Genomic DNA, 57,671 nt, shown 5'->3' with positions numbered 1-57,671 from the left:
CCGGCCGAGCCGCTGGAGATCGTGCTGCGCGTGCTGAACAACATCCGCGCCTGGGCCGCCGCGCGCCCCGAGCGCAGCGACGTCCAGCTGTGGGCCGTCGAGCTCTCCCTGCTCCTGCCCACCCACCCGGCGCGGCTGCGCTACGAACGGGCGGAGCTGCTCGTCGAGCGCGGGGACTTCGTGGGCGGCGCGCACGAGATGGAGGAGTACGCGGAGGTGCTGGACACGGTGGAACCGGCCGTCGCCGAGTCCGTACGCCGCCAGGCGCGGGCGGCGCGGGCGATGCTGAACTGACGGGCCGGGCGCCGGTCACTCCCGCCCGAGCGGCACCCTCTCGGCGGGGACCGTGGCGGGGCGGTCGCCGCAGGTGCGGACGTTGCGCAGGATGAGGACCGCCGCGTCGTCCTTCAGCTCGCCGCCCGTGTAGTGCTCCAGGTCGGCGCGGAGCGTCCGGGCGAGCTCGGCGGGGCGCAGGTGCGTCCAGTGGGTCAGGCGCTCGCGCAGGGGGTAGAAGTGGCCGTCGGCGTCGCGGGCCTCGGTGACGCCGTCGGTGCACAGCACGACCCACTCGTGCGGGTCGGGCGGCGCGTCGACGCCCAGCCGCGGCTCGCCGGTCAGCCCGCCGAGGCCGAGCGGCAGCCCGGAGCGGCCGGGGATCCGCTCCTCGACCTCGTCGCCGCGGATCAGGTAGTACGGGATGTGGCCGCAGGACAGGACGCGCGTACCGGCGTCCGGGCCGCCGACCTCCAGCAGCAGCGCGGTGACGAAACGTTCGTCCGCGCCGGTCAGGGACAGGGCGCTGTTGTGCCGCAGGAGGGCGCCCTCCATGTGCTCGGCGACGGCCTCCAGGTCCGCCTCGTGATAGGCCGCCTCCCGGAAGGACGTGAGCACGGCGTGACCGGCGCCGATGGCGGGCATGCCCTTGCCCTGGACGTCGCCGATCAGGACGCGCTGCCCGTACGGGCTCTCCACCACCTCGTAGATGTCACCGCCGACCCGGGCGCCCTCCTGCGCGGAGATGTAGAACCCGGCCACGCGCAGCGGGCCCGCCGTGATCGGCAGCTCGCGCAGCATGGTGCGCTGCACGGCGTCGGCGACCATCCGGGTGCGGTCGTAGGCGGCCTCGCGCTCCAGCAGGGCCGCGCACAGGGCGACGGAGAAGCCGGCGACGAGCAGGGCCCCGAGGACGGTGACGAGCGCGCTGAGGGTGTCCCAGTCCGGTACGACCACGCAGTGGACCACCGTTTGCGCGGCGGCGAAGGCGCAGCCGACGACGACGGTGCGGCGGAAGGAGCACAGCCGGGCGGCGATCAGCGGCATGACGCTCGCGACCAGGGCGAGCCGCAGCCGGACGCCCGTCATGCAGTCGAGGGCAGCGAGGGCGACGATCGCGACGACCAGCAGGACGGCCAGGAGACGTCCGCCGTCGGGGACGCGCTTGATCTGCACGACGGCTTTCCCTCCCTCTGATCCCTTTGGCCAATGGAACCCCTCGGGGCCCATGGGTCCCTCGGATCGTCCTCTGACACGCGGCGCGCTCGTAGGGACCCTACGACGGCGATATGACAGCCGTGCGACAACCGGCCGGGTGTCCGACCCGTACGGCCCCAGCAGTCATGATCCCCTGCCGGGTGACCGGCGGCGAAGGGCCCTTGGTCCTGTACCCGGGGGGCCTGCGCCCGGGGTCCCTCCGTCCGGCAGTTCCGTGCCCTGGGCGCGCCGAGGTCACATGGGGCGGGAGCCGGGGGCTAGAGCCAGCCCTTGTCCCGGGCGATGCGGACGGCCTCGGCCCGGTTGCGGGCGCCGGTCTTCTGGATGGCGGTGGAGAGGTAGTTGCGGACCGTGCCGTGCGAGAGGTGCAGGGCCCTGGCCAGCTCTGCGTTGGTCGAGCCGTCGGCCGAGGCGCCGAGCACCGCGCGCTCGCGGTCGGTCAGCGGGTTCGCTCCCTCGGCGAGCGCGGCGGCGGCGAGCGTGGGGTCGATGACCCGCTCGCCGCGCAGCACCCGGCGCAGGGCGTCCGCGAGCTGGGCCGCGGGGGCGTCCTTGACCAGGAACGCCTCCGCGCCCGACTCCATCGCCCGGCGCATGTACCCCGGCCGCCCGAAGGTCGTCAGGATCACCACCTTGAGCTCCGGCAGCTCACGGCGGACCAGGGCGGCCGCGTCGAGGCCCGTCATGCCCGGCATCTCGATGTCGAGCAGCACCACGTCGAGGGCGTGCGCGCGGGCGGCGGCGAGCACCTCGTCGCCCCGGGAGACCTGGGCGACGACCTCGATGTCGCCCTCCAGGCCGAGAAGGGCGGCCAGCGCCTCCCGGACCATCGACTGGTCCTCCGCGAGCAGCACCTTGATGGTGCGTCGGGTGTCGGGGTCGGCGGGGGCGGGCTGTTCAGTCACCTCGACAGCGTAGGCCGTGCCCGCGGCGTGCGGCCCCCCGCACCGCACGCCGCGGAGTCTATGAGGCGCCCAGGGCGCTCGCCGGGCCGTCCTCGGTCACCGCGGGGCGCGAGAGCGGTACGTACGCCCGCAGCCGGAAGCCTCCCCGGGGGCCCGGCCCGGTCTCCAGCCGGCCGTCGGCGAGGGCCAGGCGCTCGCCCAGGCCGGTCAGGCCGTTGCCGTGCGGGCCGACGGGCCCCTGACCGTCGTCGGTGACCGTCAGGCACAGCTCGTCCCCCGACTCCACGAGCGTCACCTCGCACCGGCGCGCCCCGCTGTGCCGCACCACATTGGTCACCGCCTCGCGCAGCGCCCAGGCCAGCGCGCCCTCCTCGTCGGGCGGCAGGTCGGCGACGGCGGCACCGCCCGCGCCGTCCGGGTCGCGGCGGACGGCCGCGGCCCGGTCGAGGTCGGCGACGATCCCGGCGGCGGCCAGAGCCGTACGGGCCCCGGCGATCTCGGCGTCCAGCGTGGGCCGCCGGAAGCCGCTCACCGCCTCCCGCACATCCACCAGCGCCTGCCGGCTGACCCGCTCGATGTCCGCGACCTGCTGGGCGGCCTGGTCGGGCTTGTCCGGCAGCATCCGCCCCGCCAGCTCGCTCTTGAGCGTGATGAGCGACAGGGAATGCCCGAGCAGGTCGTGCAGATCCCGGGCCAGCCGCAACCGCTCCTCGTTCGCGGCGAGATGGGCGACGGTGGCCCGCGCCTCGCGCAGCGCCCGCGTCGTACGGGCCATCTGCCGCACCCCCACCATCGCGAAGCCGCCGAGCACCGCCGGGATGACGAGCACCGGCAGGAAGTCGGACGCGTCCGGGGTGTTGACGCCGACGACCACCAGCACGCCCGTGACCACCAGGATCAGCAGCCGCGCGGACTTGGTCGGCAGAACCGCGCCGACCCCGACGCAGACATAGACGAACAGCACCAGCCAGGCGGCGCCCAGCGTCAGGGACAGCACGAGCGCCATCACCATCAGCACGCCGAGCGCCGTCAGCACCCGGGCCCGCTCGATCGGCCGCGAGGTGTGCCGGAAGACGAGGGCGAGGTAGCACAGGACGAAGGCCAGCAGGCCCAGTCCGCCGAGCACGTCGGCGGTCATCGTGTGATGGTCGCCCAGGACGTCCTCGGCGGGCGCGGCCAGATAGGCGAACCAGATCCCGATCCAGAGCAGCTTGATGGTCATCTGCCGCCGGTTCTCGGGCTGCTCCCCGATGCGGACGCTGTCCACGTCCGGGGAGTCCTCGGCCTCGACGGCGGCCTGCCACAGCCGCCGCCCGCGCTCGCGTAGGGCCATTGCCCCTCTCCTTGGTCTTCCTGGTCCCGGCCCGGTCAGGCCTTACGGGTGTCCTTGCGGTACAGCCAGGCGGCCGCGCCGGCGAAGAGCACAAGATAGACGACGAGAACACCGACGTCCTTGAGGTGCGGGGCGCCGCCCTGCTCGATGGCCTGGCCGAGCGCGGCGTAGGCGTGGGTGGGCACCCACTCGGCGACGTTCTGCAGCCAGTGCGGGAAGGTCGTGGTCGGCATCCACAGGCCGCCCAGCATCGACAGGCCGAAGTAGATGATGAACGTGATGGGACGGACGGCGTCACCGGTGGCGAGATAACCGACCGCCACCCCGAGCGCGGCGAAGACGATGCTGCCCGCCCATATCGCGCCCGTCAGCGCGAACCACTGCCACGCCGCGTCGAACCGCACGTCCTTGACGACCGCCGCGACGAGGAAGACGACCAGGATCGAGGGCAGCGCGACCACGGCGGCCGAGGCGACCTTCGCCGTCACATACCCGCGGCCGGGCAGGGCGGTGAGCCGCAGCTGACGCGTCCAGCCCTTCTCGCGCTCCTTGGCTATGCGCTCGCTGTTGCCGACGAGGACGGCGGTGATGGCGCCGAAGGATGCCATGGAGACCATCATCAGCAGCGGCAGGGTCAGCCCCGTGCCCTCGATGACGTCCGTGCTGCTCGCACCGCCGGCGATGAGGAGATACAGCCCCGCGGGGTAGAGCACGGAGAAGAACATGAACTTCTTGTTGCGCAGGGTGCGCGCGATTTCCAGCTTGATCAGGGTGTTCATCGGGCCGCCTCCTCGGCGGTCGCTGCGTCGGTGATGGCGATGAAGGCCTGCTCCAGGCCCAGGCCCGCGACCTCCAGATTGCGCGGGTAGAGGCCGAGCGCGTACACGGCGTGGACCGTCGCGTCGGGGTCGTTCGACTGGATGCGCACGGTGCGGCCCGATATCTCCAGGGAGTTCAGGAACGGCAGCTCCCGCAGCGCGGCCTCGCTGATGTGCCCGTCCAGGTCGAAGACGACCCGGCGGGCGCCGGCCTTGGCCTTGATCTCGGCGGCGGAGCCGTCGGCGAGGACCCGGCCGCGGTGCAGGACGATCACCCGGTCGGCGATCGCGTCGGCCTCTTCGAGGTAGTGCGTGGCGAAGAGGATCGCGCGGCCCTCCCGCGCCTGCGCCCGCATCACGCCCCAGAACGCCTGCCGGGCCGTGACGTCCATGCCCGTCGTCGGCTCGTCCAGCACGATGAGCTCATTGGCGCCGGCCGTGGCGAGCGCGAACCGCACCCGCTGCTCCTGGCCGCCGGAGAGCTTGTTGACCTTGCGGTCGGCGATGTCGGTGAGGTCGGCCTGGCGCAGCACCTGCTCGACCGGATAGGCACGCGGGTGCAGATCGCAGGCCAGCCGCACCAGCTCACGGACCGTCACGTCCTCCATCAGGCCGCCGCTCTGGAGCATCGCCCCGACCTTGCCCTGGACGATGGCCTGCTGCGGGGTGGTGCCGAAGACCTCGACGCGGCCGGCGTCGGCGTTGCGCAGGCCCAGCAGGAGGTCGAGCGTGGAGGACTTGCCCGCGCCGTTGGGGCCGAGCAGGGCGACGGTCTCGCCGGGGAAGAGCTGGAGGTCCAGCTCCGAGACGGCGCGCACCTCGCCGTAACTCTTGCTGACATCGGTGAAGCTGACCACGGGTGCTGCGGTGCGGTGCCCGTCCCCCGTGAACTTGCGTGCTGTGGTGGTCATGCATTCATCATCACGGCCCGGCCCGGCCGGGGGCAGTGTCAGCCGTCGTGTGCTGACGATGACAGATGTCATGGGTCCGATGACAGAAGCGAGCCCCCGCGCCAGGCGTGGCGCGGGGGCTCGGTCACAGCGAGAAGCCGCAGGTGAGACCCGCAGCTGGGAAGCCGCGGGCGGGGAGCGGCGGAGGCGGTGATCAGCTGAGCGGGATCACTCCGACGCGCTCGGCGGGCGTCTTGCCGAGCAGCGCCTTGCGGAGGGCGCCGACGACGTCCTGCGGCTGGACGGGCGTCTTGCTGCCGTCACCGCGCTGGATGGTGACCCCGTTGAACGCGGCGCCGTACAGCTCCTTGAGCGCTTCGAGGTTGTAGTTCTCGACGAGCTTGCCGTCCACTTCCTTGACCGCCAGGATCTTCGGCAGCGAGCGGTCCGGACCGAACTGGATCTTGTGCGCCGGGTCGGTCTGGATGGTGACCAGGCCCGACATGGCCGGCTCGGCGAAGGACTTCATCATGCGGTCGACCTCGGCCCGGTCGACCTTCGGCTGCTGGTTGGCGCTGGGCAGCTCGACGGTCTTGTCCTGCCCCGTCGCCGCGCGGTCGCGGTACGCCTTGGCGACGGCCGCGACGGCCTTGTCGCTGTCCAGGCCCACGTACGGCTGCCCGTAGACGGCCACGGCCTTCCCCGGCTCGAACTTGATCGTGCCTTCCTTGGCCGCGCCCGCCTCGCCGGCCAGCGTCTTCAGCGCGGCCGCGATCTTCTCCTCGTCCGCGGTGATCGTCGGCTCGGCCGCACGGGTGCCGCCGACGAGCGAGGGAATGACCGTGAGGGGGTTGTAGTCCCGCCCGGACGCCGCGCGCACCGTGGCCTGCGTGTCGATGGACAGCCCCGCCACGGACGGCTTGAGCTGCACCTCCTTGCCGCCGATCGACACCTTCAGCGGGTCGGTCGCACGGCCGCCGAGCGCGGAGTCGAGCTTCTGGACGGCCTGCTCCTTGGAGCTGCCGCCGATGCCCACACCGAGCACGGTGGTGCCGTTCGGTACGTCGGCGTGGTCGAGCAGCAGGCCCGCGCCGTAGGCGACGCCGACCAGGGCGACGAGCGCGCCGCCGAGCAGCACGACCTTGGAGCGGCCCTTCTTCTTGGGCGCGCTCTTCGCGGCGGCCTTGGGCGCGGCCGCGGCCGGCTTGGTGCCCGGCGCGGCCGCCTTGGGCTTGGGCACGGGCACCCGGGGCGCCCCGCTGTCGACGGGCCCCGCCTTCTGACCGGGACCGGCGGGCGGCGGGACGGCGGGAACGCCGCTGACGAGCGTCGCGGAGGACCCCTGACCTGCGGCCGCGGGGGCCTTGGAGCCGCCCTTCTTGCCGCCCTTGCCGCCCTTGGGGGCCTTCTTCGACTGAGACTGCTGACTCTGCTGACCCTGCTGAGGAGCCTGGCCCGCCTGCGGGCCCTTCGGCGACTGCGGGGAGGGTACGCGCGGGATGCCTTCGCGCGGAGTGTCCGTACGCCCGTCGGCGAAGGCACCCCCGGGGGCGCCGGGGAACGGCGAACCGGCTCCCTGGCCCATGGTGGGCGCGGGGAACTGCTGCGTGCTCTCCACAGCCTCCGACCACGGCGCGGCGCCCTGGCCGGGCGGCGGTACGACACCGGCCTGCGGAGTGCCCGGTACGACGGGGTTCGCCCCCGTGGTGGCGCCGGACCACGGAGTGGTGCCGGTGGTGGTGGCGGGCCAGTCGTCGACGGGCGAAGCGGAACCCTGTCCGGCACCCGCGGAACCATCGGCCGGCCACGGCGTGGCACTCGTCGTCGACGAACCACCCGGCCAGTCGTCCACCGGCGCACCCGACTGCCCAGGCGCACCCGTGCCCAAGGCGTCGCCCTGCCACGGCGTCGCACCCGTCGTCGACGAGCCCGCCGACGAACCGTTCGAGGAACCGATCGGCCAGTCGTCCACCGGCGAAGCGGAACCCTGCGCGGCAGGCGGGACGGAGGTGTCCCGCTGCCAGCGTGCCGCGCCGTTCGCGGAAGAGGAATTCGCGGAAGAAGAGGCACCAGAAGACGGGCCACCCGGCCAGTCATCGGTCTGCGGGGCACCCGAGGCCGAGGGAGCGCCCTGCCACGGGGTGGTGCCGGTGGTGGTGGCGGGCCAGTCGTCGACAGGCGAAGCGGAACCCTGCCCGGCACCCGCCGAACCATCGGCCGGCCACGGCGTGGCACTCGTCGTCGACGAACCACCCGGCCAGTCGTCCACCGGCGCACCCGACTGCCCAGGCGCACCCGCACCCAGGCCATCGCCCTGCCACGGCGTCGCACCCGTCGTCGACGAGCCCGCCGACGAGCCGTTCGAGGAACCGATCGGCCAGTCGTCCACCGGCGAAGCGGAACCGGCGGGCGGCGGCGTCTGAGCCGGGGCCTGAGGCCGCGGGGCGCTCTGCGGGGCCGGGGCGGCACCGTCCGCGGGCGCACCCTGGCGACGGGCCGGGGGCGGCGGAGGCGCGCCCGCACCGGACTTGCGCGGAGCGAACCAGTCGCTGGTCTTCTCCTTGCCCGTCGGCCGCTCGCCCTGCGCCTCCTGGCGCGGCGGGGCCACGGAGGGCTCGGGGCGCCGGGGCAGGGCGGGCTTGCGCTCCTCGTCCCGGCCGGAACCGGCGGCGGGGCGGGCGCCCGGGACGGCGCCCGGCACCGCGGCCGGGCCCGTGCCCGGTGCGGCGGCGCCCTTGGCGGGCGAGGCGTCGTCGACGGGCGTGCGCATGATGACCGGCGGGATGGGCCGCGAGCCGGGGATGTTGATGCGGATCCGCGTCGTCAGCGTGGTCTCGGTCTTCGGCTCTTCCGGCTTCGGCGCCACGGCCGGCTCCTCGCTGCCGCCTCCGTCATGGGACGGATGGCTGGTTCCGTACGGCGGGGTCCCCGACGGGTAGGCGGCGCCACCGCGCCCCTGGGGCCCGGAGGACGAACTGTCAGATTCACGGCTCAAAGCAGGTTCTCCCGGTTAGCTCCGCCGCCCGTCATGACCTCGCTCGGGCGGCTCGGCGGCGCGCACCACCATACTGGGCACCACGGACGCGCACTTGACGGCTGCCGGATCACCCCGGCGGGAGGGGGCGCGGGACGCCTCTTCGAACCCCGGGCCCCTCAGGCAGAAATCATCACGTCACTTGCCAAGTCGGACTGCGGCGCCGTCCGGTTGCGGCACTTTCGGTAGCGTGGCGCACATCACAGCCACGAGCATCCCGCCCAGCAGGAAGCCGTAGGAGCCCAGGCCCGCGGCGAAGAGGAAGTCGCCCTCCGCCCGGCTCGCGGTCAGCAGCAGCACCGCGACGAGCCAGCCGGCGCCGGGCGCCGCCCCGCCGATCCGGGTGCGGGTCAGGGCGATCCCGCCGTAGCAGACGCCGGCGGTGGCGAGCAGGGCCAGCAGCAACCCGCCGGGGAACCAGCCGCCTTGTACGAGCGCCCCCGCGGCCCCCACGAGCGCCCCGAGGACGGTCAGGCCGGCGTAGGCGCCCAGCCGGGCGGCGTTGAGCGTGGGAGGGGTCGTCATGCCGGTCACGCGTCCACCCCCGCGAACAGGTCGTCCTCGCGCGGTGCGGCGGCCCGTCCCCGGACCAGCTGGTAGTACTCGTCGGAGAGGAGCGGCTGCCCCAGGTCGTTGGAGAGCGCGAAGAAGGGGCCCGCCACGACGATCTGGGTGGCGTGGGCACGCATCGCGGCCGCCTTCGCCGCCGCGTGGGCGGTGCCGTCGATCGCGGCCGTGACCTCCTCGTCGGGGACCACGCCCGGCACATCGGTGACCGAGGCGATGCCCGGGAAGGGGCTCTCCGCGCCCGTTCCGCGCAGCCGTGCGAAGCCCTCTTCCAGGACGGAGAGCGGCACGCGGTTCCAGTAGACCTTCTCGATTTCGTGCGCGTCGCCCAGGTCGCGGCGGAACGCCTTCTCCCCCGCCAGCTCCACGGCGCGCATCGCGACGCGGTGCGCCTGGATGTGGTCGGGGTGGCCGTAGCCGCCGTCGGGGTCGTAGGTGACCAGGACCTGGGGGCGCACCTCGCGGATGACCTCCACGAGGTGGGCGGCGGCCTCGTCCACGTCGGCCCGCCAGAAGCACTCCGGGCGCTCGTTCGGCGGGGTGCCCAGCATCCCGGAGTCGCGGTAACGCCCCGCGCCGCCGAGGAAGCGGTGGTCGGCGACCCCCAGCTCCTTCATCGCGGCGGACAGTTCGCCGGCGCGATACGGGCCGAGGGCGTCGTCGCGGTCGGCGACGAGGTGCGCCAGATCGGCCGGGATCACTTCTCCCTCTTCACCGAGGGTGCACGTCACGAGGGTGACGTGGGCACCCTCGGCGGCGTACTTGGCCATGGTCGCGCCGTTGTTGATCGATTCGTCGTCCGGATGCGCGTGCACCAGGAGCAGCCGGCGGCCAGGCGAGAGGGAGCGGTCGGTCATGGGACCAGCCTACGAGCCCCGGGGGCCCGGTGGGATGCCCCCCTGGGCGCCCGGCCGCTCAGAACTTGATGTTGCCGATCATCGTATTGACGCTGGACGTCAGCTGGTGGAGCGTCGGCGCGATCGACGAGCTCGCGAGGTAGAAACCCAGCAGCACGCAGACCGCGGCGTGGCCGGCCTTCAGCCCGGACTTCCGGACCAGCATGAAGACGATGATCGCCAGCAGCACCACCGCCGAAATCGAGAGTGCCACAGCGGTTCACCTCCAGGGACGCGCGGTCGGACGGACAACGTGCGGAAGGCATACGGATGCCGTCCGGCAATAACCAGCTATGCGCCAGTGATCATAACTTTCCGGTGCCCGGTCATCACTCGGTGCACAGGAGCAAATTCGGGGCGCACGGCGACTTCTCGCCGCCCCGCCGTAGGCTCGCCACATGACCGGACAGCTCTCGTTTCCGCGGCAGCACGCCCGTACGCAACGTTTCTCCCTCGGCGCGCCGCGCGCCTTCACCGTGTCCCCCGACGGCTCGCGTGTCGTCTTCCTGCGCTCCCGTTCCGGCACCGACAGGTCGGGCGTGTTGTGGGTGCTCGACCTCGACGCCGGGCGGGAATATCCGGCCGCCGACCCCGCGGTGCTGCTGGGCGGCGCCGACGAGGAGTTGTCCGCGGAGGAGCGGGCCCGGCGCGAGCGCAGCCGGGAGGGCTCGGCGGGCATCGTCGGCTACGCGGTGGACAGCGCGGCGGAGTTGGCGGCGTTCGCGCTGTCGGGCCGGCTGTACGTGGCCGAGCTGCTCGCCGGCACCGCGCGCGAACTTCCCGTCCCCGGCCCGGTGGTGGACCCGCGCCCCTCGCCCGACGGCCGCCGTGTCGCGTACGCGGCCGGTGGCGCGCTGCGCGTGGTGGAGGCGGACGGCAGTGGCGACCGCGCCCTGGCCGAGCCGGAGGGCGACACCGTCACCTGGGGGCTGGCGGAGTTCATCGCGGCCGAGGAGATGGGCCGTTCACGTGGTTTCTGGTGGGCGCCGGACGGCGAGTCGTTGCTGGTGGCCCGCGCCGACGACGCGCCCGTACGCCGCTGGTGGATCGCCGATCCCGCCAACCCCGGCCATGAGCCGGCCCGCGTCGCCTACCCGGTGGCGGGGTCGGCCAACGCCGAGGTGACGCTGTCCCTGCTGCGGCTGGACGGCGGCCGCACGGACGTCGTGTGGGACCGCGAGCGGTATCCGTACCTGGCCCGCGCGCACTGGTCGGCCGACGGCCCTCCGCTGCTGTTGGTGCAGGCACGCGACCAGCGCGACCAGGCGTATCTCACCGTGGACACCGCGTCCGGCGCCACCCGCGTGCTCTGCGAGGAGAGGGACGCAAACTGGCTGGATCTTTTCGCTGGTGTGCCCGCATGGACCCCGAATGGCCGACTCGTACGAATCGCCGAAGAGGGCGGTGCGCGGGTCCTGGTGGCCGGTGATCGGGCCCTGACGGGGACCGATCTGCACGTACGGGCCGTCCTGGACGTCGGCGCCGATGACGTGCTGGTGTCGGCGTCCGCCGGGCCCGGGGCGACCGACCCGGAGACCGGCGAGGCGCATGTCTACCGCGTCGGCGAGGGGGGCGCCGAGCGGGTGTCCGAGGGACAGGGCTGGCACTCGGCGGTGCGTTCGGGGGAGGTCACCGTGCTGGTGTCCACGTCACCGGAGCGCAGCGGGGCTTCCGTTCAGGTCCTGCGCGACGGCGTGCGGGTGGCGACCGTGCCCTCCTACGCACAGGAGCCGGTGCTGAGCGCCCGCGTGCGCCTGACCGAGGCGGGCGCGCGCCGCATTCCGTGCGCCGTCCTGCTGCCGACCGGCTACACGGAGGGCGACGGTCCGCTTCCCGTGCTGATGGACCCCTACGGCGGGCCGCACGGACCGCGCGTCGTGGCCGCGCACAACGCCCACCTGACCTCGCAGTGGTTCGCCGACCAGGGCTTCGCCGTCGTGGTCGCCGACGGCCGCGGCACCCCGCACCGCTCCCCCGACTGGGAGAAGGCCGTCCGGGACGACTTCGCCGGCATCACCCTGGACGACCAGGTCGACGCCGTCCGGGCGCTGGCCGAACGCTTCCCCCTTGACCTGGACCGGGTGGCGATCCGCGGCTGGTCGTACGGCGGCTATCTCGCGGCGCTCGCGGTGCTGCGCCGCCCCGATGTCTTCCACGCGGGCATCGCGGGCGCCCCGGTCACCGACTGGCGGCTGTACGACACCCACTACACCGAGCGCTATCTGGGCCACCCCGACGAGCAGCCGAAGGTCTACGCCCGCAATTCCCTGGTGACCGACGGCGGGCTGTCCGAGGCGGCGGAGCGGACACGGCCGCTGATGATCGTCCACGGCCTCGCGGACGACAACGTGGTCGCCGCGCACACCCTGCGGCTGTCCTCGGCGCTGCTCGCGGCGGGCCGGCCGCACGAGGTGCTGCCGCTGTCGGGGGTGACGCACATGACCCCGCAGGAACAGGTCGCCGAGAACCTGCTGCTGCTCCAGGTCGACTTCCTCAAGCGGTCCCTGGGCCTGGCCTGACCGCTCGGCGGTCCTTCGCGCGCGGCGTGCCCGACAGCCCTGTCAAGCACGCCGCGTCGTCGATCCGCTCAACCTTCGCTCAAGAAGTCCGGGGCTGCCGCGCATTGCCGGCAGCCCTCTTGACTGCGCTGTGAATCCATTGCCAAAGTCCGCTCAACCCATCGCGCGCACCGCGTTCGCGAGGGGGCGACGAGACGACAGTGCGGGGGATTTACGCGATGACGAGTCCTTCCCTCCTCCCGATGGCACAAACGGAGTTGGCCGGCCGTTCACCCGGACAGCTGATGTGGCGGCGCTTCAAGCGGGATCGCTCGGGGGTCGTTTCCGCGTATGTCGTGGCTTTCTTCTTTCTGGTGGCGGTGGCGGCACCGCTGATCTCGAAGCTCTACGGCAAGAACCCGACGACGACCTACGGGATCGACGAGCCCGGTCTGCTGAATGAGTTCGGCTACCCCGTGAATCCCAATGGGGGGATGTCCGGGCGGTTTTGGTTCGGTATCGAACCCACCCTGGGCCGCGACGTCCTGACCCAGCTCGTCTACGGAATCCGTACCTCCCTCCTCATCGCCCTCGCGGCCACCGTCCTGTGCGTCCTGACGGGCGTCCTGGTGGGCGTGACCGCCGGCTACATCGGCGGCCGGACCGACTATCTGCTCGGCAGGTTCATCGATCTGCTGCTGGCCTTCCCCTCCCAGCTGTCGTTCATCGCCTTCACGCCGGTCGTCTACTCCCTCTTCGTCAGCCCGGAGAAGGAGACCCCGACGTATCTGCGGGTGCTGACGCTGATCCTGGTGCTGTGGGTGCTGGGCTGGATGGGCCTGGCGCGGTTGCTGCGCGGTCAGGTGCTGAGCCTGCGCGAGCGGGAGTTCGTCGAGGCGGCCAAGGTCACCGGCGCGTCGCCCTGGCGGATCATCACCAAGGAGCTGCTGCCCAATCTGTGGACGCCGATCCTCGTGCAGTCGACGCTGATGCTGCCCTCGATCGTGACCATCGAGGCGGGCCTGTCCTTCATCGGCGTCGGCATCCTGGAGCCCACACCCGACTGGGGGCGGATGTTCGCCAACGGCGCCCACTACTACGAGAGCGACATCACCTACATCTTCTTCCCCGGCCTCGCGATGATCGTTTTCGTGGTCGCCTTCAACCTGCTCGGGGACTCGGTCCGGGACGCCTTCGACCCCCGGACCGCCCGCTGAGGACCGTACAACCGGGACACGTACGACCGAGGACACACGCACGGCCGAGGACATGCACGGAACCGGATCCGACGGACAGGCAGGTGCATCGACCCATGAAGACGTCACTCAGGCACAGAGGCCGGCTCCCCGCCGCCGCGCTGGCGGCGGGAGCGCTGTTACTCGCCGCGTGCAGCAGCGGGGGCGGGGGTGGCGGCGGGGACAGCAGTGAAGGGCCCGGCACGGACAAGAACAAGTCCGCCAACTACTCGGTCGGCACCAAGGAGGACTCGGCCGGCCCGGCCCCCGAGGTGAAGGGGGCCAAGAAGGGGGGCACCGTCGGCGTCCTCCAGCGCGACGCCTTCGTGCACCTGGACCCGGGGCAGATCTACTACAGCGACATGCTGGCCAACCAGATGCTGTACAACCGCACACTCACCTCCTACAAGGTGGACGACAAGGGCCAGGTCAAGATCGTCGGCGATCTGGCCACCGACGCCGGCACGGCGTCCGACGGCGGCAAGACCTGGAAGTTCACGCTCAAGGACGGCCTGAAGTTCGAGGACGGCTCGCCCATCACCTCCAAGGACGTGCGGTGGGGCGTCGAACGGCTCTACGCCGCCTTCGAGACCGACGGCCCGCAGTACGTCCCGCAGTGGCTCTCCGGTGACGGCACCGCGTTCCGCAAGGCGCTCCCGGACGGTCCGTACAAGGGGCAGCACCTGCCCGCGTCCGTGCTGGACACCCCGGATGACAAGACGATCGTCTTCCACTTCCGCGCACCGCACGCCGACACGCCCTTCGCCACCGCGATGCCCAACATCGGCGCCGTCAAGGCGGAGAAGGACACCCAGCGCAAGTACGACAACGCGCCCTTCGCCTCCGGCCCGTACAAGGTCGGCACGTACAAGGTCGGCAAGTCGCTGACGCTCGTACGGAACGAGCACTGGGACCCCAGGACGGATCCCATCCGCCACCAGTACGCGGACCGGTTCGAGATCAGCTTCGGCCACCAGTACGCCGACTCCACCCGCCGCTACCTCGCCGACCAGGGCGCCGACAAGAACACCCTGTCGTTCAGCAACGCCGTCGCGCCGGAGATGACCGAGAAGGTCCTGGGCCAGGCGGACACCAAGGCGCGCCGCCACCTGGAGATCCAGCCGTACGTCGACTACATCAGCTTCAACATGGACCGGCTCAAGGACGTCCGGGTGCGCAAGGCGCTCGCGTACGCCATGCCCAACGGGCAGATCCTCCAGCAGAACGGCGGCGCCAGCGCGGGGGTGATCGCCACCAACCTCCTCTCGCCCGCGATGGACGGCTACCAGCCGACCGACCCGTTCGGGAAGAAGGCGAAGCCGGCCGGTGACGCCGACAAGGCCAGGGAGCTGCTGAAGCAGGCGGGCAAGGTCGGTCAGGAGATCGTCTACGCCTACCCCAATACGGACATCCAGCAGAAGATCTCCGTGGTCGTCACCCAGGCCCTGGAGCGGGCGGGCTTCAAGGTGCAGAAGAAGGAGATCGACTCCAACACCTGGCGGACCGCGATCGCCGAGGTGAAGAACAAGTTCGACATCTATCGCACCTCGTGGGGCGCGGACTGGCCCGTGGCCTCGACCGTCGTGCCGCCGCTCTTCGACGGCCGGCAGATCGCCGACGGCGCGCAGAACTACTCCCACCTCGACAACCCAGCCGTCAACGCCGAGATCGACCGCATCAACGCGATCCCGGACGTGAAGAAGGCGGCCCCCGAGTGGCAGAAGCTCGCCGAGAAGATCCTCAAGGAGGACGTACCGGGCGTGCCGACCTTCTACAACAGCCAGTTCTCCCTGTGGGGTTCCCGCCTCGGCGGGGTGCGGTACCAGCCGGTCTACGGCACCGTCGACCCGACCGGCGTCTACGTCAAATAGCGCGTCGGGGACGTACGGCCGGGCCGGCACCCGGTCCCGGCCGTACGCACCGGCGCCCCACCGAAGGAAGCCGACGCCGACCGGAAGACCGCGACCATGCTTCGATTCCTCGCCCGCCGCTCGCTCGGCGCGATCGTCATCATCCTGCTGATCAGCGCGATCACCTTCGCCATCTTCTTCGCGCTGCCCTCCCAGCCGGCCCTGATGTCCTGCGGCAAGAACTGCACCCCGGACGCCATCGCCCTGATCAACAAGAACCTGGGCCTCGACGAGCCGGTGCCGGTCCAGTACTGGCACTACATGGTGGGCATCTTCGCGGGCCGTGACTTCTCCGTCGGCCACTGCCCGGCCCCCTGCTTCGGCTACTCCTTCTCCAACCAGCAGCCGGTCTGGGGCACCATCGTGGACCGCTTCCCGACCACGCTGTCCATCACCCTCGGCGGCGCGGCCGTCTTCCTCGTCGTGGGCATCGGCATCGGCATGATCGCCGCCGCCTTCCGGGGCACCTGGATCGACAAGTTCTTCAGCTCGCTGTCGCTGGTGGGCAACGCCCTCCAGATCTACTTCGTCGGCGTCATCGCCCTCGCGGTCCTGGTCAGCGGGTTGCACTGGATGGACAACCCCGCCTACCACCCGATCACCGAGAACCCCGCGAAGTGGTTCACGGGCATGCTCATCCCCTGGCTGGTGCTGTCCATCATCTTCATCGCCAACTACAGCCGGATGACCCGCTCGCAGATGATCGAGCAGCTCGGCGAGGACCATGTGCGCACCGCCCGCGCCAAGGGCCTCTCCCGGCGCACGGTCTTCTTCCGGTACGCCTGGCGGGGCGCTCTCGCGCCCATCGTCACCATCTTCGGCATCGACCTCGGCTCGCTCTTCGCCGGCGCGATCATCACCGAGTTCACCTTCAGCCTGCACGGGCTGGGGCGGCTCGCGGTCTCCTCCGTGAGCGAGACCGACCTGCCCACCCTGATGGCGGTGATGCTCGTCGGCTGCACGGCGATCGTCATCGCCAACATCGTGGTGGACGCCGCCTACGCCTTCATCGACCCGCGCGTACGCCTCGCCTGACCGTCAGGAGAACCCGACCGTGACCGCGTTCCTTTCCGTACGCGATCTGTACGTCCGCTTCGCCACCGAGGACGGCACGGTCAAGGCCGTCGACGGCCTCTCCTTCGACCTGGAGCGCGGCCGGACGCTCGGCATCGTCGGGGAGTCCGGCTCGGGCAAGTCCGTCACCAACCTCGCCGTCCTCGGGCTGCACGAGCCGCGCTCCACCGAGATCAGGGGCCACATCACGCTGGACGGGCAGGAGCTCACCGGCGCGCCGGAGTCCACGCTGGAGAGGCTGCGCGGCGCCAAGATGGCGATGGTCTTCCAGGACTCGTTGACGGCCCTCTCCCCGTACTACACCGTGGGCCGGCAGATCGCCGAGCCGTTCCGCAAGCACACGGGGGCGTCGAAGCGCGAGGCCCGGCTGCGGGCGGTCGAGATGCTGGAGAAGGTCGGCATCCCCAACGCGTCGCTGCGCGTGGACGACTACCCGCACCAGTTCTCCGGCGGCATGCGGCAGCGCGCGATGATCGCCATGGCCCTGGTCTGCGATCCCGAGCTGCTGATCGCCGACGAGCCGACGACCGCCCTGGACGTCACCGTGCAGGCGCAGATCCTCGATCTGCTCAAGGACCTCCAGCAGCAGACCGGTTCGTCGATCATCCTGATCACCCACGACCTGGGGGTCGTCGCCCATACGGTGGACGAGCTGCTGGTGATGTACGCGGGCCGGGCCGTCGAGCGCGGTACGGTCCGCGAGGTGCTGCGCTCGCCCCGGCACCCGTACACCTGGGGGCTGCTGGGCTCCATGCCCCGCCTGGCGTCCGACGTCGAGGAGCCCCTCACCCCCATCCCCGGGACGCCGCCGAGCCTGCTGGCTCCGCCGCCCGGCTGTCCCTTCCACCCGCGCTGCGCGTACGCCGACGAGGTCGGCGGCGACCGGTGCCGCACCGAGCGCCCGGAGCTCGACACGGGCCACGGCGCCGCCTGCCACCTCACGGCCGGGCGGCAGCGGGCGGTCTTCACCGAACGGATCAGGCCCCGACTGGGCTGAGGAGCCTCACCATGACCGACAGGATTTCCCTGCCCGAGCCGCGCGAGGCGCCGGGCGAGCCGCTGCTCGTCGCCGAGGGGCTGACCAAACACTTCCCGATCATGGGCGGCTTCCCCGTCAAGCGGAGGGTCGGGGCGGTCCAGGCCGTCGACGGCATCGACCTGACCGTACGGGCGGGCGAGAGCTTCGGCCTGGTCGGGGAGTCCGGCTGCGGCAAGTCCACGACCGGGCGGCTGCTGACCCGCCTCCTGGAGCCCACGGCGGGCCGGATCACCTATCAGGGGCGGGACATCACACACGCGCGGCGCCGCGAGCTCGCGCCGATCCGCTCCGAGATCCAGATGATCTTCCAGGACCCGTACTCGTCGCTGAACCCCCGGCAGACCGTGGGGAAGATCGTCTCCGGGCCGATGGAGATCAACGGCGTCGATCCGGCGGGCGGCCGCGAGCGGCGCGTGCGCGAGCTCCTGGAGACCGTCGGACTCAACCCCGAGCACTACAACCGCTTCCCGCACGAATTCTCCGGCGGTCAGCGGCAGCGGATCGGCGTGGCCCGCGCGCTCGCCCTCGAACCCAGGGTCGTCATCGCCGACGAGCCGGTGTCCGCCCTGGACGTCTCCATCCAGGCGCAAGTGGTCAACCTGCTGCAAAGACTGCGGCGCGAGCTGGGCATCGCGTTCCTCTTCATCGCGCACGACCTCGCGGTCGTACGGCACTTCTCCCAGCGGGTGGCCGTGATGTACCTCGGCAAGATCGTCGAGGTGGGTGACCGCGACGACATCTACCGCCGCCCCCGCCACCCCTACACCCACGCCCTGCTCTCCGCCGTCCCCGAGGCGGCGGACCTCACGGACGAACCCGCCACCGCGCCCCGCGAGCGCATCCGCCTCGCCGGTGACGTCCCCTCGCCCATCCGGCCGCCGTCCGGGTGCCGTTTCCGCACCCGCTGCTGGAAGGCGGAGGAGAAGTGCGCCACACAGACGCCACCGCTGGACCGGCACCAGGGCAGTGCGGTGGGGCATCTGACGGCGTGCCATTTCCCCGAACCGCCGACCGTGGAGCGCGAGGTGGAGGTGATCCTGGACCCGGCGCTGCGGACCGGCCCGGAGGAGGGTCAGCCCTAGGGTCCTTCGGCGTCGCCCTCCGGCGCGACCACCGGGCGCTCCTCCGCGTAGTGGCAGGCCGAGTCGTGCGCGGCGGGGTCGGCGCCCTCCTGGAACCAGTCCGGCACCTCCAGCGGCGGCACCACCAGCGCGCACTTCTCCTTGGCCTTCCAGCAGCGGGTGCGGAAGCGGCACCCGGACGGCGGGTGCGCGGGCGAGGGGACGTCGCCCGTCAGCAGGATGCGTTCTCCCCGCCGGCGCGCCCGCGGGTCGGGGACGGGGACGGCCGACAGCAGGGCCTGGGTGTAGGGGTGCGTGGGGTGCTCGTAGATCTGGGTGTCCGTGCCCACCTCGGCGAGCCGCCCCAGATACATCACCGCCACCCGGTCGGAGATGTGCCGCACCACGGACAGGTCGTGCGCGATGAAGACGTACGACAGCCCGAACTCGCCCTGGAGCCGCTCCAGGAGATTGACCACCTGCGCCTGTACGGAGACGTCCAGCGCCGACACCGGCTCGTCGGCGACGATCACCTCGGGGCGCAGCGCGAGCCCCCGGGCGATGCCGATGCGCTGCCGCTGGCCGCCGGAGAACTGGTGCGGATAGCGGTTGATGTACTCCGGGTTGAGGCCGACGACGTCGAGCAGCTCGCGCACCTTCTGCCGCCGGCTGCCCTTGGGCGCCACCTCCGGGTGGATGTCGTACGGCTCGCCGATGATGTCGCCGACGGTCATCCGAGGGTTGAGCGAGGTGTACGGGTCCTGGAAGACCATCTGGATGTTGCGGCGTACGGCCTTCAGCGCGCGCCCGGAGAGCTTGGCGAGGTCCTCGCCCTTGTAGCGGATCTGTCCGGCGGTCGGCCGCTCCAGGCTGACGAGCAGCTTGGCGACCGTCGACTTGCCGCAGCCGGACTCCCCGACGATGCCGAGTGTCTCGCCGCGCCGCAGGTCGAAGGAGACGCCGTCGACGGCACGGACGGCGCCCACCTGCCGCTTGAAGAGGATGCCCTGGGTCAGCGGGTAGTGCTTGACGAGGTCCCGCACCTCGAGAATCGCCTCGCCGTCAGCGCTCATCGAGGGTGTCCTTCCAGAAGTGGCAGGCGCTGGCGCGGCCGGGGGCCACGGTGAAGAGCGGTGGCCGGTCGGTGCGGCAGATGTCCTGGGCCCGCGGGCAGCGCGGGTTGAAGGGGCAGCCGGGCGGAATGGCCGTCAGATTGGGCGGCAGGCCCTTGATCGCGTAGAGCTGCCGGCCCTTCTGGTCCAGGCGCGGGATGGAGTCGAGGAGCCCGCGGGTGTACGGATGCGCCGGCGCGGCGTACAGCTGGTGCACCGGGGCGGTCTCCACGATGCGGCCCGCGTACATCACGGCGATCTTGTCGGCGACGTCCGCCACGACACCGAGGTCGTGGGTGATGAGGATGAGGCCCATGTTGTACTCGCGCTGGAGCTCGGCCAGCAGGTCCATCACCTGGGCCTGGACCGTCACGTCCAGCGCGGTCGTCGGCTCGTCCGCGATGATCAGGTCCGGCTCCAGGGCCAGCGCCATCGCGATCATGATGCGCTGACGCATACCGCCCGAGAACTCGTGCGGATAGTCGCCGACCCGCTCCTTCGCCGCCGGGATGCGCACCCGGTCCATCAGCTGGACCGCCCTCGCCCGGGAGTCCTTGCGGGTCATCCGCTCGTGCACCTCGTACATCTCGGCGAGCTGTGCGCCCACGCTCATCACGGGGTTGAGCGAGGACAGCGCGTCCTGGAAGATCATGGCCAGCTTCGCGCCCCGCAGGCGGCGGCGCGTCTCGGCGGGCATGGTCAGCAGGTCCTCGCCGCGGAAGAGGACCTCGCCGCCGGTGACGAAGCCGGGGGGCGAGTCGAGGATCCCCATGATCGCCTGGGCGGTGACCGACTTGCCCGATCCCGACTCCCCGAGCACGGCCAGCGTCTCCCCGGCGGCCACGCTGTAGTCGACGCCGTTGACCGCCTTGGCCACGCCGTCCCGGGTGCGGAACTCCACCCGCAGGTCGCGCACGTCCAGCAGGGGCGTCGGCTGGTCGTCCTGGTGCTCCATCCGGCGGCTCCTCAGCGCAGCTTGGGGTCGAGGGCGTCGCGCACCGCGTCGCCGAGCATGATGAACGCCAGCACCGTGATGCTCAGCGCCCCCGCGGGCCACAGCAGCATGTGCGGGGCGTTGCGGATCTGGATGGAGGCGTTGGAGATGTCGATGCCCCAGGAGACGGTGGGCGGTTTGAGGCCCACGCCCAGGAACGACAGCGTCGCCTCCAGCGCGATGTACGTACCGAGGGCGATGGTCGCCACGACGATCACGGGCGCCACGGCGTTGGGCGCGATGTGCCGCAGCAGCATCCGCCCGTTGCCGGCGCCGAGCGCCCGGGCGGCCTGGACGTAGTCGTTCTGCTTGGCGGTGACCACGGAGCCGCGGGCGATGCGGGAGATCTGCGGCCAGCCCAGCAGCACGATGAACCCGACCACGGGCCACACCGATCCGCCGGTGACCACGGAGAGGAACACCAGCCCGCCGAGGATGATCGGGATGCCGAAGAAGATGTCGGCGATCCGTGACAGCAGCGCGTCCCACCAGCCGCCGAAGAACCCGGCCAGCCCGCCCAGCACGCTGCCGAGCAGGGTGGAGCCGGCCGTCGCGCAGATGCCCACGGTGATGGAGGCGCGCGCGCCGTGGACCGTACGGGTGTAGACGTCGCAGCCCTGGGTGTCGTAGCCGAAGGGGTGGCCGGGCTGGGAGCCCTCCTGGGCCTTGGCCAGGTCGCACTGGAGGGGGTTCCCGCCGGCGATCAGGTCCGGCCAGATGGCGATCAGGACCAGAAAGAGGATGATCAGCGCGGAGACGACGAAGACGGGGTTGCGCCGCAGGTCGTGCCAGGCATCGGACCACAGGCTGCGGGCCTTGCCGCTGGCGGGGCCGCCGGGGACGGGCCCGTCCTCCAGTGTCCGGGCGTCCTCGGTGGCCAGGGTCATCGCCCCGCCGTCGCCGGGTGTGATGGCTTCCTGGGCGGCGTACGGATCGGGCTCAGGCATAGCGGATCCTCGGGTCGAGCACGGCGTAGAGGAGGTCGACGAGCAGGTTCGCCAGCAGGAAGACGATGACGAGGATGGTCACGAAGCCGACGACCGTGGGCGAGTTCTGCCGCAGGATGCCCTGGTAGAGCTGGTAGCCGACGCCGTGGATGTTGAAGATCCGCTCGGTGACGATGGCGCCGCCCATCAGGGCCCCGATGTCGGTGCCGATGAAGGTGATGACGGGGATGAGGGAGTTGCGCAGCAGGTGCCGGGTGATGATCCGGCGGCGCGGCAGCCCCTTGGCGACGGCGGTCCGGATGTAGTCGGCGCGGGCGTTCTCCGCGATGGAGGTCCGGGTCAGCCGGGTCACGTACGCCAGTGAGGTCAGGGCCAGCACCACGCCGGGCAGGATCAGTTCGTCGAACGGCGCGGCGGGCGAGACGGAGGGGGAGACGGCCGCCCACTTCACCCCGATGAGGAACTGCAGCACATAGCCGCTGACGAAGGTCGGGATGGAGACGACGACCAGGGTGAGCAGCAGCACGCTGGTGTCCACCGCGCGACCGCGCCGCAGCCCGCTGAGGACACCGAGCACGATGCCCAGGACGATCTCGAAGAGGATGGCGACGAGGGTCAGCCGCAGGGTCACCGGGAAGGCGTCGGCCATGAGCTCCGTGACCCGCTGCCCGTTGAAGGCGGTGCCGAAGTCGCCGGTGACGATCTGGCCCATGTAGTGCAGGTACTGCTTCCACAGGGGCTCGTCGAGATAGAGGTCCGCGCGGATCCGCGCGGCCGTGGCGGGGTCGGGCGCCTTGTCGCCGAAGAGCGCGGCGACCGGGTCGCCCAGGGCGTAGACCATGAAGAAGATGAGGAACGTGCTGCCGATGAACACCGGGATCATCTGGAGCAGCCGCCGGATCACATACCGTCCCATGAAGGCTCCGGGGTTCACGCGTCAGGAGGGGCAGGGCGAGGCGCTTCTCGTCGGTGCGGATACGGGTACGGGTTCGGGTCAGGCGACCTTGATCTGCTCGTAGACCGGCACGCTGAAGGGGTTGAGGGTGACGTCGGAGAGCCGGTCGGAATAGCCGGCGCTGCCGTTCTGGTACCAGAGCGGAATGGCCGGCATCTGCTCGGCGAGGATCCGCTCCGCGTCCTGGAACTTTCCGTTGGCCTTGTCCTGCGAGTTCTCGGCGTTGGCCTCGTCGATGAGCTTGTCGAATCGCGCGTCGCTGAATTTCCCGTAGTTGGAGGAGGCGTCGGTGTAGTACAGCGGCTGGAGGAAGTTCTGGATCAGCGGATAGTCCATCTGCCACCCGGAGCGGAAGGGGCCGGTCATCCGCCGGTCGGTGATCTGGTTGCGGAAGTCCGCGAAGGTGCCGACGGGGTTGACGGTGCACGCCTTGTCCCTGCCGAGGGCGTTGTTGATGCTGTTGCAGACGGCGTCCATCCACAGGCGGTGCGAGCCGGTGTCGACGTTGGAGGTGAGCGTGATCCGGCCGCCCGGCAGGCCCCCGCCGTCCTCGATCAGCTTCTTCGCGGCGGTGGCGTCGTACCGGCAGGCGTCGCCGCACAGGCCGGACGTGTAGCCGCCCTTGTCACCGAGGGCCGGGGAGGTCCAGTCCGTCGCCGGGGTGCGGGTCTTCCGGTAGATCTGGTCGGTGATCTGTTCGCGGTTGATCGCCATGGACAGGCCCCGGCGGACCATCGCCGCCGCACGCCCGGACCAGATCTCGTCGTACATCGGGAAGGCCAGGGTCTGGATGATGCCGGCCGGCTGGTTGATGTAGCGGTCGCCGAGGTCCTTCTTGACGTTCTTGAGCTGGGCGCTCGGAATGTCGTCGACCAGGTCGAGGTTTCCGGCCTGGAGGTCGGTGTAGGCGGTGTTGTTGTCGGTGTAGACCCGCAGTTCCACCCCGCTGTTGGCGGCCTTGTCGTCGCCGGGATAGCCGTCCCATTTGCTGAGCATCATCGACGAGCCCCTGCGGTAGGAGTCGATGGCGTACGGGCCGTTGCCGACGGGCTTCTTCAGCCAGGCCGCGTGGTCGTCGAAGAAGGCCCGGGGAAGCGGGGCGTAGGCGGCATATCCCAGGGTGTCGGGCCAGGTGGAGAACTTGGTCCTGAGCTTGACCGTGAAGGTCCTGTCGTCCTTGACTACGAGGCCGGGGAGGGTCTTGGCGGTCGGGGCGCCGTCGTCGGGGTGGACCTTGTCGTATCCGTCGATGTACTCGAAGAAGGAGGCGTTCTTCTGTTTGTTGTCGGCGAGCGCGGCGTAGTTCCAGGCGTCCACGAAGGATTTCGAGGTGATCGCCTCGCCATTGCTGAAGGTCCAGCCGCTCTTCAGGGTGATGGTGAATTTCCGCTGGTCGGAACTCTCGATCTTCTCGGCGAGCATGTTCTCGGCCGCGCCGCTCTGCGGGTCGTATCTCTTGAGCCCCCGGAAGATCATCGCGAGGACCTTGCCGCCCTGGACCTCATTGGTGTTGGCGGGCTCCAGCTGGTTCTGCGGATCACCCCAGGAGGCCCGCACGACTCCGGAACCGCCGCCGCTCCCGCCGCCGCAGCCCGTCGCGGTCGCGACCAGGGCGGCGGACAGCACGCAGGCGGCCCACCTGGCCCGCACGGCTCCGCGCATGGAGTGCCTCCTGGAGGTCGCAAAAATCACCGAGGCCCAAATAACACCCCATACAGTGACGCAGTGCACCTTTATGGACGCTGTCCGCGCGGACATCCCCGAGAAACCGCCCGGATGCCTGAGCGCGAAGGCCGCCTCGCTGCGGACCGCACCGTCGACCAAAGACCATGAGCCGGCCTGCCAGCCTTCACTTCCGCATACGCGAGGTCCCGATGCGTCCGCCCTACGGCCTCCAGCCGGGAGCCCGCGTCAAGCGCGACTCGCTCAGGCTTCAACAGAAGCAGCACACACGATCCGGCAGCAGGAAACCGAAGCATCTCGGCCACCCAGGGCTGCCCCACCTGATGGGGGTACCACTGATCGACGCAGATCAGACATACAAAACCCCGACCCCATTAATCGTCAAGGGCTAAAAATAAGTCGCCCTATCATTCTTCTGGCATAGCAAGCTCAGAGATTGCTCAAATCGCGCCCCGACCAGCCGATTCGGCGAAACATTATTGCACGTGACGTAAGTCACGGATCGCAACTCTAGAGGCAATAAACCACCTTAGATACAGTCCATCTCGCCCAAAGAAAGAGCAGCCCAAACCCAAAAGAAAAGGGAATGCACATGGAGAAGAAAATGAGAGCAGCATTTTCCACGACGATCGCAGCTGCATCTCTGGCAGTAACCGCGTTAATGACTTCTCCCGCATCGGCGGCAACCATACCTTTCGAGTGGAACGACGCCGTTGTCACCGACGTCTATCCCCCCAACAGCAACTACAAGGGCATGAAGTGCAAGGGCATGCCCGGTTACCCCGACATGGTCTGCTTCCAAAAGGACGGAGACCGATGGTGGGTTCTCGACGCGGTTCAAGATGGAATGTCGGCGGTCGGCGAATGGTACAACAAGCGCGACGGAGAATGGTATCGCCAAGGAGCCTGTGCCAACAGTAACGGGGCCCCATCTTGGTCCATATGCCAAAAGGACTACTACGAAGACAGCAAAATCGCCTTCAGGTTGGCGCATTACAGCAAGGGAGAAAGGGTGAATATCGGAGCCTGGTCGGACGAACTCCCTGCCGGCTAAAACACTCCGCCAAGCCCGGCCAGGAGAGCTGTGGCCAGTCGCGGACGACTAGCCACAGCCTAATTACACGATGAGCGTTTGAGGCGAAGGCTGCGAAGCGAGAACAGATTCCAAGTGACTCGCCACCGGCTTGATCGCGGAGTCCGTAGACCTACCGCAGGGAACGAGGGCAGCCGTCTACAGCCCCTCGCTCTCAATGCCTTGCGCAATCAATCACTCGTCCCCCAGGCTGGAGATGCCTGCTACGTCGTGGGGGCTGCCCCGATCCGGGACAGCCCCCACCACGCGCTTGGGTCAGCGGCTGTCAGGCCGCACCCACCACCTGCTTCTCCTCGGCGAAGTGGCACGCCGAATCGTGCGCCGCGAGCGTGTCCTTGCCCGAGAAGACCTTGGGCACGGCCAGCAGCGGTACCTCCTCCGCGCACTTGTCCTGCGCCTTCCAGCAGCGCGTGCGGAAGCGGCAGCCGGACGGCGGGTTGGCAGGGGAGGGCACATCACCGGTGAGGATGATGCGGTCGCGGCCCACCCGGGAGTCGGGGTCGGGGACCGGGACGGCCGACAGCAGCGCCTGGGTGTAGGGGTGCGTCGGGTGGTCGTAGATCTCCGCGTCCGTACCGATCTCCGCCATCTTGCCCAGGTACATCACGCCCACCCGGTCGGAGATGTGCCGCACGATCGACAGGTCGTGCGCGATGAAGAGGTACGAGAGCTCGAACTCGTCCTGGAGCTTCTCCATCAGGTTGATGACCTGCGCCTGCACCGAGACGTCCAGCGCCGAGACCGGCTCGTCGCAGATGATGATCTCGGGGTTGAGCGCCAGCCCCCGGGCGATGCCGATGCGCTGCCGCTGACCGCCGGAGAACTGGTGCGGATAGCGGTTGATGTACTCCGGGTTGAGACCCACGACGTCCAGCAGCTCCCGGACGCGCTTGCGCCGGTCGCCCTTGGGCGCCACCTCGGGGTGGATGTCGTACGGTTCGCCGATGATGTCGCCGACGGTCATCCGGGGGTTGAGCGAGGTGTACGGGTCCTGGAACACCATCTGGATGTTGCGGCGCACGGCCTTCAGCGCGCGCCCCGACAGCTTGGTGATGTCCTGGCCCTTGTAGAAGACCTCGCCGGCGGTGGCCGTCTCCAGGGTCATCAGCAGCTTGGCGACCGTGGACTTGCCACAGCCGGACTCCCCGACGATGCCGAGTGTCTCGCCCTTGTAGAGGTCGAAGGAGACACCGTCGACGGCCTTGACCGCGCCGACCTGCTTCTTGAAGAGGATCCCCTGCGTCAGCGGGAAGTGCTTGACGAGGTTGCGGACCTGGAGGATCGGCTCGCCGCGCTCACCGGGGGTGTCCAGGACGGCCTCGACCTCGGTGGTCGTCGCCGCCGTGGACGGGACGACATCGGAGACGGCCTCGTTGTTCTTGGCGGCCTCAGCCATGGATCGTCTCCTTCCAGAAGTGGCAGGCGCTGCCGCGGCCGGCCAGCTCCGTGCCGTCCCGCTCGGCGACCGGCGCCAGCGCCGGCGTCTCGGTGCGGCAGATGTCCTGTGCCTTGGGGCACCGCGGGTTGAAGGCACAACCGGTCGGGATGTGCAGCAGGTTCGGCGGCAGGCCCTTGATCGCGTAGAGCTCCTGGCCCTTCTGGTCCAGGCGCGGGATCGAGTCCAGCAGACCGCGGGTGTACGGGTGCGCCGGGCGCTTGTAGAGCTCACCCACCGGGGCGGTCTCCACGATCCGGCCCGCGTACATCACGGCGATCTTGTCGGCGACGTCCGCCACGACACCGAGGTCGTGGGTGATGAGGATGAGGCCCATGTTGTACTCGCGCTGGAGCTCGGCCAGCAGGTCCATCACCTGGGCCTGGACCGTCACGTCCAGCGCGGTCGTCGGCTCGTCCGCGATGATCAGGTCCGGCTCCAGGGCCAGCGCCATCGCGATCATGATGCGCTGACGCATACCGCCCGAGAACTGGTGCGGGTAGTCGTTCACCCGCGCCGCGGCCGCCGGGATGCGGACCCGGTCCATCAGGTCGATGGCCTTGGCCTTGGCCTCCTTCTTGGACAGGCCCTGGTGCACCCGGTACATCTCGCCGAGCTGATAGCCGACGCTGAGCACGGGGTTCAGCGAGGAGAGCGCGTCCTGGAAGATCATGGCGATCTTGCTGCCACGGAGCTTCCGGCGCTCCTCGCCGGACATCTTCAGCATGTCCTGGCCGCGGAAGAGGATCTCGCCCCGCGGGATCTTGCCCGGCGGCATGTCCAGGATGCCCATGATCGCCTGCGCGGTCACGGACTTGCCGGAGCCGGACTCGCCGAGCACGGCGAGGGTCTCGCCGGCGTCGACGGAGTAGTTGACGCCGTTGACGGCCTTGGCGACGCCGTCCCGGGTGTGGAACTCCACGTGCAGGTCACGGACTTCGAGCAGCGGGGTGCCGCCGTCGTCCGTCGCCCGGGGTTCGGGGACGTTCGCGGTCTTTTCCATGGTGGTCACGTACGCCTCCCTCAGCGCAGCTTGGGGTCGAGGGCGTCGCGCACCGCGTCGCCGAGCAGGATGAACGCCAGCACCGTGAGGCTCAGGAAGCCTGCCGGGATCAGCAGGACATGGGGGGCGTCACGCAGCTGGTTCTGTCCGGCGGCGATGTCCACGCCCCAGGAGACCACGGGGTCCTGGAGGCCGATGCCGAGGTACGACAGGGTCGCCTCGGTGGAGATGTAGCCGCCGAGCGCGATGGTGGCGACGACGATCACCGGGCCGATGACGTTCGGGAGGATGTGCCGGAAGAGGATCCGACTTGTGCCCGCGCCCAGGGCACGGGCTGCCATCACGAAGTCCGCCTGCTTCTGCGTGATGACCGCACCGCGCATGACGCGCGCGATCTGCATCCAGCCGAAGGTCGCCAGACCCAGCGTCACCGTCCACACCGTGCGGTGGGTGAACGCCTGGAGCAGGGTCAGACCACCGAGCAGCAGCGGAATGCCGAAGAAGATGTCGGTGATGCGCGACAGCAGGGTGTCGATCCAACCGCCGAAGTAACCCGCGAGCATGCCGACGAGGCCACCGAGAACTGTGACCGAGAGAGTCACGCAGACACCGACGACGATCGAAGCACGAGCGCCGTGGACAGTCCGGGCGTACACGCTCTGGCCCTGGATGTTGTAGCCGAACCAGTCTTCCTGGAAGACGTGGGACCAGCGGGGTTCACCGAGGAAGTGATTACGCAGGTCGGCCTGCCGGGGGTCCACTTCGGTGAACAGGGACGGCCACGCCGCCATGATGAGGAAGAGCACCAGCAGCACACCGGACGTCCAGAACAGCCAGCTGCCGCGCAGCTCGCGCCAGGCGTCCTGGCCGAGGCTGCGGGGCTTGTTGGCCCCGGCCTTGAGGGCCGTCGTCACGGCCTCGGGCGTGGTGGTCTCGTGAGGCAGCGTCTTCTCAGGCATAACGGATCCTCGGGTCCAGGACGGCGTACAGCAGGTCGACGACCAGGCTGCTCACGAGGTAGACGAGCACCAGCACGGTCACGATGCCGACCACGGTGGGGCCTTCACTGGTCTGGATGGACCGGAAGAGCGTGTTGCCCACACCCTGGATGTTGAAGATGCCCTCGGTGACGATGGCGCCGCCCATGAGCAGACCGAGGTCGGTGCCGAGGAAGGTGACGACAGGGATGAGGGAGTTGCGCATCAGGTGCACGCCGACGACGCGCTTCCGCGGCAGGCCCTTGGCCACCGCGGTGCGCATGTAGTCGGCCCTCAGGTTCTCCCCCACGGTGGTGCGCGTCAGCCGGGTGACGTACGCCAGCGAGAGCGCGGCGAGCACGATGGCCGGGACCATCAACTGCCCGAGGTTCTCGGAGTCCTGGACGGTCGGTGTGATGATCTTCCACTTCATTCCCAGTACGAACTGGGTGATGAAGCCGATGACGAAGACCGGGATCGAGACCACGATCAGGGTGAGCACCAGCACGAACTGGTCAAGGAACTTCCCGCGCTTCAGGCCCGTGACGACGCCGAGGGCGATACCCACGACGACCTCGATACCGAAGGCGAGCAGGGCCAGCCGGATGGTCACCGGGAAGGCGTCGGCCATCAGGTCGGCGACGGGGCGGCCGGTGAAGCTCTGCCCGAAGTCGCCCCGGAAAAGGCCGGAGATGTAGTTCCAGTACTGCTCGAGCAAGGACTTGTCGAGGCCGTACTCGTGGCGCAGTCTCGCGACCGTCGCCGGGTCGGCCGCCTTGGGGCCGAAGAGCGATTTGATGGGGTCGCCCGGCAGCGAATACACCATCAGGAAAATGAGCAAAGTGGTCCCGATGAACACCGGGATCATCTGGAGCAGTCGCCTCGCGACAAAGCGCCCCATGGTTCCTCCTGTCGCCGACGGGCCCGGAGGCCGCCCCCGGGTCCTTGTGGGGGAGAGCGGCCGCCGGGCCTACGTCACTGCAAGCCTGTCCCGGTTACTTCTTGACCTCGACGTCGGTCCAGATCGCCTGGCGGAAGGAGTCGAACTTCACGTTCTGCACCTTCTTGGAGTAGCCGGCGAGGGTGTGGTCGAAGAAGAGCGGGATGGAGGGCATCTGCTCCTGGATGATCTTCTTCTCGGCCTCGGCGTAGAGCTTGTTCGACTCCTCGATGGTCTTCGAGGCGTCGGCCTTGTCCATCAGCTCGTCAACGGCCTTGTCGCTGAACTCCATGTCGTTCGCACCGGCCTTGGTCCGGTACTGCGCGGAGATGAAGTTCTGGATGTTCGGGAAGTCCTGCACCCAGGCCATACGGAAGGCGCTCTTCATGCGGCGCTCCGTGATGTCGGCACGCACCTGCTGGAAGGTCGGCTTCGGGTCGGTGACGCACTCGACGCCGCCGTTCTGGCGGATGTCGTTGCAGACCGCGTCCGCCCACTCCTTGTTGGCGCCGTCGGCGTTGTAGGTGAGGGTGATCTTGTTGCCGGGGACGCCGCCGCCGGCCTTGATCAGCTCCTTGGCCTTGGCCGGGTCGAACTTGCAGAACTCACCGCAGGTGCCGCCCTGGTAGCCCTCGACGACCTTCGGGGTGTACCCGTCGGCCGCGTCCTTGCTGCCCTTGAGCGCGGTCTTGGCGATGGTCTCGCGGTCGATCGCCATGGAGAGGCCCTGACGGACCTTGGCCTTCTCCGGCTTGGCCCACTCGGCCTCGTACAGCGGGAACGAGATGTTGGTGTTGCCACCGAACATCTGGCTGATGGCGCGCTTGCCGAGGTCGTTCTGGTACTGGCCCGCCATGGAGTTGGGGACCTGGTACATGATGTCGAGCTTGTCGGAGACCAGGTCGTTGTAGGCCGCGTCGTCCTTGTTGTAGAACTTGAAGATGACGCCGCCGTTCTTCGGCTTGTCGTCACCCTTGTAGTCGGCGAACTTCTTGGTCTTGAACTCGACCTTGTGCGCCCAGTCCCCGTCCATCTTGTACGGGCCGTTGCCGATCGGGTGCTCGCCGAACGCCTTGGTGTCCTTGTAGAACGCCTTGGGCAGCGGGGAGAACACGTCGTAGAAGAGCTGCTCCTTGAAGGTGGAGACCGGCTTCTTCAGCTCGATGGTGAACTCGAGGTCGCTGGTGACCTTCAGGCCCTCCAGCTTCTCGGCCTTCGGGTCGCCCTCGGCCGGGTGGACCTCGTCGTAGCCCTTGATCGGCTCGAACCACGAGGCGTTCAGCTGCTTGTTCTTGGCGTTGGCCGCCCAGTTCCACGCGTCCACGAAGGAGGAGGCGGTCTGGTCCTCGCCGTTGTGGAACTTCCAGCCCGGCTTCAGCTTGACCTTGAAGGTCTGGTTGTCCGTGGTGTCGATGCTCTCGGCAGCCACCAGTCGCAGCTTGGACTTCTCGTCGAAGTCGACGAGGCCGCGGAAGAGGTTCTTGACGATGTAACCGCCGCCGACCTCATTGGTGTTGCTCGGGATGATCGGGTTCTGCGGCTCTACGTTGTAGTACGTGTAGGTGCCGTCGGGGTTGACAGCCGCGTTGTCATCGCTGTCACTTCCACCGCCACCACAGGCCGTAGCTGTCAACGCAACTGCTATCGCACCCGCGACCCAGGTAGCGCTCTTGGCACCGCGCATGGGAATGCCCTCCTCAGGAGTCCACTATCACTACAAGAGAGGCGCCGGCCCCACGCTGACACCCCTGACAGCGGAGACGGAACCGGCACCTCGAGTGTGCTCGTGAGTCGGCGCTCCCCACAGCGCGTGACCCGTTGACCCGAGCTCAGTGAACCCAACTATTAAGTACGACCGCCCTGTAAACCACACTTAAAGGGTCTCGCTTTGGTCACAGCGATCGGCGACGCCTGTCCGAAAACCGGACAAAGTGAGCACAGACAGACACCCGCGAAACGGACTGTTAACACGACAACGGGTTAAGTGAGTCCGGTATCCGGACGCACTCGGGGTAGATCTGATGGGTTGTCAACTGAATTCGGCCCCCTCCCCCGGACCTTCCCCGGACCTTCCCCGGCCCCTCCCCCCGAGCATGCCGAAGGCCCGGAACCACCACTGCGGAAGTGGCGATTCCGGGCCTTGTCGGCTGTGCGGCATCCGTCGCCGGACGCCCGTCACCGGGGTCAGCGCTTGGCGCGGGAGGCGGTGCGGCCGCGCTCCTTCTGGTCCAGGACGACCTTGCGGATGCGGACCGACTCCGGGGTCACCTCGACGCACTCGTCGTCGCGGCAGAACTCCAGGGACTGCTCCAGCGACAGCTTGCGCGGCGGGACGATCGCCTCGAAGGAGTCGGCGGAGGAGGAGCGCATGTTGGTGAGCTTCTTCTCCTTGGTGATGTTGACGTCCATGTCGTCGGCGCGGGAGTTCTCGCCGACGATCATGCCCTCGTACACCTCGGTGCCCGGGTCGGTGAAGAGCACGCCGCGCTCCTGGAGGTTCGTCATCGCGAAGGCGGTGACGGCACCGGCGCGGTCGGCGACCAGGGAGCCGTTGTTACGGGTCTTCAGCTCGCCGAACCACGGCTCGTGGCCCTCGTGGATGGAGTGGGCGATGCCGGTGCCGCGGGTGTTCGTCAGGAACTCCGTACGGAAGCCGATCAGGCCGCGGGACGGGACGACGAACTCCATGCGGACCCAGCCGGAGCCGTGGTTGGACATGTTGTCCATCCGGCCCTTGCGGGTGCCCATGAGCTGGGTGACGGCGCCCATGTGCTCCTCGGGCACGTCGATGGTGATGCGCTCGACGGGCTCGTAGGTCTTGCCGTCGACCTGCTTGGTGACGACCTGCGGCTTGCCGATGGTCATCTCGAAGCCCTCGCGGCGCATCTGCTCGACCAGGATGGCCAGCGCCAGCTCACCGCGGCCCTGCACCTCCCAGGCGTCGGGGCGCTCGGTGTCCAGGACGCGCAGCGAGACGTTACCGATCAGCTCGCGGTCGAGGCGGTCCTTGACCTGGCGGGCGGTGACCTTGCGGTCCTTGACCGCGGACTTCGCGTCCGCGCCCTTGCCCGTGCCACCACGGCCGACCAGCGGCGAGGTGTTCGTGCCGATGGTCATGGAGATCGCCGGCTCGTCGACCGTGATCAGCGGCAGCGCGATCGGGTTCTCCGGGTCGGCCAGGGTCTCGCCGATCATGATGTCGGGGATACCGGCGACGGCGCAGATGTCACCCGGGCCGGCCACCTCGGCCGGCTTGCGGGTGAGGGCCTCGGTCATCATCAGCTCGGTGATGCGGACGCTGGAGACCGTGCCGTCACGCTTGATCCACGCGACGGTCTGGCCCTTGCGCAGCTCGCCCTGCTCGACGCGGAGCAGCGCGATACGGCCGAGGAAGTTGTCGGCGTCGAGGTTGGTGACGTGGGCCTGGAGCGGCGCGTCGTCCTCGAACGTCGGAGCCGGGACGTGCTCCAGGATGGCGGAGAAGAACGGCTCCAGGTTCTCGCTGTCGGCGGGGACGGTGCCGTCCTCCGGCTTGGTCAGCGAGGCGACGCCGTCACGGCCGCAGGCGTAGACGATCGGGAACTCGATCTGGTCCTCGTCGGCGTCCAGGTCGAGGAAGAGGTCGTACGTCTCGTTGACGACCTCGTCGATGCGGGAGTCCGGGCGGTCCGTCTTGTTGATGCACAGGATGACCGGCAGCCGCTTGGCGAGCGCCTTGCGCAGTACGAAACGGGTCTGCGGCAGCGGGCCCTCGGAGGCGTCGACGAGCAGCACGACCGCGTCCACCATCGACAGACCGCGCTCGACCTCACCACCGAAGTCGGCGTGGCCGGGGGTGTCGATGATGTTGATCGTGATCGGGTCGCCACCGTCCTTCGGGTGGTACTTGACCGCGGTGTTCTTGGCCAGGATCGTGATGCCCTTCTCACGCTCCAGGTCGTTACTGTCCATCATGCGGTCGTCGAGGGACTCGGCGGCGTGCGCGGCGAAGGCGCCGGCCTGCTTGAGCATGGCATCGACGATGGTCGTCTTGCCGTGGTCGACGTGGGCGACGATGGCGACGTTACGAATATCGTGGCGCGTGGGCATACTGGCGGCGCTTCTCCCGGAATCGTGGATGGCGGCTCGTACGGTCCCGTACGCCCGCCTGCCGGGCAGGACACGCCACGGCCTCTCGCCTCCATGGTACGGGGCCGCGCCGACTTCGGCCTCCCCCGGCCGTTCACACCCCCCGTGACCTGGGGTTACTTCCGGAAGCCGAGGTCCTGATAGCGGGGTGCGGCGAGCCCGAAGGCGCCCGCGTTGACCACCTTGCCGCGGACCGCGGTGAGCTCGGGGCGCTGGAAGAGCGGGATGGAGCCGGCCGCCGCCCAGATCCGGGCGTCCGCCCGCCCGACCAGATCGCGGGAGACCTCGGTGTCCAGCTCGGTCGACGCCTGGTCGAAGAGCTGGTCGATCTGGTCCGTGCCCACCCGGGTGTAGTTCTGCTCCACCAGCAGCGAGCCGTCCGCGGCGGGCTGGGGCTTGGCGAAGACGGGGCGGGCGTCGGTGGCCGGGTAGGCGGTCGCGGGCCAGGAGTAGAGGGCGAGGTCGTAGGTGCCCGCGGCGATGTGGTCCTTGAAGTAGCCGGCGTCGCCGACCTTGCTGATCTCGGTGTGGATGCCCACGGCGTCCAGCTGCCGGGCGATGCGCTCGCCGACCGACCGCAGCGGCTCGGCGCCGGCGCCCTCCGGCAGGACGAAGCGGAGCGTCAGCCTCTTGCCGTCCTTCATCCGGACCGGGGCGGCGGCCACCTTGTCCCCGCTGTCGCGGGCGCCCTTCTCGTCGGCCCCGGAGCCGGCCCGCTCGCCCGCCTCCTCGGCCGGCTCGTCCTCCGCTTCCCTGCCGCCCCCGTCCGCCTTGTGGTCGGCCGCGGCCTCCTTCTTGCCCGCTGTCCCGGGCCCGCCGCGCTTCTCCTGCCAGCCCGCGTCCGCGAGCAGCGCCTGCGCCGCCTTCGGGTCGGGGCCGCCGATGGCGTCGCTGTTGTCCTCGTAGCCGTGCTGGCCGGCCATGAAGAGGTGGCTGCCCAGCGGTGCGGTGGGCAGGCCGAGCGGCTTGAGCACCGACTCGGCGACGGCCTTGCGGTCGATGGCCCGGGCCACGGCGCGGCGCACCCGCTCGTCAGCGAGGGGCCCGGCGGAGCCGTTGAGGGCGAGCTGGGTGTAGGAGGACTCCAGCGACCTGCGGACGGCCAGTCCGCGCAGCTTGGCCTCCGTCGGGGACTTGGCCCGCTTGTCCCCCTCGCTCTTCTTGGAGCGCTTGTTGGCGGCGATGATGCGGACGGCGGTGGCCGGGCTCACCTCCCCCAGGTCGAGCTTGCCGGCGGCGAGGGCCTCGGCGCGCTCCTCGCGGGGCACGGCCCGCAGGACGAGCTTGTCCAGCTTGGCCCGCTCGCCCCACCACTTCGGGTCGCGTACGAGCGTGAGGGTGCCCGCGCCGTTGTCGCGCCGGCCGACCCGGAACGGGCCGGCGGAGACCTTGAGCTCGTTGCGGGCGTTGTCGTTGAAGGAGGACGCGCTGTTCATGACGGACCGCGGGTAGAGAGGGGTGAAGAGCGAGGCCCAGTCGGCGTACGGCCTGGCGAAGGTGACCTTGACCTCGTGGGCGTCCGCGCCCCGCTCGACCCGGTCGATGCGGTTGTAGCCGTCGTTGCGGGCCGTCCAGTAGGCGCTGTCCTGGCCGCGCAGCGCCTTCCACTGGGCCTCGAAGTCGGCGGCGGACAGCGCCTTGCCGTCGCTCCACGCGGCCCGGGGGTTGAGCTTGTAGACGACGACCTGCCGGGGTTCGCGCTGGACGACGTCGGCCGCGGCCAGGTAGTCGGCGTCGCGCTGCGGGCGGCCGCGCTCGTCCGGGGTGAAGAGGGTGGGCAGGGTGGCCCCGGTGACGCGCTGGGTGGCGGCGTCCGCGTCGGCCTGGAAGGCGTTGAGGGTGGAGGGCAGCGCGTCCACCGCCCAGCGCAGGGTGCCGCGGTCGGCGACCTTGGCGCGGGGGGTGCGGGCGATGTCGGGCCGGGTGAGGGTGCCCTCCGACTTCTCGTCGTCGAGGCCGCAGCCGGCCAGGACGGGCAGGGGCAGCAGGATGCCGGCGGCGAGCAGAGCGGCGGACCGGCGCGTACGGGGCCTTCTGCGGGTCGAGAGGGGGGCCATGGGATACCTCCGCCGACTGGGCTGGCTGCCGGAGCGAATCACGTTCGGCGTAATGCGCCGTTGATCGCATCTACTGCTCACCACTGAATGCGACAGTCGGCGCGATGACGCGCCGACACGGCGCCGCCCCGGCGCACGCCACCCGCGTGGACGAACGTTTCAGCAGGTCCCGATCGCGCGGCGAACGCGTTCCGGCGAAGGTGCGATCGCTATCTTCCCCCGGAGGGGTGTGACGCGCGACACTCTCAGTCGCAACATCGTCGCCACCCGCAACCGCCGACCGCGGAAGTGAGGGCAAGCATGTCCCTGAACGACGAAGTGACGGCTGTTCAGCGCTGTCTGGACGATCTGGGCCGGGCGCTCGCCCGGCTGGAGACCCACCTGGGCAGCACCGATCTGGAGCTGCGCCGCGTGCGCACCGACGCCGCACACCTGCGCGAGAGCATCACCCTCCTGCGGGACTACCACCCCGTGGAGCGCCCCCGCCCCGAGACCGTGCCCATCCCCGACGCCCCCTACGACGCGTCGCTGTGGACGGACGCCGAGGAGGAGGGCCTCGGGGCCCGCGACCGCCACGCGCCCTGACCCCCGTCCCGCACCCCGCGGCAGCCAGGCACCGACCATCCCCCGCTCCTCCCGGAGTCCCTCTTGGCCACAGGTACCGACCCCCAAGCAGGCCCCGCCACCGCCGGCACGGGAACCCCCGCGCGCGGTGGCGTCCACCACCCCTCGCGCGCCGCGATCCCCGCCCGGCACCTGCGCGCCGACCGCTGGTGGCTGGCCCCGGCGGTCACCGCCGCCGGGCTCTTCGCGTTCGTCGTCTATTCCACCTGGCGGGCCTTCGCCAATGACGACTATTACGCGGCCCCCTACGTCTCGCCGTTCTACTCCCCGTGCGTCGCCGAGAACTGCGTCCCCATGGACGGCGGCGCGGACTGGCCGGTCTTCGGATCGTGGTGGGGCCTCTCACCGGCCCTGCTGATCCTGATCTTCCCGCTGGGCTTCCGGCTGACCTGCTACTACTACCGCAAGGCGTACTACCGCGGCTTCTGGGCCTCGCCCCCGGCCTGCGCGGTCGCCGAGCCGCACGCGAAGTACACCGGCGAGACCCGCTTCCCGCTGGTCCTGCAGAACATCCACCGCTATTTCTTCTACTTCGCGGTGATCGTCGCGGGCATCCTGACCTACGACACCGTCCTGGGCTTCCGCGACGAGCGCGGCGAGTGGGGCCACATGGGCCTCGGCACGGTGGTCTTCCTCGTCAACATCACGTTGATCTGGGCGTACACCCTCTCCTGCCACTCCTGCCGCCACATCGTCGGCGGCCGGATCCGCAACTTCTCCAAACACCCGATGCGGTACCGCATGTGGGGCTGGGTCAGCGCGCTGAACGCACGCCACATGCTGCTCGCCTGGGTCTCGCTGATCAGCGTGGCCGCCGCCGACTTCTATGTGTACCTGGTCGCCAGTGGCGCCTTCGACGATCCGCGCTTTTTCTAGGGGAGGGCTTCTCTGATGTCGCATACGGCCCGGCAGCAGTGGGACGTGGTCGTGGTCGGCGCCGGTGGCGCCGGCCTGCGGGCCGCCATCGAGGCACGCGAGCAGGGCATGCGCTGCGCGGTGATCTGCAAGTCGCTCTTCGGCAAGGCGCACACGGTCATGGCCGAGGGCGGCATCGCCGCCAGCATGGGCAACGTCAACGAGGGCGACAACTGGCAGGTCCACTTCCGCGACACCCTGCGCGGCGGCAAGTTCCTCAACCACTGGCGGATGGCGGAGCTGCACGCCCGCGAGGCGCCGGACCGGGTCTGGGAGCTGGAGACCTGGGGCGCGGTCTTCGACCGCACCAAGGACGGGAAGATCTCGCAGCGCAACTTCGGCGGCCACGAGTACCCCCGGCTGGCGCACGTCGGCGACCGTACGGGCCTGGAGCTGATCCGCACCCTCCAGCAGAAGATCGTCTCCCTTCAGCAGGAGGACCACCGGGAGTTCGGCGACTACGAGGCCCGGCTGAAGGTCTTCCAGGAGTGCACGGTCACCCGCCTGCTGAAGGAGGGCCGGCGCGTCTCGGGCGTCTTCGGCTACGAGCGCGAGGCCGGGCGGTTCTTCGTCATGGAGGCCCCGGCCGTGGTGCTGGCGACCGGTGGCATCGGCAAGTCCTTCAAGGTCACCTCCAACTCCTGGGAGTACACCGGCGACGGACACGCCCTCGCGCTCATGGCCGGGGCGTCGCTGATCAACATGGAGTTCGTGCAGTTCCACCCGACCGGCATGGTCTGGCCGCCGTCCGTCAAGGGCATCCTGGTCACCGAGTCCGTGCGCGGCGACGGCGGAGTGCTGCGCAACAGCGACGGCAAGCGGTTCATGTTCGACTACGTCCCGGACGTCTTCAAGGAGAAGTACGCCGAGTCCGAGGCCGAGGGCGACCGCTGGTACAAGGACCCCGACAACAACCGCCGCCCGCCCGAGCTGCTCCCCCGCGACGAGGTGGCCCGCGCCATCAACTCCGAGGTCAAGGCGGGTCGCGGCAGCCCGCACGGCGGCGTCTTCCTGGACATCGCGAGCCGGCTGCCGGCCGAGGACATCCGCCGCAAGCTCCCCTCCATGCACCACCAGTTCAAGGAGCTGGCGGACGTGGACATCACGGCCGAGCCCATGGAGGTCGGCCCCACCTGTCACTACGTGATGGGCGGAGTGGATGTCGACCCGGACACGGCCGCCGCGACCGGCGTGCCCGGCCTGTTCGCCGCGGGCGAGGTCGCGGGCGGCATGCACGGCTCCAACCGGCTGGGCGGCAATTCCCTGTCCGACCTGCTGGTCTTCGGCCGCCGGGCCGGGCTGTACGCCGCCCGGTACGCGACCGGGCTCGGCGCCGCGCCCCGCCCCGTCGTCACCGACACCGACATCGAGGCGGCGGAGGCGGAGGCGCTGCGCCCGTTCAGCGTGGAGGGCGGCGACCGGACCGTCTCCCAGGGCCCGGCCGAGAACCCGTACACCCTCCATCAGGAACTCCAGCAGGTCATGAATGACCTGGTGGGCATCATCCGCAAGGGCCCGGAGATGGAGGAGGCGCTGCGCCGGCTGGCGCAGTTGCGCGGGCGGTCCCGGCGGGCCGGTGTCGAGGGGCACCGGCAGTTCAACCCCGGCTGGCACCTTGCCATCGACCTGCGCAACATGCTGCTGGTCAGCGAGTGCGTGGCACGGGCCGCCCTGGAGCGCACGGAGAGCCGCGGCGGGCACACCCGTGACGACCACCCCGGCATGGACCGGCGGTGGCGCCAGGCCAATCTCGTGTGCCGGCTGGCGGAGGACTGCGCCGGTCCGGCCGCCGCCGATCCGCTGCTGGGCCGCATCCGCCTGGAGCGGCGCGCCATGCCCCCGATCCGCGCCGATCTGCTGGCGCTCTTCGAGAAGGAGGAGCTGGTGAAGTACCTGACCGACGAGGAGCTGACGACACCTTGAGCTACGACGCCCACTTCAGGGTCTGGCGGGGCGACACGGACGGCGGGGGCCTGGTCGACTACACCGTGGCCGTCAACGACGGCGAAGTCGTCCTGGACGTCATCCACCGCCTCCAGGCCACCGAGGCCACCGACCTCGCCGTCCGGTGGAACTGCAAGGCGGGCAAGTGCGGCTCGTGCAGCGCGGAGATCAACGGCAGGCCGCGGTTGCTGTGCATGACCCGGATGTCGATCCTCGACCCCGCCGAGACGGTCGTCGTCACCCCGATGCGCGCCTTCCCGGTCGTACGGGACCTGGTGACGGACGTGTCCTTCAACTACGCCAAGGCCCGCGAGGTGCCCGCCTTCGTGCCGCCGCAGGGGGTGGCACCCGGCGAGTACCGGATGCGGCAGGAGGACGTCGGCCGCTCCCAGGAGTTCCGCAAGTGCATCGAGTGCTTCCTGTGCCAGGACACCTGCCATGTGGTGCGTGACCACGAGGAGAACAAGCCCGTCTTCGCCGGGCCCCGCTTCCTGATGCGCGTCGCCGAGCTGGACATGCATCCGCTGGACGCGGCGGCCGAGGCCGGCATCGACCGCAAGCGCTCCGCTCAGGAGGACCACGGGCTCGGTTACTGCAACATCACCAAGTGCTGCACCGAGGTCTGCCCCGAGCACATCAAGATCACCGACAATGCGCTGATCCCGCTGAAGGAGCGCGCGGTGGACCGGAAGTACGACCCCCTGGTCTGGCTCGGCAGCAAGATCCGCCGCAGGGGGGCGTGAACGGGGCGCGGACACGCACGGTATACGACCCCGAGCTCCCGGTAGCGAGTCGGGCACTACCGCCATACGCTCCCAAATGTGACGCGGCTTTCGAGGCGGTTCGGGCCGGGGGTGCCGGGTGGGGCCCTGGGCAGGGCGCTCCTCGCCCTCCTCGTGCTGTGCGCCCTGCTGCTGCCGGGCCCGGCCGCCCGCGCCGACACCCCCCTCGACCTGGACACCGGCGGCCGCATCACCGACACCGTGGGCGCGCTCGGCCAGCGCCGCGCCCAGGTCTCCGCCGCCCTCGACCGGCTGCGGACCACCCACCACGTACAGCTGTACGTCACCTACGTCCGTGACTTCTCCGGGCGCTCCGCGCACGCCTGGGCGGACGCGACCGCCGACCGCAACGGCCTCGGGCCGCGCGACGTACTGCTGGCCGTCGCCACGCACGGCCAGCAGTACGCCGTCTCGGCCGCCGCGGACTCCGGTTTCCGGCGTGAGCAGCTCAAGGAGGTCGCCACCGCCGCCATCGCGCCCGCCATCGCCCAGCACGACTGGGCCGGCGCGGCCATCGGCGCCGCCGACGGCTACCGCGCCGTGCTCCAGGGCGAGCCGGTCCGGCCGCCCGCCATCTCGCCCGGCGACAGCGACCCCGGCTCCGTCGGGCTCGTCCCCGGCAACCGCCGGGTGTGGCTGCCGGTGGCCGTGACGGCCCTGGCGTGCCTGACCGCCCTGTACCTCCTCTCCCGCCGGGCCGCCCGCCGCCGCGCGGCCCTGCGGCGCCGGTCCGTCCTCGCCGCGACGACACCGCCCGGCCTCGCCCGTATGGCCCAGCCGCTCACCCCGCTGCCCGAGCTGGACGCCGAGGCCGCCCGCAACCTCGTCGAGACCGACGACGCGGTCCGCACCAGCGCCGAGGAACTCCTCTTCGCCACCGCCCAATTGGGCCGGCGGGCGACGCGCCCCTTCGCCGAGGCCGTGGCGTACGCCAAGAGCGAGCTCGCCGACGCCTTCCGGCTGCGGCAGCGACTGGACGACGCGCCGTACGAGGACGAGGACATCCGGCGCCGCGCCCTGGACGAGATCTGCTCGCACTGCACCAGCGCCAACCGGCGGCTGGACGCGGAGTCCGAGGCCTTCGACCGGCTGCGCGGCCTGGAGGCCAACGCCGCCGGCCTCCTCGCGCAGGCCCGGGCCGCCGCCCAGGCCCTCGCGCCGCGCATCGACACCGCCGGGGCCGCGCTCGCCGCGCTCGCCGACTGCTGCGCCGGCACCGCCCTCACCCCGGTCGCCCGGCATCCGGCGGAGGCCCGCGACCGGCTCGCCTTCGCGACCGCCGCCCTGGAGGAGGCGGGCAACGCCCTCGCGGCCGGTGACGCCGACGGCGCGGTGATCTCCCTGCGCGCCGCCGAGGCCGCCCTCTCCCAGGCCCGCACCCTCACCACCGCGGCCCTGCGCCGGGCCCATGAGCTCACGGGCACCTCGGCGCGGCTGCGGGCCGCCCTGACGGACGCCGAGGCGGGCCTGGCGGCGGTGCGGAGCGGACCGGACTCACCGCGGGGCGCGCAGCGGGTGGCCGCCGCCGAGCGGGCGCTGACCGAGGCGCGCCGGGACATGGCGCGCGGGCGGTACGACCCCAGGGCGGTGCTGCGAAGAGTCGAGGAGGCGGCGGCCTCGCTGGACGCGGAGGCGGGCGGCCGCGCGGACGAGCGGCGGGCCCGGCGCCGGGTGGAGCGGGCGGTGCTCGCCGCGCGGGGCGAGGTGGCGGCGGCGCGGGACTTCATCACCACCCACCGGGGCGCGGTCGGCTGCCGGGCCCGCACCCGGCTGGCCGAGGCGGAACGGCACCTCGCGCGGGCCCGCGCCCTGCCGCCGGGCGAGGGCCCGGCGATCCTGTCCGCGACCGGCCACGCGGACTCCCTGGCCCGCCAGGCCCGCGCCCTGGCCGAGCACGACGTCGCCGACTACGCCGCCCCGTACGACCCGGAGACGCCCCGCCCCGCCCGCGCCCTGGGCGGGGCCCTCCTGGGCGGCATCATCGTGGCGGGGCTGCTGCCCGCGCGGTTCGGGGGCGGGGCCACCCGGGGGCGGCTGGCGGGGTGAGGCTCCGGCCGGGGGGTCAGTACAGGCTCAACAGCGCCTCCACCGCGTCCGGTGCCGGGGAGTCCCCGTCCGGAAGGGCCAGTTCGAACCAGACCGTCTTGCCGTGCGGGGTGCGGCGGCTGCCCCAGGCGGAGCTGAGGAGGCCGACGAGCTGCAGGCCGCGGCCGCCCTCGTCGGTGTCGCGGGCCCGGCGGCGGCGCGGCTGGACCAGGCCGCCGTCCCACACCTCGCACACCAGGGTCCGGTCCAGCAGCAGCCGGAGCCGGATCTCCCCCTCGCCGTACCGCAGGGCGTTGGTGACCAGCTCGCTCACCAGCAGCTCCGTGGTGTCCACCAGGCTCTCCAGGCCCCAGGGCAGCAGCAGGCCGCGGGCCATCTCCCGGGCCCGGGCCACCGAGCGGGGCTCGGCCGGCAGCTTCCAGTCGCCCACGTGGTCCTCGGGCAGGCCCCGCAGCCGGGCCATGAGCAGCGCGATGTCGTCCTCGCCGTGGTGGGTGTCCAGCGCGCTCAGGACGTGGTCGCAGACGTCCTCCAGCGGCCGTGAGGGGTCGGTGAGGGCCTCGCGGAACGCCTGGAGGCCCTCGTCCAGCGGATGGTCGCGGGACTCCACCAGGCCGTCGGTGTAGAGCGCGAGCAGGGCACCGTCCGGGAGGTCGATCTCCGTCTCCTCGAAGGGCTCGCCGCCGACGCCCAGCGGCATGCCCGGGGGCACGTCCAGCAGCATCGCGGGCTCGCCCTCCTCGACCAGGACGGGCGGCAGGTGGCCGGCGTTGGCGACCGTGCAGCGCCGGGTGACCGGGTCGTAGACGGCGTAGACGCACGTCGCGAGATAGACCTCGGAGAGGTCGGCGGCCCGTACCCCGCCGCGCACGCCGCGCGAGGCGGACTGCTTGCCGCCGGGCCGGCCGAGGCCGTGGGCGATCTCGTCGAGGGCGGAGAGCACCTCCGCCGGTTCCAGGTCGAGCATGGCCAGCGTCCGTACGGCCGTGCGCAGTTCGCCCATGGCGACGGCGGCCCGCAGACCGCGGCCCATCACATCGCCGACGACCAGGGCCGTGCGGTGGCCGGGCAGCTCGATGACGTCGAACCAGTCGCCGCCGACCTCGGTGGCGGCGTTGGCGGGCAGATAGCGGCAGGCGATGTCGAGGCCGGCGGCCTCGGGGTCGCCGGGCGGCAGCAGGCTGCGCTGGAGGATCAGCGCGCGCTCGTGCTCGCGGCGGTAGAGCCGGGCGTTGTCGATGCAGACCGCCGCGCGCGCCGCCAGCTCCACGGCCAGGGCGGTGTCCCGCTCGCCGAAGGGCTCGCTGCCCTTCGTACGGGAGAACTGGGCCAGCCCCACCACCGTGTCCCGGGCGACCATCGGCACGGCGAGCGTGGACTGCACGACCGCGCCCAGTTCCGGGCCCTCCTCGCGCTCGCGGCGCGGCAGGACCTGCACCTGCGCCGTGCGCAGGGCACCGGCGCACGGCGAGTGGAAGGGATAGCGGTGCACCTCGCCGACCTGGATCGGCTTGTCGTCGCCGTCGACGGGCGCGCCCGACACCGCGCTGGCGTAGGCGACGCGGCGCAGTTCGGCGCTGCCGTCGGCGAGGCCGGGCGGCGCCTCGTCACCGGCGAGCAGGCCCTGATAGAGGTCGACGGAGGCGAGGTCGCAGAACTGCGGCACGGCGACGTCGAGCAGTTCGCGCGCGGTGGTCTCCAGATCCAGGCTGTTGCCGATGCGCGCGCCCGCCTCGTTGAGCAGCGCCAGATTGCGGCGTACGCCCGCGGCCTCCCGCTCGGCGCGGCGGCGCCCGGTGACGTCGGTGGCGAGCGCGGCCACGCCGATGGGCCGCCCGCTGCCGCTGTGCAGCCGGTAAAGCGACACCGACCAGCGGCGGCGCTCGCTCTGGCCGGGGACCGGCCCCACGAGCTGAATGTCCGACACCGGCTTTCCGGTGTCCAGGACTTGACGCAGCGCCGAGGACAGCCGCTCGGCCTCGCCGCGCGGCAGGAAGTCGTGCGGCGTACGGCCGCGGTGCCAGGCCGCGGGCCGGCCGAAGGTCTGGGCGAAGCTCTCGTTGACGCGCAGCAGCGTCAGGTCCGTGCCGAAGAAGAAGAAGCCCAGCGGAGATTGGCCGAAAACGGCTTCGGAGGCCGCGATGTCGGTCTCTATCCCGCGCAGCGCCCGGACGTCGACGGCGACGCAGAGCGCGGCGCGCTCCCCACGGTCGTTCTCGGTGGGCATCACATAGATCTCGGCCAGGCCCGGCTGGTGCCGCGCACCGCGCTGGTACGGGACGATCCCGGTCCACTCCCGGCCGTCCAGGCCGCCTTCGCGCAGGAAGGGGGAGGGCGGCCGGGGGCGCGTCCCGGCCGGGGAGAAGAGCTCCAGGGGGTCCCTGCCGACGGCCTGTCGTGCCGCTATTCCGAACAACTCGGCCGCGCGTTCGCTCCACTGCTCGATCCGCCCGTCGGCGCCCAGCGAGAAAGAGGCGACGCGAATGTAGTCGTAGAGGGATCCGGGCGGGCTGTTCTGCCACATCCCCGTGGCTTCCGTTACCTCCGGCGTGCCACCCGCCGTACCCGCTGGCTTTTCGCTCACGTGCCCGTCCCCTCCGGCTCATGTGCTCGCACCGGCATCAGAAGGCCGAGTATCCAGCACAGGGGGCCTTCGGAACACGGACTTCACGATCACAGCACGGTCTCAACCCGCTATGTATCCTCACCGGGTTCCTAACCGGGCAGGCTGAGCTCGAACCACACGGTTTTCCCGGTGTTGCCCCTGCGGGTTCCCCAGCGCCGCGAGGCCAATGCCACCAATTGCAGGCCGCGGCCGCCCTCGTCGTCGGGCTCGGCGACGCGCTCGCGGGGCGGATCGGGCAGCGGATCGGAGACCTCCACGAGGAGGCTGGGGCCGGCGCGGGAGTACATCCGCACGCCGATGGGGCCGCTGGCGTACCGCAGGGAATTGGTGACCAGTTCGCTGACCAGCAGCACCGTCACATCGGTGACCGAGCCCATCCCCCATTCCTCCAGGGTGTCGCGCACCAGCGTGCGCGCCGTCCGTACGGCGCCGGGCTCGGCGGGGAAGCTCCATTCGGCGAAGCCGGGCGTCGACGCCAAGGTCCCTGCGCTGTCGCTCACGCCGACCACTTCCCAGACCGCTGCGGGCCCCGCCTCGGAATTGCCCGGAACGGGGAGAATAATCAGCACATACCCGATATGGCGGGCTGACTATCTTCTTCGACACCCCGGGGTCGTCGGCTGTGACACGGATGGCGTAGTCGGAGGGTGCGGAGGTTTACGCCAGGGGTGCGGGTGGGGGCGTATCGGAGCGGGTACGCGAATGCTCAGCCCGCCGCGGGCGGTCCCGGCGCCGCCCCGCGCGCGAGCATCGCCGCCGCGGCGGTGACCGCCGGCCGGTCCTGGTCCAGCCAGTCGACCTCGGCCACGCGGTCGGGGGTGAGCCAGCGCAGTTCGTCATGGTCCTGGAGCGGGCGGGGCTCACCCGTGAGCAGTCTCGCCGTCCAGACGTGGAGGACGTACGGCGGCCGCAGCGGCCACTCCCCCGCGATGCGCTCCAGCGGTTCGACCTCGACGCCGAGCTCCTCGCGCAGCTCCCGTACGAGCGCCTGCTCCGCGCTCTCCCCGGGTTCGAGCTTGCCGCCGGGCAGCTCCCAGCGGCCGGCCAGCTCGGGCGGCGCGCTGCGCCGTGCCGCGAGCAGCCGCCCCCGGTCGAGCACCGCTCCGCCCACCACCACACGCACCGTCGTCATGCGGGCAGCTTAGGCGGCGGCACGGGTGGGCCGGCCGGGCGGTGTCAGGAGACCGCGCGCCCCACCCGCTCGACTATGTAGAGCCGGCGGCGGCCGCTCGCGTCCAACCGCTCGGCGACCTCCTCGGCCTCCGACTTGGTGGCGTAGCGGCCGACGCGATAGCGGTTGCCGTTTTCGTCCTGACGGATCACCAGCCAGGGCAGGATCGGTCCGCTGTCAGTCATCGCCCCTGCCCTTCCGCCGTCGCGCCCGACGGCGCACACCCTTCGGCGTCTCCCCGAGAAACCGCAGTCCGCATATGCCCGAGCGTACGCCCGACCTTTACGCAGCGGATACGGTTTTTCACGAAGAGGTACGCATTTGGCCACCGCGCGTCACCATGGGCCGCGCGAGCCCAATGCCACAGGGGGCGGCCGCGGGCCCGTACGGACCTGCGGCCGCCCCCTGTGAGGACTGCCCGTGCGAAGGAGGCGTTACGCCTTCGGCGTCTTGGAGAGGGCGAGCTCCTCCTGCTCCTCGGCCGCGGCGGCGGCCTCCATCTCCTTCTCGGTCTCCACCAGCGTGGGGTTGCGCCAGGAGCTCCGCACACCCCAGAAGTAGAACGCGAGAGCGATCGCCACGACGACCAGGGCGTCCCAGCCCGGGGCCAGGTAGCCCTGACCACCGAACTCCTTGCCACCGGCCCACGACACGAACGCCATCACCAGCAGGTAGGCGACCACCCAGGCACCCGCCTTGAGGTGCGGCTTGATCACGGCCCACGGCTTGCGCAGCTCGTACCAGGCCCAGACCGGCAGACCCACGGCCATGATCAGGATGACCTTGCCGGTGAGCGGCCAACGGCCCCAGTACAGGACCAGCGAGCCGAAGATCATGGCGACCGGCGCGATGACCGGCATGGCGCGCAGCTTCACCGGACGCTTGAGGTTCGGGGAGATGCGGCGCAGCGACATCACGGCGACGGGGCCGGTGATGTACGAGATGACGGTCGCGACGGAGACGATCTCGGCGAGCGAGCCCCAGCCGCGGAAGACCGCGAGGAAGAGGAAGGCGACGACGAGGTTGAGGACGAGCGCCGGGCGCGGGACGCCGGTCTTCGGGTCGACCTTGCCGAAGACGCCGGGCAGGTGGCCGTTCTCCTGCACGCCGTGGATCATGCGCGAGGTGGTGGCGGCGTAGATCATGCCCGTACCGGACGGCGAGATGAAGGCGTCCGCGTAGAGCAGCATCGCGAGCCAGTTCAGGCCCCAGGCGATGGCCAGGTCGGCCAGCGGCGAGTTGTAGCCGAGGTTGGCCCAGCCGCCGGACTTGGCGAGGTCGCCGGCGGGGACGGCCATCAGGAAGGCGACCTGGAGCGCGATGTAGATGACCAGCGCGATGACGATCGAGCCGATGACGGCCTTCGGCAGCGACTTGCCCGGGTTGCGGGCCTCACCGGCCATGTTCAGCGGGGACTGGAAGCCGTTGTACGCCCAGACGATGCCGGAGACGGCGACCGCGGTGAAGACCGAGCTCCAGCCGTTCGGCGTGAAGCCGCCCGACGCCTTGATGTTGCTGGTGTCGAAGTGGGCCCACATCAGGGCGCCCGCGGTCAGGACCGGGACGACGACCTTGAAGACCGTGATCGCGTTGTTGGTCTTGGCGAACAGCGTGATCGCGAACCAGTTGAGGAAGAAGTAGAAGATCAGCAGCACGCTGGCCAGCGCGACACCGCTGCCGGTCAGCTCCTTGCCGTCGTACAGCTCCTTGGCCCAGCTCCATTTCCAGGAGCTCATGTACTGCACGGAAGCGGTCGCCTCGCCGGGGATGACGGAGACGATCGCGATCCAGTTGGCCCACGCGGCGAGATAGCCGGCGAGCGAGCCGTGCGAGTACTGGCCGTAGCGGACCATGCCGCCGGCCTTCGGGAACATCGCACCGAGCTCGCTGTAGGTGAGCGCGATGGTCAGCGCGACGACCGCGCCGATGACCCAGGCGAGGATCGCGGCGGGACCGGCGATGGCCGCGGCCCGCTGGGCGCCGAAGAGCCAGCCGGAGCCGATGATCGACCCAAGGCCGACAGCGGTCAGCGCCACCGGGCCGAGGGTCCGGCGGTAGTTGGAGTGGGAACCCTGCTCGGTACTCAACGCCCCGGATCTCCTTCTCTTTTTTCTCCCTCACGGGCAGGACACAAACCGCGCCATCGTACGAGCGATTTGGACTGCGGCATTCCGCGAAAAGCCCCTGACCTGGGCGTATGTGAGTTTTGCAACACAAAAAACCGCCCCGCCCTACTAGGGCAAAGCGGTACACACCGCACACTTCCTACCCGCTGGTAAGGATCTACGGGCGGTCCCGGACCGGTCGGAAATCGTTGTCACCGACCGGTCCGGACATCCGTTCACCCACGCTTCATGGGCGGTTCATCAACCGGCCATGGCTATTTCACCGGCAGGTGGTAGGCGATCCGATAGCGCTCGGCGAGCACGACGATGTCCGCCGTCTCGACCGGACAGCCGCCCGCGTAATACGTGCGCGCGACGACCACCACGTAATGACCGGGGACGCCGCCCAGCGCCAGGACCTCCTCGGCGAGGCCGGGGCGGGCGCTGACCTCCTCGGCGACGTTGTCCACGATCAGGTCGATGGCGGCCATCCGCTCGACCACCCCGCGCCCGGCCAGCGGCCCCTCCTCGGGGAGCATCACCGGCGTCCGCCCCGTGACGGACAGCGGCTCCCAGGAGGTGGACAGCATCACCGGCTCGCCGCCGGCCCGGAAGAGATAGTCGGTCCGCATGGCCCGGTCGCCGGTGGCGATCCGCAGCCGCCGCGCCACCGGGCCGTCCGCGGCCACCTGCTCGCTGCGGGACTCCCAGGTGCCCTTGACCCGGTCGTCGGCCTGCTCCTGGCGGAACGGCGTGGACTCCCCGGCCGTGCGATAGCCCGTACGGGCCAGGGCGCGCGGCACGGGCTGCTCCCGCACATACGTGCCGGACCCCGACCGCCCCTCGACGAGCCCTTCGGCCATCAGGACCTTGCGGGCCTCCAGAGCGACGGTGTCGGAGACGCCGTACTGCTCGCGGATGCGCGCTTGGGAGGGGAGGCGGGTGTGGGGCGGCAACTCGCCTGCGACGATCTTCTGCCGAAGGTCACCGGCGACTCGAAGGTATGCGGGCTGGTCACCGAAGGCCACGTCCACTCCCAACAGGTTGACAGTCCGCAACAGCTTGGCAACCCTCCGTGGCGATCCGCAACTTCGGGCCAGGGTTTCACTAGATGTAGTGAATTGCAGCTCAGGGACGTGTAGTTGCAGACGGCGGCCGCACATGCGGGAAGCACTCCCGGCAGGCACGTCCGCAATTATGCGCCGCGAACTCCCCGCGCGACACAGGGCGTCGCCACGCTGCGTAAGGAAAGCGGTGACGTGGCGACCATCACAACGACGCACCCACTGGATCTTGCTACCGTCGTGCGCAGCCGACCGGGTTGGATGTTCAAACCCACTCGGCTTCGGAAAGGTCGCGACAAAAGGGGTGCGAAGTGTCGCCGAATGCGAATGATCTCGACGCGGAGCTCGCGGCGTCCTTGGACGGCGATTTCAGCAGCCGCTATGCCGACGTCAACGGCGTCCGGCTGCACTATGTGATCGGCGGACAGGGAGAGCCGCTGGTGCTGCTGCCGGGCTGGCCCGAGACGTGGTGGGAGTACCGCAAGGTCATGCCGGCGCTGGCGGCGCGCTATCGCGTGATCGCCGTCGACATCCGGGGCATGGGCGGCTCGGAGAAGCCGACGTCCGGCTTCGAGAAGAAGAACATGGCGCTGGACATCCGCGAGCTGGCCCGCCATCTCGGATACGAGAAGATCAATATCGCCGGGCACGGCATCGGCGCCATGGTCGCCTTCAGCTTCGCCAATACCCACCCGGAGGCCACGAAGAAGGTGGCCATCCTCAACACCACGCACATCGACGAGAGTTACTACGACTTCTCGATGGTGCCCCGCCCCGACCACCAGGGCCCCCACCGCTGGTGGCTCGCCTTCCACCAGGTGCGCGACCTCCCCGAGCAGCTCCTCGCCGACGGCCGCTACCGCTATCTCATCGACTACATGTTCAACCTCAGCCTGGTGAACCCCGACTCGATCACCTCTGAGGTCCGGGACGTCTACACGCGGGCGTACTCCTCCCCCGCCGCGATCCGCGCCGCCCAGGGCTGGTTCCAGGCGTACCAGCAGGACATCGAGGACTTCTTGTCCTACGACAAGGTGACCGCCCCGATGCTGGGCCTGGCGTACGGCACCTTCTTCGACTACATGAAGCAGGTCCTCCCCACCCAGGGCACGGACGTCCGCATGGCGGAGATCAAGAACACCCGCAACTACCTGGTGGAGGAACAGCCGGAAGCGGTCGCCGAGGAACTCCTCGCCTTCTTCGACTGACCCGGGCGGGTACGACCGCGTGAGCAAGCGCCCTGTCGGGACGCACTGGTGCGCTCCGACAGGGCCCTTCGCCGTCTCCGACGCCCGGGCGCTTCGCGAGCCGCTTCCCGAACTCTGCGATTTCTAAACGGAATCGCGCACTCCGACCCCGGTGGGGGCCCCGCCACGAGCTCGACCCGGATCTGGACGCTCCACCCAGGGCGCTCGAACAGGCCTGGCGCCCATACGCAGTTCACGCCGACCAGGGGCGGCGGCACCCGCAGCCGGCCCTTCCGCTTACGGGTCTCCTCCAGCACCGCGTCCACCGACTCCTCGGGTGCGACCGCGTCAACTCCCCCTGCGGGGGCCGAGGGAAGACGTCAGCAGTGGCTGAAACACCAGCCATGACGCGCCAACTCACCAGGTTCCGCATGGCGCCTGGCACGCCATCATGTCGTCGCGGGCGCTGCTCGTCCCGGCGTTCGACCACGTCGCGGGGACCGGCGAGCACACGAAGCGATCAGGGCTCTGACCGGCAAAAATCTTCTTTCAAGTTGGAAGGACCTCGGTTAGATTGAGTCGCCGCACAGGCGATCGACAACCCCTTACCTGCAGTTGCACACAAGCTCTATGTAGGGAGAAGTATGTCCACCGACGGATCCGAGCGCCATCTCGTTGTCGTCAATGAGGAAGAGCAGTATTCCATCTGGCCCGAGGGAAGGGCACTTCCGGCCGGCTGGCGAGCCGTGCGGGAGCCGGCGTCCAGGGAGCAGTGTCTGGAATACATAGAAACGCACTGGACCGACATGCGGCCCTTGAGCCTGCGCCGCGCGATGGCGGCCGACGGACACACTCCGGGTACGACGGAGACGTCGGCTCAGGGTGAGACCGCCGTTCATGGCTGATAGTGACTCACTTCCGCGATACGCATCGGCCGAGCGGGCCGTGCTGACAGCGGAGGACGTGGTACGCCTACTCGATCCGAAGCGTTCCGTCCCTGCGACCGTGGAGATCCACGGCGAGCCCTGGATCGGCAAGACCCGGTTGTTGCGGCAGGTCGTCGAGACAGCGAGACGGCAAGGCTGGGCCGTCGCCCACGCCGCGGCGGGCCCCACTGCGAGTGCTTCGCCCTACCAGCTCTTCTCCGACGCCTTCGAGGAGATTCTGTCCGAACGGGCCGAAGCCGTGCTCGAGGCCGTACCGGTCGCCCACCAACGCGTCCTCGGCCTGGTGTTCCCCGCCCTCGAGCGGAAGGCCCACCCCGGTCCCGCGCCTTCCCCGCCGGCTGTACCGGCGGGCGCGATGGGATCGGCGCTGCGCCAGGCACTGCGCGAGCTGGCCGGGTCGAACGGCCTGGTGCTGGCGCTGGACGACATCCACTGGGCGGACCCGGCCTCACTGGACCTGCTGGAGAGCCTCGTACGCAGGCCGCCCAATGCCCGACTGTTAATCCTGGTCGCCCATCGGAACCGGCAGTCGCCGCTCCGCCTACGCGGACTCCTGGCGTCCATCCCCGGATCGCACAGGATCGCACTCGGCCCTTTGCCCGAGCAGGAGCTCGCCGCGCTGTTGCCGAAGAGAATGGCCCGACCGCTACGCAAGACCCTCCTCGACCGTGCGGGCGGCAATCCAGGACTGGTACTGGCCCTGTCGGACTCCCCCGGTGCCTACGAGGGGACCGCGCCGGACGGTTCGGGACTCGCGCCGTTCGCCCGCTTCCTGGACGAGTTCCGCGCCGTGTCCGACGACGGCTGGCTCGCCGCGCAGTCCGCCGCCATCCTGGGCGACAGGTTCACTCTCCAGGAGATGCGGTCCGTGGCCGCGCTACCCACCGAACGTCTGGTGGGAGCCATAACAGAGCTTCTGCGCGAGGACATCATCCGGCTTTGCGGAAGGGCGGACGTGGACGCCTATCGCTTCCGCCATCCCATACTGCGGGAGACGGTTTACCACACCACCGGTGACGAATGGCGGCTGGCCGCTCACTCCGCGGCCACCCAGCTCATGCGACTGCCCGTCCCGTCCGCCTATCCGGCGCTCGAACCGATGCCGTCCCGGACGTCCGTGGCCGAACAGGTCCGGTCGAGACTGCTGCCGAGGGAGTCCGGCCATTCCCTCGGCGACGAGACCAGGCTCTACGAGCAGCGTGTCCGCACGGGTAAGGCCCTGGTCGTCGCGGGACGGCCGAGGGAGGCTCTCGACATCCTCGATCGGACCTCGCGGCCCGGCGCCGATGTCCCGCTCATCGTCCGTGCGGAGGCGGCCGATTGGCGGGCATGGGCCCAGCGTTTGCTGGGCAGGCACGCCCTCGCCGAGTCACTGCTGGAGACGGCGCGGGAAGAGGTGGCCGCCGAACCCGAGGCTCTGGCGCTGGTGGAGCTGGCACGACTCGCGGTCGTGCTGGAACGGGGCGGCCTACCCGACGGTGAACCACCCGCGGTGCGGTGGGCCGCCGAACAGCGCGACCCGTTGGCCCGGGCGTACTCCTGGGCACTGCTCGGTGCCCAGGAGGCGGACTCGGGCCGCACCCGGCAGGCCGCCGTCCGGCTCCGTGAGTTGGCCGACCTGCTCGACGGCCTGGAGGACGTCACGCTCATCGGACGGCTGGACGCTCTGTATTGGCTGGCCAGGGCCGAGGCGCGGCTGGAGCGGGATGCCGAGGCCGTACGCCACTTCGAGCGGGGCCTCGGCATTGCGGCGGCTTATGAGCTCGAGTATCTGATCCCGCAGTTCGCCACCGGGCTCGCCGAGGTCTGCCTGCGTCTCGGGCGCATCGACCTCGCGATCGAGTCGGGACGCCAGGCGATACGCGCCGCGGACCGGATCGGGGGTGACTGCCTCATGGCCGAGGCCGGTGCCGGGCTGGCCCGGGCGCTGTGGGTCAGCGGCGACCAGGCGACCGCTCGGGACACGGCGCGCAGGGCCGCGGAGCACGCGGAGGCGTGGCGGGAGCCATGGGCGGACCGAGTGCGCCTGTCGCTGCTGGAGATGACGTTCGACACCGGTGACCAGGAACTGTGCAAGGGGCTCCTGTCATCGGGGACCGTGCGGCGCGCCGCCACGTTCCCGATCACCGCGCTGGTCCCGGCCGTCGGTGAGGTCCTCGCCCGGCTGGAGTCGCAGCGGAGCGGGTCGGACGCCGAGGCGGGGCGGTGGGCGACGGCGGCCGAAGAGGCCGCCGGACGACTGCAACTACCGGGTGCGACCGGACTGGCGCTGCTGGCCCGCGCGCACTGCCACCGGAGCGCCGATCCGCTCATGGCGGCCGCCTTCGCCTCCAGCGCGGTCGTCACGCTGACCAGGGCGGGACGGCTGCTCGACGTGGCCCGCGCGCACCTGGCCGCCGCGGCGGCCTGGACCGTCGTCGACCCTGCCGTGGCACACAGCCAGCTCAACGAAGCACGGCTCGTGCTGGACGGCTGCGGGGCACACGGCTATCTGGAACGCACCGTCAGCCTGGGCACGAACGGGACCCGTCAGTCGGTCGACGCCCGACTGGCCCAGCTGAGTGGCCGGGAGCGGGAGATCTCGGTGTTGGTCAGCGACGGCTACACCAACCAGCAGATCGCCCGCGCGCTCCAGCTCAGCCACAAAACGGTGGAGACCCATCTCGGCCGGATCTTCAAGAAACTCAAGGTCGTCTCGCGGGCTCAGGTGGCTACCTCGATCGGCCGGGCGACCAGGGGCACGGACACGCAGTTCTCCGGCCGTCCGGCGCTGAGCGGGGTCTCGGATCGGACCGCGTAGCGGCTCGCTCGCGCGGTGTCGGAGTACGAGCCGACGTCCACGTGTACGTCGTCGACGACCGGCCGCGCTCGCGCGCGCCGCGATGTCACGGCGGTCGCCCGGATCCTCCCGTCCTGACGGCGGGAGGATCCGGGCGGATGGCCGTACGGCTCACGGTGTCGTCGCCGGTGGATCCGCCGGCTCGTCGTACCCGGCCCGGCTGCCCTCGTCCGTACCACCGCGGGAGGTCAGGCGGCAGCGGCACGTGACCCGCTACCGCACGGAGGCCGTCCGCGTCGGGGGCCTCGCGACCCGGCGGTCAGCCCCGCTCGGCGGAGCCGGTACCCGCCGGCTCCAGCTCCGCGGAGCGCTCCGACGCCTCGGCGACGTCCTTCGCGTCCGAGGGGGCCGGATCCGGCTTCAGGCCGAACAGGCTGAGCAACGGACTCGTCATGGCGGTGGTGATCAGCGCCACGAGCGTGAGGATCGCCAGGAGCCGCTGGTCGATGATCCCCGCCTGGTAACCGATCTGGATGACCACGAGTTCGGTCAGACCACGGGCGTTGAGCAGCACCCCGAGCGTGAAGGCGGGCCGCCAGGGCATCCCCGTCATGCGCGCCACCAGACCTGGCCCGAGCACCTTGCCGAGGATCGCCAGAGCGAGGAGTCCCGCCAAGGTGAGCAGCGACGAGGCACCCCACCGCAGCGCGCCGAGATCGAGGGTGAGCCCGAAACCGAAGAAGAAGAACGGCAGCAGCACGGACGCGGCCGTACTCACCAGACGTTCGGCGGCCACCACGGCCGTGCGGTTGCCCTTGGGCCAGGCCACGCCGACGAGAAGCGCGCCGATCAGTTGGTGCAGTCCGATGCTCGCCGTCAGCGCGGCCGTTCCGGCGATCAGTACGACCAGGAGCACCATCGTGGTGCTGCCGTCCTGGTCCTTCTCCATCGTCGGCCACTTGACGAGGAGCCTGCGCAGCGGGCCGAGGTAGAGCAGGGTTATCGCGATCGCGGCGAGCCCGTTGAGCAGCAGGCCGACCGGGCTCGAACCGTGGGCGCCGGCCAGGATCGCCGCGAGGAGCAGCCAGCTTCCGCCGTCGCCCAGCGCCGACGCGAAGAGACTGAGCCGTCCCGCCGGGGTGCGAATGATCCCCAGGTCGGTGAGGATGCGAGCCAGCACGGGAAAGGCCGTGATGCTCAGCGCACAGCCCACGAAGAGCACGAACGCGAGGGGATGCACACCTTCCTTGGCGTAGTCGAGGAGCAGCACCGCCGCCGCCGTGCCCAGGGCGAAGGGCACCATCATCGACGCCTGGCTGATCAGCAGGGCCTGCGTCGCCGCTCCGCGAAGCCGCATCCCCGACAGTTCCCGGCCCACGCCGAACATGAAGAGCACGAGCCCGAGTTGGGCCAGGCCGTTCAGCAGCTGCTGTGCCGACTGCGGGAACAGCCATCCGGCCGCGTCCGGGGCGAACCGGCCGAACAGCGAGGGGCCCAGGGCCAGACCCGCGCATATCTCACCTATGACCCGGGGCTGGCGCAGCCACTCGGCCAGGAGGCCCCCCAGGCGGGCCACGGACAGAATCACCGCCGTGGCGAGCAGGAAGTGTCCAGGGGTGTCCAGACCATGACCGCTCGTCCCACCCGAGGCGCCTCCGGACCCGTCCCCCGAGATCACAGCGGCGATCACGCCGATCACCGCGAGCGGCAAGGCGCCCCCCACCAGCAACGCCCCCCAGGGACGCTGCTTCTTCTCGCCATCCGAACGAAGCGACCGCGCCATTGCTCCCCTACTCACTTTCGACTTTCCTGTGCAGATCGCCAAGCCGTGGGTCCGGATGGCATCTCAGAGTTCGTACGACATGCCCTCGAAGATCATGTCGCGCATCAGCTCGCTGGCGCCCGCGGCGATCGTTCCCGCCATGGCGTCGCGATAGTGGCGGGCCGCCGCCGAGCCCTCGGCATAGCCCCGCGCGCCGTGGTACTGGACACAGACCTGGGCCGTCTCGACCGCCAGTTCCGTCGCCTTCAGTTTGAGGATCGAGGCGGTCTGACTGTCCAGGTCGCCTTGGCTGTGACGCCACGCCGCCAGGTAGGCGAAGTGGCGCACCAGCTCGAACTCCGCGACCAGATCCGCCAGTCGGTGCTTGACCGCCTGCTTCGCGGCGAGCGGCGCACCTCCCACCCGGTGCTCGCGGACGAACGCACCGAGCAGCGCGAGACAGGAGTGGACGCCGCCCACGGCAAGGATTCCCGCGACCAGCCGCTCGAAGTCCAAGGCCTTCATCAGGTGCATCAGCGCGCGGTCCTGGCGGCCGATCAACTGGTCGTGGCCGACCCTGACGTGATCGAAATCGATGCGGCACACATCCGCGCTGCGCATGCCGAGCATCGGCTCGGGCCGGCGGGTCACACCGGGGCTGTGGCCGTCGACGAGGACCAGGCTGGCCCCCGTCAGGCCTCTTGCCGAAGTGGCCTCACGGGTCCTGACCAGCGTGACGAACAAGTCGGCCTGGGAGCCGTTCGCCACAGGCCGTTTGCAGCCGTTGACGTACCGGCCCGACTCGTCGGCCGACAAGGCCTCCGTAGCCAGTCCACTCAGGTCCGAGCCCGCCTCGTCCTCGCTGATCGCCAACGCGACGACGAGGTGCCCGCCGCGGATCCGCGGCAGGTATCTCGTCTTCTGCTCAGCGGTGCCGAACAGCTCCAGATAGGACGCGGCCATATAGGCGTGCACCCCGACGGCCGCCCGGACACCGGCGTACCCGGTTCGGCCCAGCTCCTCCAGGAAGACCGCACTGCGCAGGAAGTCCTCCCCGCTGTGGCCGAACGCCAGCAGGCCGTGCTCGCCCAGCGCCCGCCACCCCTCCGCCGGGATGCGCGTGCTCCGCTCCCACTCCTCCGCGTGGGGCAGCACCCACTGCGCGAGAAGGTGCCGTACGCGCTCCCTGAACTCGCCGTGTCCGGCGAAAGCGTACGGGTCCCGTATGACCGACTCTCCGTCCGGGCTCACTTGACGGAGACCACCGTGTGGTCGTCCAGGATCTCCGTGATCTTCCCTGTGATCTTGAAGACCGCGTGGGGTGTGCCGGCGGCGGCCCAGGTCTCCTCGAAGGTCAGCAGATCCTCGTCGACCAGCACGGTCAGCTTCTCGCGGTGGCACAGCGGTGGCACGCCGCCGATGGTGTACCCGGTGGCCTGCTTGACGAACTCCGCGTCCGCCTTGCCGATCTTTCCGCCGACGTGTGCCGCGATGGCCTTCTCGTTCACCCGGTTCGGGCCGCTGGCGAGCACCATCACCGGCTCGCCCGTCGCCTCCACGCGAAACACGAGGGACTTCACGATCTGTGACTTCCGGCAGCCCAGGGCAGCGGCCGCGTCGTCCGCGGTGCGGGTCGAGTCGGGC

General features: G+C 70.4%; 46 protein-coding genes (2 of these 46 only partly in view). 16 read left to right on the top strand and 30 right to left on the bottom strand.

Features of this window, described 5'->3' with window-relative positions:
• Positions 1 to 294, top strand: partial view of a transglutaminase-like and tetratricopeptide repeat-containing protein gene (locus ACZ303_RS19655; protein WP_467340574.1) — the 3' portion only. It extends 543 nt beyond the left edge of the window; 294 of the gene's 837 nt are visible here — the last part of the coding sequence; the start codon falls outside the window, past its left edge; the stop codon is at positions 292 to 294.
• A gap of 15 nt (positions 295 to 309) precedes the next feature.
• On the opposite strand, the gene ACZ303_RS19650 is transcribed toward ACZ303_RS19655, so the two are convergent.
• The 9 genes from ACZ303_RS19650 to ACZ303_RS19610 all read right to left on the bottom strand — a co-directional run bounded on the left by ACZ303_RS19650 (position 310) and on the right by ACZ303_RS19610 (position 10,148).
• Positions 310 to 1,449 (bottom strand): PP2C family protein-serine/threonine phosphatase, encoded by a 1,140-nt coding sequence (locus tag ACZ303_RS19650; protein WP_467340572.1) that lies wholly within the window; start codon positions 1,447 to 1,449, stop codon positions 310 to 312.
• A 299-nt stretch (positions 1,450 to 1,748) separates the two neighbouring features.
• Positions 1,749 to 2,396, bottom strand: coding sequence for a response regulator (locus ACZ303_RS19645; RefSeq protein WP_467340570.1), 648 nt, complete (start codon positions 2,394 to 2,396; stop codon positions 1,749 to 1,751).
• 58 nt (positions 2,397 to 2,454) lie between these two features.
• Positions 2,455 to 3,729 (bottom strand): histidine kinase, encoded by a 1,275-nt coding sequence (locus ACZ303_RS19640; protein ID WP_467340567.1) that lies wholly within the window; start codon positions 3,727 to 3,729, stop codon positions 2,455 to 2,457.
• A gap of 35 nt (positions 3,730 to 3,764) precedes the next feature.
• Complete coding sequence (locus ACZ303_RS19635) at positions 3,765 to 4,508, bottom strand: ABC transporter permease (RefSeq protein ID WP_467340565.1); 744 nt, start codon at positions 4,506 to 4,508, stop codon at positions 3,765 to 3,767.
• Positions 4,505 to 5,458: an ABC transporter ATP-binding protein gene (locus tag ACZ303_RS19630; protein WP_467340563.1), complete on the bottom strand. Its 954-nt coding sequence runs from the start codon at positions 5,456 to 5,458 to the stop codon at positions 4,505 to 4,507. Before ACZ303_RS19630 ends, ACZ303_RS19635 begins: the two co-directional genes overlap by 4 nt.
• Positions 5,459 to 5,651: 193 nt before the next feature.
• Complete coding sequence (locus ACZ303_RS19625) at positions 5,652 to 8,432, bottom strand: hypothetical protein (protein ID WP_467340561.1); 2,781 nt, start codon at positions 8,430 to 8,432, stop codon at positions 5,652 to 5,654.
• A 177-nt stretch (positions 8,433 to 8,609) separates the two neighbouring features.
• Positions 8,610 to 8,996, bottom strand: coding sequence for a DUF6113 family protein (locus tag ACZ303_RS19620; RefSeq protein WP_467340560.1), 387 nt, complete (start codon positions 8,994 to 8,996; stop codon positions 8,610 to 8,612).
• A gap of 5 nt (positions 8,997 to 9,001) precedes the next feature.
• Entirely contained in the window at positions 9,002 to 9,895 is an 894-nt protein-coding gene (gene mshB, locus ACZ303_RS19615) for an N-acetyl-1-D-myo-inositol-2-amino-2-deoxy-alpha-D-glucopyranoside deacetylase (protein WP_467340558.1), read from the bottom strand.
• Positions 9,896 to 9,953: 58 nt separating this feature from the next.
• Positions 9,954 to 10,148, bottom strand: coding sequence for a hypothetical protein (locus ACZ303_RS19610; RefSeq protein WP_215084753.1), 195 nt, complete (start codon positions 10,146 to 10,148; stop codon positions 9,954 to 9,956).
• Positions 10,149 to 10,332: 184 nt separating this feature from the next.
• On the opposite strand from ACZ303_RS19610, the gene ACZ303_RS19605 reads away from it, so the two are divergent.
• The 6 genes from ACZ303_RS19605 (at position 10,333) to ACZ303_RS19580 (ending at position 18,772) form a co-directional block, all read left to right on the top strand.
• Positions 10,333 to 12,453 carry a S9 family peptidase gene (locus ACZ303_RS19605; RefSeq protein ID WP_467340553.1) on the top strand — a complete coding sequence of 707 codons (2,121 nt, stop codon included), beginning with the start codon at positions 10,333 to 10,335 and terminating at the stop codon, positions 12,451 to 12,453.
• Positions 12,454 to 12,671: 218 nt separating this feature from the next.
• Positions 12,672 to 13,649: an ABC transporter permease gene (locus tag ACZ303_RS19600; RefSeq protein ID WP_467340552.1), complete on the top strand. Its 978-nt coding sequence runs from the start codon at positions 12,672 to 12,674 to the stop codon at positions 13,647 to 13,649.
• Positions 13,650 to 13,744: 95 nt separating this feature from the next.
• Positions 13,745 to 15,538 carry an ABC transporter substrate-binding protein gene (locus ACZ303_RS19595; RefSeq protein ID WP_467340550.1) on the top strand — a complete coding sequence of 598 codons (1,794 nt, stop codon included), beginning with the start codon at positions 13,745 to 13,747 and terminating at the stop codon, positions 15,536 to 15,538.
• A gap of 96 nt (positions 15,539 to 15,634) precedes the next feature.
• On the top strand, positions 15,635 to 16,612 hold the full coding sequence (locus ACZ303_RS19590; RefSeq protein WP_467340549.1) for an ABC transporter permease: 978 nt from the start codon (positions 15,635 to 15,637) through the stop codon (positions 16,610 to 16,612).
• Positions 16,613 to 16,631: 19 nt separating this feature from the next.
• Positions 16,632 to 17,648 carry an ABC transporter ATP-binding protein gene (locus ACZ303_RS19585; RefSeq protein WP_467340547.1) on the top strand — a complete coding sequence of 339 codons (1,017 nt, stop codon included), beginning with the start codon at positions 16,632 to 16,634 and terminating at the stop codon, positions 17,646 to 17,648.
• 11 nt (positions 17,649 to 17,659) lie between these two features.
• Positions 17,660 to 18,772 (top strand): ABC transporter ATP-binding protein, encoded by a 1,113-nt coding sequence (locus tag ACZ303_RS19580; RefSeq protein WP_467340545.1) that lies wholly within the window; start codon positions 17,660 to 17,662, stop codon positions 18,770 to 18,772.
• Here the strand turns inward: ACZ303_RS19580 and ACZ303_RS19575 are convergent.
• The 5 genes from ACZ303_RS19575 to ACZ303_RS19555 form a co-directional block, all read right to left on the bottom strand.
• Positions 18,769 to 19,824, bottom strand: a complete 1,056-nt coding sequence (locus ACZ303_RS19575) for an ABC transporter ATP-binding protein (protein WP_467340543.1) — start codon at positions 19,822 to 19,824, stop codon at positions 18,769 to 18,771. The genes ACZ303_RS19580 and ACZ303_RS19575 overlap by 4 nt on opposite strands.
• The gene (locus tag ACZ303_RS19570; RefSeq protein ID WP_467340541.1) at positions 19,814 to 20,818 is read right to left on the bottom strand and encodes an ABC transporter ATP-binding protein; all 1,005 of its coding nucleotides are present in this window, start codon (positions 20,816 to 20,818) and stop codon (positions 19,814 to 19,816) included. Before ACZ303_RS19570 ends, ACZ303_RS19575 begins: the two co-directional genes overlap by 11 nt.
• A gap of 11 nt (positions 20,819 to 20,829) precedes the next feature.
• A complete protein-coding gene (locus tag ACZ303_RS19565; protein ID WP_467340539.1) occupies positions 20,830 to 21,804 on the bottom strand; it encodes an ABC transporter permease in 975 nt (324 codons plus the stop codon).
• Positions 21,797 to 22,720, bottom strand: coding sequence for an ABC transporter permease (locus ACZ303_RS19560; protein WP_467340537.1), 924 nt, complete (start codon positions 22,718 to 22,720; stop codon positions 21,797 to 21,799). Before ACZ303_RS19560 ends, ACZ303_RS19565 begins: the two co-directional genes overlap by 8 nt.
• Before the next feature lie 78 nt (positions 22,721 to 22,798).
• Positions 22,799 to 24,421, bottom strand: a complete 1,623-nt coding sequence (locus tag ACZ303_RS19555) for a peptide ABC transporter substrate-binding protein (protein ID WP_467340535.1) — start codon at positions 24,419 to 24,421, stop codon at positions 22,799 to 22,801.
• 613 nt (positions 24,422 to 25,034) lie between these two features.
• Here ACZ303_RS19555 and ACZ303_RS19550 point away from each other — a divergent pair.
• Positions 25,035 to 25,496, top strand: a complete 462-nt coding sequence (locus ACZ303_RS19550) for a hypothetical protein (RefSeq protein ID WP_467340533.1) — start codon at positions 25,035 to 25,037, stop codon at positions 25,494 to 25,496.
• A gap of 304 nt (positions 25,497 to 25,800) precedes the next feature.
• Here ACZ303_RS19550 and ACZ303_RS19545 read toward each other — a convergent pair whose 3' ends face one another.
• From ACZ303_RS19545 to ACZ303_RS19515, 7 genes are all read right to left on the bottom strand, one after another.
• Positions 25,801 to 26,931 carry an ABC transporter ATP-binding protein gene (locus ACZ303_RS19545; RefSeq protein WP_467340531.1) on the bottom strand — a complete coding sequence of 377 codons (1,131 nt, stop codon included), beginning with the start codon at positions 26,929 to 26,931 and terminating at the stop codon, positions 25,801 to 25,803.
• Positions 26,924 to 27,982, bottom strand: coding sequence for an ABC transporter ATP-binding protein (locus ACZ303_RS19540; protein WP_467340529.1), 1,059 nt, complete (start codon positions 27,980 to 27,982; stop codon positions 26,924 to 26,926). The genes ACZ303_RS19545 and ACZ303_RS19540 overlap by 8 nt, the downstream gene beginning before the upstream one ends.
• A gap of 11 nt (positions 27,983 to 27,993) precedes the next feature.
• Positions 27,994 to 28,932 (bottom strand): ABC transporter permease, encoded by a 939-nt coding sequence (locus ACZ303_RS19535; RefSeq protein ID WP_467340526.1) that lies wholly within the window; start codon positions 28,930 to 28,932, stop codon positions 27,994 to 27,996.
• Positions 28,925 to 29,851 (bottom strand): ABC transporter permease, encoded by a 927-nt coding sequence (locus tag ACZ303_RS19530; RefSeq protein ID WP_467340524.1) that lies wholly within the window; start codon positions 29,849 to 29,851, stop codon positions 28,925 to 28,927. The genes ACZ303_RS19535 and ACZ303_RS19530 overlap by 8 nt, the downstream gene beginning before the upstream one ends.
• A 94-nt stretch (positions 29,852 to 29,945) precedes the next feature.
• Positions 29,946 to 31,574: a peptide ABC transporter substrate-binding protein gene (locus ACZ303_RS19525; protein ID WP_467340522.1), complete on the bottom strand. Its 1,629-nt coding sequence runs from the start codon at positions 31,572 to 31,574 to the stop codon at positions 29,946 to 29,948.
• Between the two features lie 500 nt (positions 31,575 to 32,074).
• On the bottom strand, positions 32,075 to 33,979 hold the full coding sequence (gene typA, locus ACZ303_RS19520; protein ID WP_467340520.1) for a translational GTPase TypA: 1,905 nt from the start codon (positions 33,977 to 33,979) through the stop codon (positions 32,075 to 32,077).
• Between the two features lie 155 nt (positions 33,980 to 34,134).
• Positions 34,135 to 36,075 carry an ABC transporter family substrate-binding protein gene (locus tag ACZ303_RS19515; RefSeq protein ID WP_467340518.1) on the bottom strand — a complete coding sequence of 647 codons (1,941 nt, stop codon included), beginning with the start codon at positions 36,073 to 36,075 and terminating at the stop codon, positions 34,135 to 34,137.
• Positions 36,076 to 36,375: 300 nt separating this feature from the next.
• Here ACZ303_RS19515 and ACZ303_RS19510 point away from each other — a divergent pair, with 300 nt between their 5' ends.
• The 5 genes from ACZ303_RS19510 (at position 36,376) to ACZ303_RS19490 (ending at position 42,386) form a co-directional block, all read left to right on the top strand.
• Positions 36,376 to 36,660, top strand: coding sequence for a hypothetical protein (locus ACZ303_RS19510; RefSeq protein WP_467340516.1), 285 nt, complete (start codon positions 36,376 to 36,378; stop codon positions 36,658 to 36,660).
• Positions 36,661 to 36,723: 63 nt separating this feature from the next.
• A complete protein-coding gene (locus ACZ303_RS19505; RefSeq protein ID WP_467340514.1) occupies positions 36,724 to 37,575 on the top strand; it encodes a hypothetical protein in 852 nt (283 codons plus the stop codon).
• A gap of 15 nt (positions 37,576 to 37,590) precedes the next feature.
• Positions 37,591 to 39,537 carry a fumarate reductase/succinate dehydrogenase flavoprotein subunit gene (locus tag ACZ303_RS19500; RefSeq protein WP_467340513.1) on the top strand — a complete coding sequence of 649 codons (1,947 nt, stop codon included), beginning with the start codon at positions 37,591 to 37,593 and terminating at the stop codon, positions 39,535 to 39,537.
• The gene (locus ACZ303_RS19495; RefSeq protein ID WP_467340511.1) at positions 39,534 to 40,301 is read left to right on the top strand and encodes a succinate dehydrogenase/fumarate reductase iron-sulfur subunit; all 768 of its coding nucleotides are present in this window, start codon (positions 39,534 to 39,536) and stop codon (positions 40,299 to 40,301) included. Before ACZ303_RS19500 ends, ACZ303_RS19495 begins: the two co-directional genes overlap by 4 nt.
• A gap of 78 nt (positions 40,302 to 40,379) precedes the next feature.
• The gene (locus ACZ303_RS19490; protein ID WP_467340509.1) at positions 40,380 to 42,386 is read left to right on the top strand and encodes a TPM domain-containing protein; all 2,007 of its coding nucleotides are present in this window, start codon (positions 40,380 to 40,382) and stop codon (positions 42,384 to 42,386) included.
• A 16-nt stretch (positions 42,387 to 42,402) separates the two neighbouring features.
• On the opposite strand, the gene ACZ303_RS19485 is transcribed toward ACZ303_RS19490, so the two are convergent.
• From ACZ303_RS19485 to ACZ303_RS19460, 6 genes are all read right to left on the bottom strand, one after another.
• A complete protein-coding gene (locus ACZ303_RS19485) occupies positions 42,403 to 44,910 on the bottom strand; it encodes a SpoIIE family protein phosphatase (RefSeq protein ID WP_467340506.1) in 2,508 nt (835 codons plus the stop codon).
• Between the two features lie 191 nt (positions 44,911 to 45,101).
• On the bottom strand, positions 45,102 to 45,521 hold the full coding sequence (locus tag ACZ303_RS19480; protein ID WP_467340794.1) for an ATP-binding protein: 420 nt from the start codon (positions 45,519 to 45,521) through the stop codon (positions 45,102 to 45,104).
• Between the two features lie 197 nt (positions 45,522 to 45,718).
• Positions 45,719 to 46,144, bottom strand: coding sequence for a (deoxy)nucleoside triphosphate pyrophosphohydrolase (locus tag ACZ303_RS19475; protein WP_467340504.1), 426 nt, complete (start codon positions 46,142 to 46,144; stop codon positions 45,719 to 45,721).
• Positions 46,145 to 46,188: 44 nt separating this feature from the next.
• Positions 46,189 to 46,368 carry an SPOR domain-containing protein gene (locus ACZ303_RS19470; protein ID WP_467340502.1) on the bottom strand — a complete coding sequence of 60 codons (180 nt, stop codon included), beginning with the start codon at positions 46,366 to 46,368 and terminating at the stop codon, positions 46,189 to 46,191.
• A gap of 249 nt (positions 46,369 to 46,617) precedes the next feature.
• The gene (locus ACZ303_RS19465) at positions 46,618 to 48,270 is read right to left on the bottom strand and encodes an APC family permease (protein ID WP_467340500.1); all 1,653 of its coding nucleotides are present in this window, start codon (positions 48,268 to 48,270) and stop codon (positions 46,618 to 46,620) included.
• Positions 48,271 to 48,563: 293 nt separating this feature from the next.
• A complete protein-coding gene (locus ACZ303_RS19460; protein ID WP_467340792.1) occupies positions 48,564 to 49,316 on the bottom strand; it encodes a GntR family transcriptional regulator in 753 nt (250 codons plus the stop codon).
• A 347-nt stretch (positions 49,317 to 49,663) separates the two neighbouring features.
• Between ACZ303_RS19460 and ACZ303_RS19455 the strand changes: the two genes are divergently transcribed.
• The 3 genes from ACZ303_RS19455 to ACZ303_RS19445 all read left to right on the top strand — a co-directional run bounded on the left by ACZ303_RS19455 (position 49,664) and on the right by ACZ303_RS19445 (position 54,286).
• Complete coding sequence (locus ACZ303_RS19455; protein ID WP_467340498.1) at positions 49,664 to 50,560, top strand: alpha/beta fold hydrolase; 897 nt, start codon at positions 49,664 to 49,666, stop codon at positions 50,558 to 50,560.
• Between the two features lie 623 nt (positions 50,561 to 51,183).
• A complete protein-coding gene (locus tag ACZ303_RS19450) occupies positions 51,184 to 51,444 on the top strand; it encodes an MbtH family protein (protein WP_467340496.1) in 261 nt (86 codons plus the stop codon).
• Positions 51,437 to 54,286 (top strand): ATP-binding protein, encoded by a 2,850-nt coding sequence (locus ACZ303_RS19445; protein ID WP_467340494.1) that lies wholly within the window; start codon positions 51,437 to 51,439, stop codon positions 54,284 to 54,286. Before ACZ303_RS19450 ends, ACZ303_RS19445 begins: the two co-directional genes overlap by 8 nt.
• Before the next feature lie 298 nt (positions 54,287 to 54,584).
• Here ACZ303_RS19445 and ACZ303_RS19440 read toward each other — a convergent pair whose 3' ends face one another.
• From ACZ303_RS19440 to ACZ303_RS19430, 3 genes are all read right to left on the bottom strand, one after another.
• Positions 54,585 to 56,048, bottom strand: coding sequence for a cation:proton antiporter domain-containing protein (locus tag ACZ303_RS19440; RefSeq protein WP_467340492.1), 1,464 nt, complete (start codon positions 56,046 to 56,048; stop codon positions 54,585 to 54,587).
• Positions 56,049 to 56,111: 63 nt separating this feature from the next.
• On the bottom strand, positions 56,112 to 57,278 hold the full coding sequence (locus tag ACZ303_RS19435; RefSeq protein WP_467340490.1) for an acyl-CoA dehydrogenase family protein: 1,167 nt from the start codon (positions 57,276 to 57,278) through the stop codon (positions 56,112 to 56,114).
• Positions 57,275 to 57,671, bottom strand: partial view of a YbaK/EbsC family protein gene (locus ACZ303_RS19430; RefSeq protein ID WP_467340488.1) — the 3' portion only. It continues 77 nt past the right edge of the window; only the last 397 of its 474 coding nucleotides appear in the window; the start codon falls outside the window, past its right edge; the stop codon is at positions 57,275 to 57,277. Before ACZ303_RS19430 ends, ACZ303_RS19435 begins: the two co-directional genes overlap by 4 nt.

The sequence above is a fragment of the Streptomyces sp. NPDC023527 genome (assembly GCF_055560115.1).
This window is presented reverse-complemented; position numbering and strand designations above follow the sequence as displayed.

Bases quoted from the DNA above. Each gene is read 5' to 3' on its own strand.
- ACZ303_RS19640 (WP_467340567.1), bottom strand. From the start codon at position 3,729: ATGGCCCTACGCGAGCGCGGGCGGCGGCTGTGGCAGGCCGCCGTCGAG.
- ACZ303_RS19635 (WP_467340565.1), bottom strand. From the start codon at position 4,508: ATGAACACCCTGATCAAGCTGGAAATCGCGCGCACCCTGCGCAACAAG.
- ACZ303_RS19630 (WP_467340563.1), bottom strand. From the start codon at position 5,458: ATGACCACCACAGCACGCAAGTTCACGGGGGACGGGCACCGCACCGCA.
- ACZ303_RS19620 (WP_467340560.1), bottom strand. From the start codon at position 8,996: ATGACGACCCCTCCCACGCTCAACGCCGCCCGGCTGGGCGCCTACGCC.
- mshB (WP_467340558.1), bottom strand. From the start codon at position 9,895: ATGACCGACCGCTCCCTCTCGCCTGGCCGCCGGCTGCTCCTGGTGCAC.
- ACZ303_RS19605 (WP_467340553.1), top strand. From the start codon at position 10,333: ATGACCGGACAGCTCTCGTTTCCGCGGCAGCACGCCCGTACGCAACGT.
- ACZ303_RS19600 (WP_467340552.1), top strand. From the start codon at position 12,672: ATGACGAGTCCTTCCCTCCTCCCGATGGCACAAACGGAGTTGGCCGGC.
- ACZ303_RS19595 (WP_467340550.1), top strand. From the start codon at position 13,745: ATGAAGACGTCACTCAGGCACAGAGGCCGGCTCCCCGCCGCCGCGCTG.
- ACZ303_RS19590 (WP_467340549.1), top strand. From the start codon at position 15,635: ATGCTTCGATTCCTCGCCCGCCGCTCGCTCGGCGCGATCGTCATCATC.
- ACZ303_RS19580 (WP_467340545.1), top strand. From the start codon at position 17,660: ATGACCGACAGGATTTCCCTGCCCGAGCCGCGCGAGGCGCCGGGCGAG.
- ACZ303_RS19575 (WP_467340543.1), bottom strand. From the start codon at position 19,824: ATGAGCGCTGACGGCGAGGCGATTCTCGAGGTGCGGGACCTCGTCAAG.
- ACZ303_RS19570 (WP_467340541.1), bottom strand. From the start codon at position 20,818: ATGGAGCACCAGGACGACCAGCCGACGCCCCTGCTGGACGTGCGCGAC.
- ACZ303_RS19565 (WP_467340539.1), bottom strand. From the start codon at position 21,804: ATGCCTGAGCCCGATCCGTACGCCGCCCAGGAAGCCATCACACCCGGC.
- ACZ303_RS19560 (WP_467340537.1), bottom strand. From the start codon at position 22,720: ATGGGACGGTATGTGATCCGGCGGCTGCTCCAGATGATCCCGGTGTTC.
- ACZ303_RS19555 (WP_467340535.1), bottom strand. From the start codon at position 24,421: ATGCGCGGAGCCGTGCGGGCCAGGTGGGCCGCCTGCGTGCTGTCCGCC.
- ACZ303_RS19550 (WP_467340533.1), top strand. From the start codon at position 25,035: ATGGAGAAGAAAATGAGAGCAGCATTTTCCACGACGATCGCAGCTGCA.
- ACZ303_RS19545 (WP_467340531.1), bottom strand. From the start codon at position 26,931: ATGGCTGAGGCCGCCAAGAACAACGAGGCCGTCTCCGATGTCGTCCCG.
- ACZ303_RS19535 (WP_467340526.1), bottom strand. From the start codon at position 28,932: ATGCCTGAGAAGACGCTGCCTCACGAGACCACCACGCCCGAGGCCGTG.
- ACZ303_RS19530 (WP_467340524.1), bottom strand. From the start codon at position 29,851: ATGGGGCGCTTTGTCGCGAGGCGACTGCTCCAGATGATCCCGGTGTTC.
- ACZ303_RS19525 (WP_467340522.1), bottom strand. From the start codon at position 31,574: ATGCGCGGTGCCAAGAGCGCTACCTGGGTCGCGGGTGCGATAGCAGTT.
- typA (WP_467340520.1), bottom strand. From the start codon at position 33,979: ATGCCCACGCGCCACGATATTCGTAACGTCGCCATCGTCGCCCACGTC.
- ACZ303_RS19515 (WP_467340518.1), bottom strand. From the start codon at position 36,075: ATGGCCCCCCTCTCGACCCGCAGAAGGCCCCGTACGCGCCGGTCCGCC.
- ACZ303_RS19510 (WP_467340516.1), top strand. From the start codon at position 36,376: ATGTCCCTGAACGACGAAGTGACGGCTGTTCAGCGCTGTCTGGACGAT.
- ACZ303_RS19500 (WP_467340513.1), top strand. From the start codon at position 37,591: ATGTCGCATACGGCCCGGCAGCAGTGGGACGTGGTCGTGGTCGGCGCC.
- ACZ303_RS19485 (WP_467340506.1), bottom strand. From the start codon at position 44,910: ATGTGGCAGAACAGCCCGCCCGGATCCCTCTACGACTACATTCGCGTC.
- ACZ303_RS19475 (WP_467340504.1), bottom strand. From the start codon at position 46,144: ATGACGACGGTGCGTGTGGTGGTGGGCGGAGCGGTGCTCGACCGGGGG.
- ACZ303_RS19470 (WP_467340502.1), bottom strand. From the start codon at position 46,368: ATGACTGACAGCGGACCGATCCTGCCCTGGCTGGTGATCCGTCAGGAC.
- ACZ303_RS19450 (WP_467340496.1), top strand. From the start codon at position 51,184: ATGTCCACCGACGGATCCGAGCGCCATCTCGTTGTCGTCAATGAGGAA.
- ACZ303_RS19445 (WP_467340494.1), top strand. From the start codon at position 51,437: ATGGCTGATAGTGACTCACTTCCGCGATACGCATCGGCCGAGCGGGCC.
- ACZ303_RS19440 (WP_467340492.1), bottom strand. From the start codon at position 56,048: ATGGCGCGGTCGCTTCGTTCGGATGGCGAGAAGAAGCAGCGTCCCTGG.